This window comes from Novosphingobium album (ex Liu et al. 2023) (genome assembly GCF_029076845.1).
Lineage (GTDB): Bacteria > Pseudomonadota > Alphaproteobacteria > Sphingomonadales > Sphingomonadaceae > Novosphingobium.
Window position 1 is genome coordinate 110,580 of the sequence record NZ_JARESE010000010.1, and the last position, 55,480, is coordinate 166,059.

Sequence of the window (55,480 nt, forward strand, 5' to 3'; positions counted from 1 at the left end):
CACGGATCGCGACTCTGAGCAGGGTGGGCACTTGCTCCGACTGGGCGAAGTAAGCCTCGCAAGCTTCGGCCAGCGAGGCGCCCTCCAGCGGGACAATGCCCTGATAGCGCTCATTGGTGACGGCCAGATCGAACGTGATCGCCAGATAGCCTTCGCCGAACAGTGCGGAAAGGCGCGGGTTCGCGCCGATCCGGCCCAATTGCTCGGGATTGTGCCGGGCATAGCCGCGCAACTCCCCGCAACGATAGTCGCAGACGAGCAAGTCCACCGCGCCGCCCTCCGCCTGCGCCTGCAAGGTGAGCTGGCTGCCCTCTTCCTTCAGCAGCGATCCCATCAGCGCCGTCAGCACCAGAGCCTCGGCCAGCAAGTGCTTGATCGCCGCGGGATAATCGTGCGCGGACAGGATCGTTTCCAGCACCGGACCCAGCCGCACCACCCGGCCGCGCGCATGGCGATCGGGCACGGTGAAGGCCAGCACCCGGTCGAACCCGGTCTCGTCCGACCGGATCAGGTATGCGTCGCTCACAATTGTCCCAGGGCCCAGCGCAAGATCGACTTCTGCGCGTGGATGCGGTTTTCCGCCTCGTCCCAGACGGCCGATTGCGCGCCGTCGATCACTTCGCCGGTCACTTCCTCCTCGCGGTGGGCGGGAAGGCAATGCAGGAACACGGCGCCGGGATCGGCCTGCGCCATCAGCGCCACATCGACCTGGAACGGCCGCAACGCCGCGATATGCGCTTCGCCACCGGCCTGCCCCATTGAAACCCAGGTATCGGTGACGACGACTTGCGCACCCGCCACCGCTTCGCGCGGGTTCTGCGTGAGCAGGACTTCGCCGCCGGCGCCACGCGCCCGCGCGATGAAATCGGCGTCGGGCTCATAACCCGCGGGCCCGGCGAAGCGGACCGTGAACTTCATCAACCCGGCCGCCTCGATCAGCGAATTGGCGACATTGTTGCCATCACCCAGCCAGGCCACTTGCAGGCCGGGCAAGGCGAAGCCGCGCTCCAGCACCGTGAGCAGGTCGGCAACGATCTGGCAGGGGTGCGACAGGTCGGTCAGGCCATTGATCACCGGCACATCGGCGTAGTGCGCCAGTTCCTCGATCTTGGCGTGATCGTCGGTTCGGATCATGATCGCGTCGACCATGCGGCTGAGCACGCGCGCGGTATCGGCGATGGTTTCTCCGCGCCCGATCTGGGTGCTGCCCGATTCCATGATGATCGCACTGCCGCCAAGCTGGCGCATCGCCATGTCGAACGAAACGCGCGTGCGCGTCGAATTCTTCTCGAAGATCATCGCCAGGACGTGGCCGGCCAGCGGCGCATCGGCATCGGACTTGCCCTTGGGCAGCCCCACGCGCGCCGCCTTGCGGTCCAGAGCATCGCCGAGAATCGCCGCGAGCGCGTTGCCGCCCGCGTCAGTCAATCCGAGGAAATGCCGCGGCATCAGGCCGTCTCCATGGGCTGAAAGCTGGCCGATGCGGCCGAAAGCTTTTCCATGAATTCATCGATATGGCTGTCGTCGATAACCAGCGGCGGGACGATCCGCACCACGTTGTCACCGGCCGAAACCGTCAGCAGCTCATGGTTGTCGCGCAGATGCGCGACGAAGCCGCGCGGCTCCACCTTCAGCTTCAGGCCGATGAACAGGCCCCGGCCCCGAACCAGCTCGAACAACTCGGGATAATTGCCGATGAACTGCTCCAGCCGCGTCCGCAAACGCTCCCCCTTGGCGCGCACATCCGCCAGGAATGCCTCGTCGGCGATAACGTCAAGCACTGCCTCGGCCGCCGCCATGGCCAGCGGATTGCCGCCATAGGTCGATCCGTGCGTGCCGATCACCATGCCGCGCGCCGCCTTTTCGGTGGCAAGGCAGGCGCCGAGCGGGAAACCGCCGCCGATGCCTTTCGCGGTCGCCAGAATGTCGGGCTCGATGCCATATTGCTCATAGGCATAGAACGTGCCGGCGCGGCCGACGCCGCTTTGCACTTCATCGAGCACGAGCAGCAGGTCATGCTCGTCGCAGAGCGCCCGCAGCCCTTGCAGGAAGGCTTCGTCGGCGATGCGGATGCCGCCTTCGCCCTGGATCGGCTCGACCAGGAAGCCGGCCGTATGGGGCCCGATCGCCGCCTTGGCCGCTTCGAGATCGTTGAACTCCACATAGCGGAAGCCGGGGAGCAGCGGCAGGAAGCCCTTGTGCATCTTCTCCTGGCTCGACGCGCTGATCGTCGCCAGCGTGCGGCCGTGGAAGGCGTTGTTGAACGTGATCAGCTCGAACTTGTGGTCGTTGCCGTCATGCTGGTGATAGGCGCGCGCGGTCTTGATCGCGCATTCCACCGCCTCGGCGCCCGAATTGGTGAAGAACACCGTATCGGCGAACGTCAGATCGACCAGCCGCTGGGCAAGGTGTTCACCCTGCGGGCTGCCATATAGGTTCGAGACGTGCATCAGCGTTTCCGCCTGGCGCTGGATCGCGCCGATCAGCCCCTTGTGCGAATGCCCGAGCGCGTTGACCGCGATGCCGCTGGCGAAATCGAGGAATCGGCGGCCATCCTCACCGATCAGGTGGCAGTGCTCGCCACGCACGGGCCTCACGCCGCACCGGGGGTAAACGGGCATCAGCGGGGTGATCGACATAACCGGGTATCCTCGAAATCGAAAACAACGAAAGGGAAACGCAAACGACAAATGGCGGCCCCGATGGGCCGCCATTCACGCGCATTTAGGCTTTTGCCCGCCCCGGGTCAAATTACCGGGAACAAGGCAGGCCGGATCAACCCTGGCGCGGCACGAGGTTGACCGCCGAGTACTTTCCTCGTCGATCGACTTCGATGTCGAATTCCACCCGATCGCCTTCGTTGAGGCCCGACAGGCCCGAACGTTCGACCGCGCTGATATGCACGAAAGCATCAGGCTGCCCATCATCACGCGTGATGAAGCCGAAGCCCTTCATGCTGTTGAAGAATTTCACCGTGCCCGTGGCTTTCTCGCCAGTCAGCTGACGCTGCGGCGTTTCGCGCTTCTGCACCGCGATGACATCGCCGACGACTTGCAGGTCGCTCGCCGAAATCTTGCCGCCCCGGTCCACCAGCGTGAACTCAAGCTGCTGACCTTCGGCCAGCCCTTCAAGCCCCGCGCGTTCTACCGCGCTGATGTGCACGAACACGTCTTCGCCGCCTTCATCGCGCTGGATGAAGCCGAAGCCCTTGCTGGCGTTGAAGAACTTGACCGTGCCCTTGGCCTGGCCAACGACCTGGGCCGGCATTCCGCCGCCTGCGCCGCCGCCGCCACGATTACCGCCGCCAAAGCCGCCGCGAGGCGCACCTGCGCCAGCACCGCCGCCGCCGAACCGATCTTCCTGGAACCGATCCCCGCCGCCGCCGAAGCGGTCACCGCCGAATCTGTCTCCGCCTCCAAAGCGATCTTGCCCCGCAAAGAAGGGATCAAATCCTTCCTCTCCGAACCGATCCCGCTTGTCGCGTCCCCTACCGCGACGACCTCTATCAAAACCCATCTCTACGAACGTACCTTCGCTCCGCCCCACAAGCATTCGCCCGGCCGCGTGGACGAATCGCGCCGGGCGTCAGGGCAAGCAACCGACCATTGCGGACGGCCCTCTCCTGCAATTTCTTCTATACACAGCTTCACATGCAATGGCGAACATAATTACGCCTTGCGCAACGATAGCCGCGAAGTTGCTTGCGGCCTGCCAGGAAATCGACTTGCGCGAAGGCGCCGAAGGGGCTTCAAGATCGCGCGCCGAAGTAACGCGGGGCCCTTTTCGCCCCCCATATTCAGGATCGTGCCATGTTTCGCAAGCTTTCCGATTCCGTCTTCGCCAGCCCGCAGATCGGCCTGGCCGAAATCGCCGTCGCCCGGGAACAGGGCATCGGCCTGATCATCAACAACCGACCCGAAGGCGAAAGCGACGATCAGGTGCCCGGCCCCGAGATCGAGGCCGCGGCCCGAGCGGCGGGCATGGACTATGTGGCGATTCCGGTGACTCATGCCGGGTTCAGCCAGGCGCAAGTCGATGCCATGGCCGATGCGCTGATGAGGTCGGACAATCCGGTGCTGGCCTATTGCCGGTCAGGCACGCGCTCCACCCTGCTCTGGGCGCTGGCCCGCGCCAAGGCGGGCGACAATCCGGCGACGATCGCGGCGCGGGCGGCTACGGCGGGCTATGACGTTTCGCCGGTCCGGCCGCTGATCGACATGCTGGCCGCCGGCGGCGACTGACGCGGGCAATCCGCCTCTTCCCGACGACACCACATTCCTGCAGGCCATAAAAAGGGGCCGGAGCGGCTGGCTCCGGCCCTTTCAGTTTGTGTTCGCAGGAGGAACACCGGATGGCGGGGCGGGTGGGAGGAGAGGAGGAAAACCCGACCCCGCCAAACTCGTGAGACTTACATGTTGTAGGCGCGTTCGCCGTGGCTCGTGATGTCGAGGCCCTGGTTCTCGTCTTCGACGGCCGGACGCAGACCCATGGTCTTGCCGATGATGAAGAAGAGGATCGCCGAACCGACACCCGACCAGACCAGCGTGAACAGCACGGCCTTGATCTGCGTGACCAGCTGCGTGCCGATCGAATAGGTGCTCGGGTCGAACGCGGCGGGGAACTGCGTGTAGTCGAACACGCCCTGACCGCCGAGCGAGGGCGCCGCGACGATCGCGGTGCCGATGGCGCCGACGATACCGCCGATGCAGTGCACGCCGAACACGTCAAGGCTGTCGTCGTAGCCCAGCATGTTCTTCACCTTGGCGACGAAGATGTAGCAGATCGGCGAGACGACGAAGCCGAGGACGATGGCCGTCATCGGCGCGGCGAAGCCCGAAGCCGGGGTGATCGCGACGAGGCCGGCGACGGCACCCGTGGCGGCGCCCAACATGCTGGCCTTGCCGTGATGGACTTGCTCGACCAGCGACCAGCTCACCGCGGCGGCGCAAGTCGCGACCATGGTGTTGATGAAGGCGACAGCGGTAACGCCGTTGGCTTCGAGGTTGGAACCGGCGTTGAAGCCGAACCAGCCCACCCACAGCAGGCTGGCGCCGATCATCGTCATGACCAGCGAGTGCGGCGGCATCGGTTCCTTCGGATAGCCGGTACGCTTGCCGATCATGAGGCAGCCGACGAGGCCGGCGATGCCCGCGTTGATGTGAACGACGGTGCCGCCCGCGAAATCGAGCGCGCCCCAGCCCCACAGCAGGCCGTAATCGGTGGGCGCATCGACCAGGAAGTCCGGGCCGGCCCAGTACCAGACCATGTGGGCCATCGGGTAATAGACCACGATCGACCACAGCACGACGAAGACCATGATCGCGCTGAACTTCACGCGTTCGGCGAAAGCGCCGACGATCAGGGCCGGCGTGATCATCGCGAAGGTCATCTGGAACACGACGAACGTCAGTTCAGGCAGATAGACGTTGTTGCTGAACGTGGCGCCGAAGGTGGTTCCATCCACGCCGATCAGGAAAGCCTTGGAAAGGCCGCCGAAGAAGTGGTTTTCGCCACCCGAGGTGAAAGCCATCGAATAGCCCACGCAGCACCACAGCAGGCCCGCGATCGAAACGATCATGAACACCTGCATGCACACGCTCAGCATGTTCTTGGCGCGCACGAGGCCGCCGTAGAACAGGGCGAGGCCAGGGATCGACATCATCAGCACCAGCGCGGAGCTGATCAGCATCCAGGTGGTATCGCCCTTGTCGACCATGCCCGCCATCTGTTCGGCGGTGGGAGCCTTGATCGGGCCGGCGGCTTCCTGGGCCCAGACGGCAGTAGCGGCGAACATCGACGCGCCAAGCACGCCGGTGCCGCAAAGAATCTTGCGGATCATCGTGGATTCCCTCCTATCAGGGGCGCCGATCACAGCGCGGTGTCGCCGGATTCGCCAGTGCGGATGCGCACGGCGGATGCGAGGTCGAGGACAAAGATCTTGCCGTCACCAATCGCCTCGGTGCTGGCGACCTGCTGGATCGTCTCGACGATCTTGTCGGCCAGATCATCCGGCGCGGCGACTTCGATCTTCACCTTCGGCAGCATGTTGGTGGAGTATTCGGCGCCACGATAGATTTCGGTTTGCCCCTTCTGCCTCCCGAAGCCCTTCACCTCGGACACGGTCATGCCGGCGACGCCCACGGCGCCGAGTGCCTCGCGCACCTCGTCGAGCTTGAACGGCTTGATGATGGCTATGATGAACTTCATGCCTATCCCCTGTTAGCCACCGGCCGAGCGCCGGCGAACTGCCTTTAAGCAAGGGACGTGCCAGTTTACGGAATCGCAATATTCTCAATAAGCCTGCCTGGCGCCGCCGTCATGAGCCACAGTGAATCAGCCCGATTCATGGGCACCTGCCTAATTTTTGGGCAGGTCCAGCGCAGCACTGACCGGCAAATGGTCCGAACCCGTGGCCGAAAGCGGGCTGTGGTGCACGCCGGTGCGCAGGACGTGCCACTCATCGGAAACCACGATCCGGTCAAGCTGCGCGAGCGGCCGGCGCGACGGGAAGCTCCGCCCGGGCGACAGAACCCGCCAGTCCGGCTCGAACTCGCTAAAGCAGCCGCCGCGCACGGCCCATTCGTTGAAATCGCCCATGAGCACCGTCGGGCAGCGCGCGGCGCAGCCGGCCAGATGATCGAGCACGCTGCGGATCTGGTGCCGCCGGCGCAGGCCGGACAAATCGAGATGCATCCCGACCACGCGCACGCGCTGGCCGCCGGTTTCCAGATCGGCGCGAATCGCCCCGCGCGGTTCGAGCGTGGGCAGCGGCACCGGCGCGGCTTCGACCAGGGCGATATCGCGGCGCACCAGCAGCGCGTTGCCGTGCCAGCCCAGGCTATCGGGCTTCATTGACAGGGGCACGGGGCGATAGGCGGTGTGCTCGCGAATCGCCTCGAGCGGCAGTGCGCTCATCCGCCGGCCGAACCGGCGATCGGCTTCCTGCAAGGCGACCACGTCGGCGTCGATCTCGCGCAGGATCGCCAGGATCCGGTCGGGATCGCGGCGCCGGTCCAGCCCGACCGCCTTGTGGATGTTATAGCTGGCGAACGTGAGCTGCACCGGGGCCCTCAGCGCTCCTTGGTGGCGCTGAAGGTCAGGTCCGGGTTGCGCTCCTGCTGGTAGCCGACATCCCACGCCGAGCGCGCCATGAACACCGGATCGCCATCGCGGTCCCGCGCCAGGTTCATCTTGTTGAAATCGGCGAAATCCTTCAGCGCCTGATCGCTCCCCTTGAGCCAGCGCGCGGTATCGAACGGCGAGCCTTCGAGCACGGCCTCCACCTTGTATTCCGCTTCCAGCCGCGAAATCAGCACTTCGAGCTGGAGCTGGCCGACGACGCCGACGATCCACTGCGAGCCGATCTCCGGGTAGAACACCTGGATCACCCCTTCTTCCGACAGGTCGTCGAGCGCCTTGCGCAACTGCTTGGTCTTGGTCGGGTCTTTCAGCGCGACGCGGCGCAGGATTTCCGGCGCGAAGTTGGGCAGGCCGGTGAAGCGCACGTCATTCCTTTCCGACAGCGTATCGCCCACCCGCAAGGTGCCGTGGTTGGGAATGCCGATGATGTCGCCCGGCTCGGCGCTGTCGGCGATCTCGCGATCCTGCGCGAAGAACAGGATCGGCGAGTGCACCGCGATCGGCTTGCCCAGGCCCGAGGGCGTCAGCTTCATCCCGCGCTTGAACGTGCCTGAGACCAGCCGCATGAAGGCGATGCGATCGCGGTGCTGCGGGTCCATGTTGGCCTGCACCTTGAAGACAAAGCCGGTCACTTCATCGCGATCGGGACTGATCTCGCCGCCATCGGCGGGCTGCGGACGCGGCGGCGGCGCGAAAGCGGCAATCGCCTCGATCAGCGCGGCGACGCCGAAGTTCTTGAGCGCCGATCCGAAGTAGACCGGCGTCAGGTCACCGCCGCGATAGGCTTCCAGATCGAATTCGGGATAGCCGGCCTGCGCCAGTTCCAGCTCCTCGGCGACTTCGGGCGGCAGCGCGCCCGCATCCTCGACCTTGCCGAGAAATTCGCGGCTGTCGCCTTCGGGCCGGCTGATCTTGCCGGTGGCCAGGTCGAGCGCGCCCTGGAACAGCCCGCCCATCCCCACCGGCCACGACATCGGCGCGACATCGAGCGCGAGGACGTCGGCCACTTCGTCGAGCAGGTCGAAGCAGGCGCGGCCCTCGCGATCGACCTTGTTGATGAACGTGATGATCGGCACCGAACGCAGCCGGCAGACCTCGAACAGCTTCCTCGTCTGCGGCTCGATGCCCTTGGCCGCGTCGATCACCATGATCGCCGAATCGACCGCGGTGAGCGTGCGATAGGTATCCTCGGAAAAGTCCTCGTGGCCCGGCGTGTCGAGCAGGTTGAAGGTTATGGTGCTGCCATCGGGATTGGCGCGCTCGAACGTCATGACCGAACTGGTCACGGAAATGCCGCGCTGCTGCTCGATCTTCATCCAGTCCGACCGGGCGCGCCGTGCCTGCCCCCGCGCCTTGACCTCGCCGGCCAGGTGGATCGCGCCGCCTTGCAGCAGCAGCTTCTCGGTCAGCGTGGTCTTGCCCGCATCCGGGTGCGAAATAATTGCGAAAGTGCGACGACTGGACATAGGCGCGCGCCTATACCGCCACGGCCGCCTCGTCCATCCGCTAGCTGCGTTCGCCCGGCCCGGTTTTCAGCCGCCGCTTAACCCGATCTTAGCGCCACGGGAGCTATCCGGGCGCGGTCCTTCTCCATCGCGAGCGTTCGAAGATGCGCCTGAAGCCTGCCTGCCTTGCCACGCTCGCGGCGATCGTGATGACCGGCCTGCTGGCGGGTTGCGGCGCCTCCGGCACACATTACGACAAGACCCCGCAGCAAGTGGCCGCCGCGTTGCGCTCCGCCTATCTGCCCACGCATATCCTGGGCAGCACGGTCAAGGGCAGCCGCGTCAGCCAGGCGTCCGACGGGGCGATCGTCACCGCGCTGCTGGACGAAAACGGGCGCGAGCTGATGCGCTTCGTCACCACGGTCACGCCGGATGGTGCCGGATCGCGCGTGGCCACCGCGGTGGAGCCGCCCCACGGCGCCAACGCGGAACGCGCCGGCAAGGCCATGGCGCAGAACGGCTATGCCATGGGGCTGATGAAGCTGCTGGCCAAGGAGCACGTCGCGGCCGCGATCGAAGGCCGCCCGTTCGACATGATGTTCGCCAGCCCGCCAATGGCCAAGGAGATGCTGGGCGCGATGCCCGACGTGCAGGCCCGGATCAATCAGGCCAACGCTGGCGCCATGGACGAAGCCCGGGCCGACCAGGACGGCGAATCCGAGGAATTCACCGAGGACGACTGGGGCGGTTCGCGCAACTGACGCCCCCTTCCGATCACCCCTCGCGCGCGACCTGGAAGCCGGCGAAGGACTGGTTCACCGGCATGAGTTCCAGCGCATTGATGTTCATGTGCGGCGGCAGCGAAGCGACCCACAGCACCGTCTCGGCGATGTCCGCCCCGGTCAGCGGGTTGACGCCCGCGTAAAGCTGGTCCGAGGCCGCCTGATCGCCGCCGTTGCGCACCAGCGTGAATTCGGTTTCGACCATGCCCGGCTCGATCGAAGTGACGCGCACGCCGGTGCCAGCCAGGTCCGAGCGCAGGCCCAGCGAGAACTGCCGCACGAAGGCCTTGCTGGCGCCATAGACGTTGCCGCCGGTGTAGGGATATGTCGCCGCGACCGAGGACAGATTGACGATCCCCCCCTTGCGCGCGATTAGCCCGGGCAGCAGCTTGTGCGTCAGCGAGACCAGCGCGGTGACGTTGGTATCGATCATCACTTTCCAGTCCGCCAGGTCCGATGCCTGGGCCGGAGACGTGCCCAGCGCCAGCCCGGCATTGTTCACCAGGCAATCGATCCCGGCGAATTCCGCCGGCAGCGAATCGAGCGCGATGTCGCGGGCGGCCTCGTCGCGCACATCGAACAGGCAGGGATGGATCACATCCGCGCCGAATTCGGCGACGAGCGCGTCGAGCCGTTCGGCCCGGCGCCCCGTGGCGATCACCCGCCAGCCAGCCCGCGCGAACGTGCGCGCGCAAGCCTCGCCAATGCCGGCGGTGGCGCCGGTAACAAGCACTGTCTTCATGCGGCTGCTCCTTATGCGGGCACGACTTATGCAGGCACTACGGTCACGTCCATGCGCAGGCAATGGACCGCGCCGGGCGGCAAGGTGATGACGCCGGGCCTGTCGCGGAAATCGCCCGCAAAGTCAGCGGCGTCGGCCAGACCATGCCACGGCTCGATGCAGATATAGCCGGCGCCCGGCTTCTGCCACACGCCCATGAACGGCGTATCGGGAAAGGCGATCTCCAGCCGGGGCGTGCCAGTGGGGCCGTGATAGGCCAGACGCCGGCTGGCCAGCCTGTCCCAGATCAGCGCGTCACCCACGAACAGATCGGGCGAGAGCCTCAGGCTCTTGCCATCGAGCGGGCTTTCCGCATGTCCCGCGACCAGCCCCTGGTCGTCGAGGCAACGGATATCGGCGGGCTCGGCATGTTCGAACGTCACCGCATGGGCCAGCTTCTCGCCGCCATCGGGCAGCGGCCAGGCGAAGGCGGGGTGGAAGCCGAAGCTGAACGGCAGGGACTCGTTGCCGGGATTGGCGATCCGCGCCTCCATTTCAAGCCGGCCGTCCAGCGTCAGGCGGAAGCCCATTTCGAGCACGAAGGCGAAAGGATAGTGCGCCCGCGTCTCGTCGCTGTCGGTCAGGCGGAAGCGCGCCACGTCAGCGCGCCGCTCGACCAGCGCGAACGGGCTGCGCCGGGCGAAACCGTGGCGCGCCATGGCGAATTCACGATCCCCCAGCCGATACGTTCCGCCGCGCAGCTCGCCGACGATCGGAAACAGGATCGGCGCGTGCCCGGTCCAGAACGCCGGATCGGCATCGGTCATGTACTCGCGGCCTTGCGCGTCGGTCAGCGACCAGAGCTCGGCGCCCAGCGGATGGATGCGGGCGGTGAGCCCGCCCGATGCGATGCTTACGAGGTCTGCGTCCGCCACGAGCGTTCTCCCTGGTTGGCGCGCTGCGCCATCACCCCCTCAGCACCGCTCCCAGCTTCGCGGCGGCCCGGGTGACATTGTCCGCGATCGCCTTGAGGTCTTCCTCGTTATAGCTCTTTTCGCCCGGTTGCAGCGTCACTTCGATCGCCAGCGACTTCTGGCCATCGGGCACGCCCTGCCCCCGGAAATCGTCAAACAGCCGGGCCGCGACGATATTCGCCTTGTCGGCGCCTTGCACCACGCGCACCAGATCGCCCGCCGGCAGGGCGGCCGGCACGAGGAAGGCATAGTCGCGCTTGACCGGCTGCAGGGCCGGCGGCGCGTAATGCGCCCGCGCGAAGCCCGCCGCGCCCTTGCGCGGGGGAATCGCATCGAGATGGATTTCGGCGAGCGCCACCGGCGCGTCGATATCGAATTGCCGCGCCACGCCCGGATGCAACATGCCAAAGCGCGCGAGCACGGTCTTGGGCCCCAGCCGCAGCGTCGCCGACTGGCCGGGGTGGAACTGCGGCCCGGCCTCGTCCATCACTTGCAGCTTGTCGACCGGCGCGCCCGCCTCGGCCAGCAGCGCCATGGCCTCGGCCTTGGCATCGTAGGCGTCGAACGGCACGGCCTTGCCCGTGGCCCAGCCCCGCGCGGCCTTCTCTCCCACAAGCACGAGCCCCAGCGTCAGCCGCTCGTCGCTGGCGCCGGCATCGCCGCGCAGATAGCGCCGGCCGATCTCGAACAGGCGCAAGCCGCTGGCGCCGCGATCGAGATTGCGGCGCGCGGCCGAAAGCAGCCCCGGCAGCAGCGAGGGGCGCATCGCCTTCATGTCCTCGCTGATCGGATTGGCCAGAATCCACAGGCCGCCGTTGCCCCCGGCGAAAGCCTCGGCCTCGGGTGTGGGCAGGAACGACCACGTCACCGCTTCCTGCAAGCCGCGCGCGGCGGCGGCGCGGCGCACGCGCCGTTCCAGCTTCTGCGCCGAAGTCGCGGTCGGCCGCGCCACGCCATCGGCGCGCGGCAAGGCCACGCTGGCAACCTTGTCGATGCCGTGGATGCGCACCACTTCCTCGACGATGTCCGGGGCGCCGTCGATATCCGGGCGCCAGCCGGGCACCGTGACCGCCCAGGCCGCGTCCGCCGCCGGGCCCGCCAGCACGAAGCCCAGGCTTTCGAGGATGCGCTTCTGTTCGTCCGGCGGGACCGAAACCCCGCCCAGCCGATCGACCAGCGCGGGATCGAATGGCACCACTTTCGGCGTGGCGGGCGCCGCGCCGGCCCGCACGACCTCCGAAGCCTCGCCGCCGCACAGCGTCTGGATCAGGCCGGTCAGGTGCGCGAGCCCGGTATCGAGGAAGGCCGGATCGATCCCCCGCTCGAACCGGCTGCGCGCGTCCGAGGTCAGGTTGAGCTTGCGGCCGGTACGGGCGATCCGTTCGGGATCGAAATAGGCGATTTCGAGCAGGACGTCAGTGGTCGCCTCCGAGCAACCCGAATGCTCGCCGCCCATGATGCCGGCGATATCGTGCACGCCGGCATCATCGGCGATCACGGTCATCTCGGCATCGAGCGTATAGGTCTTCTCGTTGAGTGCCGTCACCGTCTCGCCCGCGAGCGCGCGCCGCGCGACGACCGCGCCGTTAAGCCGGGCGAGATCATAGGCGTGGGCCGGCCGGCCATAAGCCAGCATCATGTAGTTGGTCGCATCGACCAGCGCCGAGATCGGCCGCTGCCCGGCCGACTTCAGCCGATCCTGCAGCCATTGCGGCGAAGGGCCGTTGCGCACGCCGCGAATCACCCGCCCGAAGAACGCGGGGCAACCCTCGGGATCGTCGGTGCGAATCTCGACCGGGCAGGGGAAACTCCCCGCGATCTCGACCTTCGCGATCGGTTCGAGCGTGCCCAGGCCAGCGGCGGCAAGGTCGCGGGCGATGCCGTAGACGCCCATGCAGTCCGGCCGATTGGGCGTGATCGCGATGTCGAACACCGGATCGGACCCGTGGTAGTCGGCGAAGGCCGTGCCGACCGGCGCATCCTCGGGCAGCTCGATGATGCCGTCGTGATCCTCGCCCAGCTCCAGCTCGCGGGTCGAGCACATCATGCCGTTCGATTCGACACACCGGATCGCGGACTTCTTCAGCACCAGGCCATTGGCCGGAACGGTCGCGCCCGGCAGGCCGAGCACGCCGACCAGCCCCGCGCGGGCATTGGGCGCGCCGCAGACCACCTGCAACGGCTCACCCTCGCCGGTATCGACCGTGAGCACTTGCAGCTTGTCGGCATCGGGATGGCGCGCGGCGGTGAGCACGCGCGCGACGCGAAAGCCGGCCAGCTTCGCGGCGGGGTCTTCGATGCCTTCGACTTCAAGGCCGATGGCGTTGAGCGTGTCGGCGATCTGGTCGACCGTGGCTTCGGTGGCAAGGTATTGCTTGAGCCAGGAAAGCGAGAATTTCATGCGATCTGTCCTTGCCGCTCAGGCCGGCGTGCCGACGCCGCCCGAAAGGGTCGGCACGTCGAGGGCGGAAAATCCGTAGTGGGAAAGCCAGCGCACATCGCCATCGAAGAAGGCGCGCAGATCGTCCATGCCGTATTTCAGCATGGCCAGCCGATCGACGCCGGTGCCGAAGGCGAAGCCCTGCCACTCGTCGGGGTCGAGCCCGCCAAATTCGATGACCCGGCGATTGACCATGCCCGAGCCCAGCACTTCCATCCACCCATCCGCGCCGCCGACCACGCGCTTGCCGTTGACCAGCGTATAGCCGACATCGACCTCCACCGAAGGCTCGGTGAACGGAAAATAGCTGGGGCGCAGGCGCAGGACGATGTCCTCACGCTCGAAGAAGGCCTTGAGGAAGGTTTCGAGCGTCCACTTGAGGTGACCCAGGTGGATGCCCTTGTCGATGACGAGGCCCTCGATCTGGTGGAACATCGGCGTGTGCGTCGCGTCGCTGTCCGAGCGGTAGACCCGGCCCGGCGCGATCACCCGCAGCGGCGCGCCATGCCGCAGCATCGAGCGGATCTGCACCGGCGACGTGTGCGTGCGCAGCAGCATCTCGCGGTTGTTCGCATCGCGGTCAGGGAAATAGAACGTATCGTGCATCGCCCGGGCCGGGTGGCTTTCGGGCATGTTGAGCGCGGTGAAGTTGTGCCAGTCGTCCTCGATCTCGGGCCCGGTGGCGACGGCGAAACCCATGTCGGCGAAGATCTCGGCCAGTTCGTCCATGACTTGCGAAATCGGATGGACCGAACCGCGCGGCAACTCCGGCGCGGGCAGCGACAGGTCGATCGTCTCGGCCGCGAGCCGGGCATCGAGCGCGGCGCCTTCCAGCGCGGCCTTGCGCGCCGCCAGCGCCTCAGTGACGCTTTCGCGCAAGGCGTGGATCTTCGGACCCTCGGCCTTGCGCTCGTCCGGGCTGATCGCGCCCAGCGTCTTGAGCAGGCCCGAGACCGAACCCTGCTTGCCCAGCGCGGCGACCCGCACCTGTTCCAGCGCCGCCACATCGCCGGCGGCCGCGATCTCATCAAGCAGGCCGGCTTTCAACTGGTCGATGTCACTCATGATTCTTCCCGACGGTTTCGACGCGAAAAGGGCGCGAACGGCACCTGCCGCTCACGCCCCTTCCAATCGCGCCTAGAAACGAAATTCGTGTGTCGGCGTGATTACGCCGGCAACGCCGCCTTCGCCTGCGCGATGACGGCGCTAAACACGGCGCCTTCGTTCATCGCAAGGTCGGCCATGGCCTTGCGGTCCAGCTCGATCCCGGCGAGCTTGGCGCCGTGAATGAACTGCGAATAGGTCAGCCCTTCATTGCGGACGGCCGCGTTGATGCGCTGGATCCACAGGGCGCGGAAATTCCGCTTCTTCACCTTGCGGTCGCGATAGGCGTACTGGCCGGCCTTTTCGACCGCCTGGCGCGCGATGCGGATGGTGTTCTTGCGGCGGCCCCGGTAGCCCTTGGCCTGATCCAGGATCCGCTTGTGCTTGGCGCGCGTGGTGACGCCACGTTTGATGCGGGACATTGGCTAGTACTCCTGTCTCAGTTGAGCCCGTAGGGCGCCCACTTCTTGATCACCCTGGCATCGGGTTCGGAAATGACCTCGGTGCCGCGGTTCTGGCGGATGTACTTGCCGTTGTGGCTAATCAGGCGGTGGCGCTTGCCGGCAACGCCGTGCTTCACCTTGCCGGTAGCGGTGAGCTTGAAGCGCTTCTTCACACCGCTCTTGGTCTTCAGCTTGGGCATTTTCGTCTCCTTGTCAGGGACACGTCCGGTCAGCCCTGGCAGCCCATTTCGCCAGGCCGACCCACGAATCTCGCAAAAGATCCAACCGTGTCGATTGAAGGGCGCGCCTTTAGTGCGATGGGCGCCGAAAGGCAAGAGCCGCGATCAGATGCCGTTGCGCCGCGTCGAGAACGGGCGCCGTCCCGTCGCCGCCAGCCAGGCCAGGAAATCGCCCGAAGCGATCGGCCGGGCGCGCGCCGGCAGCGCGCCGCGCCAGACATAGGCCTGCGCCCGCGCCCGCCCGCCGCCCTGCGCCAGCACCGGCAGCGTGGCGCGGCGATAGTCGCGGCCTTCGTAGCGATCGAGCCGGGCCAGGTCGCGCACGGTCAGCCGCACGTCGCACAGCGTGCCCCAGGCCCGCTGCCCCGGCCGGCCGGGGATGAGCGCGGGAAACCAGCCGTCACCGGCCGGAATCGCCACCAGCCGGCCGGCCAGGCTGGCCCTGGCGCAAGCCCCCAGTCGCGGCTCCAGCCAGCGCGCCATGCGCGTGCGCGCGCCGCCCTGCAGCGTGCCGTAGAAGAAGAAGCGCCGCGTCCGCAACGCGCCGCTCAATGATGGCAGGCCAGCGCTTCGACCACGTCCTCAAGCCGCGCGGGATCGCCGATCGCCAGCACGCTGCCCTCGGACGCGGCATGGAGCGGATCGCCGTTCCAGTCGCACATCGTGCCCCCCGCGCCTTCGACCACCGGCACCAGCGCCGCCCAGTCATGCAGCTTGAGCCCGGCCTCGCAGACCAGATCGATATGGCCCGAGGCGAGCAGGCCATAGTTGTAGCAATCGCCGCCCATCATCATCCGCCGGTGATCGGTGCGGGCGGCCAGCGCCATGAAGTGATCCCCCTGATGATCGTCGAAATACTGCGGCCCGGTGGTCGCGAGCGCGGCATCGGCCAGTTCGCGGCAGGCGCGGGTGTGCGCCGGCTTGCCGCCGAACAGGGTCGGCCGCCCGCTCGCGCCGATCCAGCGCTCGCCCAGAATCGGCTGGTCGATCACGCCCAGCACGGGCCAGCCATCGACCAGCAGCGCGATCAGCGTCCCGAAAATCGGCCGCCCGGCCAGGAACGAGACCGTGCCGTCGATCGGATCGAGCACCCAGCTACGCCCCGACGATCCTTCATCGGTGCCGAACTCTTCCCCGATCACGCCATCGCGCGGCACTTCGGCCTTCAGGATGCGGCGCATCGCTTCCTCGGCGGCGCGATCGGCGATCGTCACGGGCGAGGCGTCCAGCTTGCGCTCGGAAGCGATTCCGGCCCGGAAATGCGGGCGGATGGCGTCTCCGGCGGCATCCGCCAGACGCAGGGCGATAGCGAGTTCGGTGTCCAGTCTCATCTTGCCGGGGTGTGGCCGCGCATCCGCCCGCTGGTCAAGCGACAAGCGGCAATGATCCGATACGGAGGCAAATCTGGCCCGAAATCCGGGCGACAATTCGGCAAATCGATTCAAGAATCCCCACGTCGCAAGCCGCGACAGGCCGCCGGTCCGATATCGGCATGAGGAGGACATGCAACACAAACACCTGCCCGCGCACGATCCGCGCATCACGCCCGAACAAGGCGTTTCACGCGATGGCCAGCCGCTGTCCTACAATCGTGCGCCCGCCGCCGATCTCGCGCCCTGGATCGCGCGGCTCTATGTCGCCAAGACCGACGCGCCGGAAGGCCACTGCCTGTCCTGCGGCCTGCTGAACGACACTGCCTTCATCCGCATCCAGCTTGCCGGCCACTGGGTCGCCGAAACGGCGGCGGGGCGCGTGACGCACGATCGCTCCGCGCTGTTCTTCGGCCCGCAATCGCGGCGTATGCCGATTTCGGTGACGGGCGGCTTCGTCAGCCTTGGCATTTCGCTGCGCCCCGGCGCCTGCACCGTGCTGAAGGGCCCCCGGATCGGCGATTACCTTGACCGGATCGTCTCGGTGGACGAAATCGTGCCCGCCCATGCGGCCGCGCTGACAACCACCCAACTGCTCGAGCGCTTCGATCCGGCCGCCCCGTCCGAAGACTGGCTGGGCGAGTTGGAACGGCTGGTGCGCCTCCGGGTGGAGCGCGCGGGCCGCCCGCTGCCAGACCCCGTCGCCGTCCGGTTCGAGACCATTTCCTTCGCCGATCCGACGATGTCGGTCATCGAGGCCGCGCGCGAGATCGGCATCGACCGGCGCCGGCTCGAACGCATCGTCAGCCGCGATTTCGGCCTGCCGCCCAAGCAGGTGCTGTGCCGGGCGCGCGCGCTCGACATGGCCAGCCACTTGCGCGGCGTGGCCGATGCCGACGAAGCGGCGGCGCTGGCGCTGCGCTATTACGACGACAGCCATCTGATCCGCGAGTTCACCGGGCTGTTCGGCATGTCCCCGCGCCAGTTCGCCGCGACGCCGCAGCCGCTGATGACCAGCGCGCTCGAATCGCGCCAGGCCCGCCGCCTGGAAGCGCTGCACCGGATCGAGCCGGGCCAGAGCCGGCCCTGGGAATAACGGACGCCCCCGGCGGGAGGCCGGTGGGCTGGTGCCGTCATGCGCCGACAGGCGCGTTCCCGGACAGGCGCTTAATCGAAGAGGCTGGAGACCGAGCTTTCGTCGGCGATCCGGCGGATCGCCTCGCCCAGCAGCGGCGCGATGGTGAGGATGCGGATGCGGTTCGAATCCCGGGCGGCATCGGTGGCCAGGATCGAATCGGTGATCACCAGTTCCTTCAGCGCCGAATTCGTCACGCGCGCCACCGCCCCGCCCGAAAGCACGCCATGGGTGATATAGGCGGTGACGCTTTTCGCGCCGTCGTCCAGCAGCGCCTGCGCGGCGTTGCACAGGGTGCCGCCCGAATCGATGATGTCGTCGATCAGGATGCAGGTCCGGCCCCTCACGTCGCCGATGATGTTCATCACTTCGGACTGGCCGGGCCGGTCACGCCGCTTGTCGACGATGGCGAGCGGCGCGTTGTCGAGCCGCTTGGCCAGCGCGCGCGCGCGCACCACGCCGCCCACGTCTGGCGAGACCACGGTAAGATCCTGCCCGCCCAGCCGCGCCTGGATGTCCGCGGCCATGACCGGGGCGGCGAACAGGTTGTCGGTCGGGATATCGAAGAAGCCCTGGATCTGGCCGGCGTGAAGATCGACCGAGAGCACGCGATCGGCCCCCGCCTCGGTGATCAGGTTGGCCACCAGCTTGGCCGAGATCGGCGTGCGCGGCCCCGGCTTGCGGTCCTGCCGGGCATAGCCGAAATAGGGGACGACCGCCGTGATCCGCTTGGCCGAGGCGCGGCGCAGCGCATCGATGCAGATCAGCAGCTCCATCAGGTTGTCGTTCGCCGGGAAGCTGGTGGGCTGGACGACGAAGACATCCTCGCCGCGCACGTTCTCGTGGATCTCGACAAAGACTTCCTCGTCCGCGAAACGGCGCACGCTGGCGTCGGTAAGCGGCAGTTCGAGGTAGCCCGCGATCGCACGAGCGAGCGGCAGGTTGCTGTTACCAGACATGATCTTCATGGCGGTGGTTCCCCGGGAGCGCGACTGAACGGGCACGCGTCTAGCCCAGCGTCACGCGATTGCAATATAGCCGAGGCGCCTTTTCCCCGCCGCCGGGACCGCCGATCACTCGTGGTGTTCGCCGCGAATCCAGCGCACGGTGCCCGAACTGGCGCGCATCACCACGCTGTCGGTCGTCATCTTGCCGCCCTTCAGGTGCTTGACGCCTTGCAGCAGCGAACCGCTGGTGACGCCAGTGGCGGCGAAGATGCAATCGCCCTTGGCGAGCTCTTCAAGCTGGTAGATCTTGTTGAGATCCTCGATGCCCCACTTGCGGGCGCGGGCGCGTTCGTCATCGTTGCGGAACAGCAGCCGGCCCTGGAACTGGCCGCCGACGCAGCGCAGCGCAGCAGCCGCCAGCACGCCTTCGGGCGCGCCACCCGATCCCATGTACATGTCGACCGTGGTGTTCTCGTCCGTCACCGCGATCACGCCCGCGACGTCGCCATCGGGGATGAGCTGGATGCCGCAGCCGATCGCGCGCAGTTCGGCGATCAGCTCGGCATGGCGCGGCCGGTCGAGCACGCAGACGATGATGTCCTCGGGCTTCACGCCCTTGGCGGCGGCGACCGACCTGACGTTCTCGGTCGGGCTCTTGGCCAGATCGATCACGCCGTGCGGATAGCCCGGCCCGACGGCCAGCTTGTCCATGTAGACGTCGGGCGCGTTGAGCAGGCAGCCCTCTTCGCCGGCGGCCAGCACCGCCAGCGCGTTCGGCCCGGCCTTGGCGGTGATCGTCGTGCCTTCCAGCGGATCGAGCGCGATGTCGATCTTCGGCCCCTTGCCGGGCGCGCCGCCGACCTTCTCGCCGATGTAGAGCATCGGCGCCTCGTCGCGCTCACCCTCGCCGATCACCACGGTGCCGTCGATGTAGAGTTCGTCGAAAGCCTTGCGCATCGCTTCGACGGCGGCATGATCGGCGGCCTTCTCGTCGCCCCGGCCGATAAGGTGGGAAGCGGCGATGGCGGCGGCTTCGGTCACGCGCACCATCTCGAGAACGAGGACGCGATCAAGGACCTGACTGTGGGGCGGCAAAGGCTCGTTCATGTTCAGTCCGAAATAAGACGCGCGGGACGGGTTCGGCCAAGCGCTTAGACAGGGGAACCGGAATTGTCGAGAAGCAGTATGCGGCTTATGGCGCTCGCGGCGGCAACGGCAGTCTCCATGCCGGCGCAAGCGCAGGAATCCGCCGGTTCATCCGATGCCCGGGTGGCCGAGATGCTGCTGCGCGCCCGTGACGCCTATGACACCGATTCGGCGCGGCGGCGCTGCGACCGGGCCGCCGCCGGCCAGGAAATCGTCGTCTGCGCGCAGGACGACGCGCGCTTCCGCGTCCCTTCCACCAGCCAGAGCGACCCGCTCTCGCCCGAAGCGCTGGATGATGGCCGGTTGCACGCGCCGGACCTTGAGCCGAAATACCCCGGCCCGGTGGTCGCGCGCGGCTGCTTCATCCCGCCGTGCCCCCGGCCGCCGGCCTACATGATCGACTTGTCCACGATCCCCGAAGCGCCGCCGGGATCGGATGCCGACAAGATCGCCAGGGGCGAAATGCGCGCGCCGTGATTCGGCCGGGCCTGGCGAGAGGCCGCCGCTCCTATTGCCCGATGATCTGCATCGCCAGCGGCGGCGCGGTGAGGCTGTCGGCCCCTTCCAGGATGCGCATGGCCTCGCTCACCGCCGATTCCGGCCCCTCGTGCGTCACCATGGCGACGATCACCTCGCCCGCCTCGTCATCGCGCCCCTTCTGGATCAGGCTTTCGATCGAGACGCCGGCATCGCGCATGGCCGCGGTGATTTCCGCGAGCACGCCCGGCCGATCGAGCACGGTGAAGCGGATATAGGCGCGGCCGATGCGGTGGCCAGTGGTGGCCGGCTCCATCGCGCGCAGTTCGGCCGCCGGCATCGAGAAGCCCACGCCCTTCTCGCCGCGCGCGATGTCGATGATATCGGCGACGACCGCGCTCGCGGTCGGCCCGTCGCCGGCACCGGCGCCCTGGAACAGCAACCGCCCCATGAAGTTGCCTTCGGCGACGACGGCGTTGGTCGCGCCGTCGACATGCGCCAGCGGGTGATCGAACGGGACCAGATGCGGCCGCACCCGCTGGAACAGGCGCGGCGTGCCCTGGCTGAAATCCGCCTCGGCCATGCCGATCAGGCGGATGACATAGCCCAGCGCGCGCGCCTGCGCGATGTCCGCGGCAAGCACGCGCGAGATGCCGGTGGTTTCCACCGCATCGAAGCGCAATTGCCCGCCAAAGGCGATCGCGGCCAGGATCGAGAGCTTGTGCGCGGCATCGACCCCTTCGACATCGAAGGTCGGATCGGCCTCGGCATAGCCCAGCCGCTGCGCTTCGGCGAGGACGTCGGCGAAATCGCGGCCGGTGTCCTCCATGGTCGAGAGGATGTAATTGCAGGTGCCGTTGAGAATGCCGTAGATGCGCTCGATCTCGTTCGCGGCGGCCCCTTCGCTCAGCCCCTTGATCACCGGGATGCCGCCCGCGACCGCCGCCTCGAACTTCAGCGCGACGCCCGCCTGCTCGGCCGCCGCCGCCAGTTCCAGCCCGTGATGCGCGATCATCGCCTTGTTGGCGGTGACGAACGACTTGCCGGCGGCGATCGTGTTGCGCGCCAGGGTCAGCGCCGGGCCGTCCGACCCGCCGACCAGCTCGACCACCACGTCGACATCGGGGCGCGTCGCCATTCCGGCGGGATCATCGTCCCAGGCATAGCCCGAAAGATCGACGCCCCGGTCCTTGCCGCGGTCGCGCGCGCTCACCACGGTGATGCGGATCGGCCGCCGGGCGCGGCGGGCAATCAGCTCCGCATTGGTTTCGATCAGGCGGACGACGCCGGTTCCGACCGTTCCCAGTCCGGCAAGCGCGATTTTGAGCGGTTCAGCCATGGTGCTCCCTTTCGGGAGCGCGCCGTAAGCGAGCGGCGGCCGAAAGGCCAGAGGGATGACGGTTCGGTGTCGGGAGCCGCGCGGCGCCTTCCCAGGCTACAACGTGCGGCGGCATTCCCCCAGATCGCCCAGGACCGTGCGATAGTCCGCCTCGGCCTGCGCGCGGTTGACCGCTCCGTCGGAAAGGTTCGATCCGGGCGGCAGCCGGTTCGGCAGGAAGCAGGCCAGCCGATACCACTGGAGCGTGTCGCGCTGTGGCGGCCGGCTGACATCGGCGACGAGTTCCGAGAACGAGGCGCCCCAGGCCGGCGGCGCGCCCGGCCGGTGATGGACGGTGATCGATGCGGCCGACTGGTCCGCCGTCGTCAGGAAGATCTGCGTCTCGCCCTCGCCGGCCAGATTGCCCGGAACATGGATGATCTCGCGCAGCCCCGTGATCCGCGCGGGCGCACCGGGCGCGAGCAGCTCGGTCAGGATCGCCCGCACGCGCGCGTCGGTCGCCGGGTCCGCCAGCAGCTGCGCGCCGGGCCGCACCAGTTGCAGTTCGCCGGGGCGGCCCGCGACGGCGCGGGCGAACAACAGCACGTCGCGTTTCTTGAGCACCGGCGGCTTGCCCCTGCCGTCGAGCGGCAGGTCGACGAGATAGGCCAGTGATTCGCCGATCGGCGCATTGCCGGCGATCAGCGCGCGGGTCTTGGCCGTGACGTAGAACCGGCCGTGGCCGGGCGCGAGACCAGGCGCGCGCGCATCATCAACACGGACCAGCCTGGCCACTTGCGCGCGCACCACGAGCGGCGCCGAATCGGCCAGTTCCGCGATGTCCGCATATGTTGGCCCGGCCGGTGCGGGCATGGCTTCCTGGGCGGAAGCGGGAATGGCCAGCAGGGCTGGCGGCAGTGCCAGGAAGGCGGCAAGCGCGGTCAACCGCATCTTTGTATACATCCGGGACATGAAATTTCCTGCGATTTGCCGCAAGTTTATAAGCATACGGCGCAACTATCTAAAAACGCTTGATCGACGATCGCAAAATGCTCGCCTACGCTTTCACCTTGCCCTGTCTGAATCGGGGGTTAACCACCGAAGCACCGATAAGGCGTTGCACGGGGGGGGCATCACCGCTAAGGAAAGCCGGAAAACGGGGCGAGAAGACAAACAGCCCCACAGTTGTCCTTGGGATTTCGCACCCAGAATGGATAGCTGACAGCCGTCAGGGTGGTAATTTTGGGTTTCGTCATGGGCTTTGCCGGCGCGCTTCGCCCATGGGCGCCTCGGGACTTGCCTCGGGGCTAACGTTATGGAGTGATGCGTCAGAATGGCTTACGCTGACCAGTCGATGAGCGGTAACAAGATTACCGCGCTTATCATCGTTGCCTTGATACATATCTTCGTCGGATACGCGCTTGTCACGGGGCTCGCCTATGAGGCGGCCAAGAAGGTCATGCAGAAGGTGACCACCGTCGACATCAAGGAAGAGGTGAAGAAGGAAGAACCTCCGCCACCCCCTCCGAAGCAGGAACAGGCTCCGCCGCCGCCTATCGCGCCGCCGGTCAAGATCAACGTGGCCACTACGCCGCCGCCGATCACGACGGTGACGACGGCGCCGCCGCCGCCTCCGACAATCATCCTCGCGCCGCCGGCGCCGGTGCCGGCTCCGCCGCCGCCGCCGCCCAAGGGCCCCAGCGCCGCCGCACAGCCGAGGGGCAATCCCGCGAGCTGGGCCACCGCCAACGACTATCCCGCACGCGCTCTGCGTGAGGAACGGACCGGCACCACCGGATTCCGCGTCACGGTGGGTACCGATGGCCGTGTGATCGATTGTCAGATCACCAGCTCCAGCGGCCATGCCGATCTTGACCAGGCCACGTGCGACAACGTTCGTCGCCGCGCCCGCTTCAAGCCGGCAATGGAAAACGGCGAGCCGGTGCAGGGCTCCTATTCGAACCGAATCCGCTGGGTCATCCCCGAGTGATTTTCTTGACGGCGATCCGCGGCATGAGCGGGTCGCCTTTTTCTGTCGTTTCTTCTTGAGAGGACCATTCGCATGCTTATCCTTGATCTCCTCGCCGCCGGCACGCAGGCTGCGCCGCAGAACAAATTCGGCTTCCTGGAAGCCCTTGAGCAGGGCGGCTTCATTGCCTACGCCACGGTCATCATCCTTGGCATCATGTCTTTCGGCTCGTTCTACATCCTCTTCACCAAGTGGTTCGAACAGTCGAAGCTGCTGCGCCAGTATCGCGAGATCCGCGCCTCGTTCTGGAAGGCCCCGACGCTGCGCGAAGGCGCCGCCAAGCTCGACAAGAACAGCGCCTGGCGCCAGCTCGTCGACGACGGCATCGCCGCCGAAGACCAGCACGCCAAGATGACCGACGCTCTCGAAGCGCATGACTGGCTGCACGGCTCGCTGGCCCGTTCGGAAGCGACGATCAACGCCCGCCTCTCCTCGGGCCTGCCGTTCCTCGCCACCGTCGGCGCGACCGCGCCGTTCATCGGTCTGTTCGGTACCGTCGTCGGCATCTACCGCGCGCTCATCGCCATCGGCCTTGCCGGTTCGGCCTCGATCGACAAGGTCGCCGGCCCGGTCGGTGAAGCTCTGATCATGACCGCGCTCGGTCTGCTCGTCGCCGTTCCGGCGGTGCTGGCCTACAACTACCTGCAGGCGCGCAACAAGACGATCTCGGGTCTGCTCACCGGCTTCTCGAACGACGTGCTGGCCAACATCACCTCGAAGGGTGCCGTCAAGCCTGCGGTCGTGACCGCGCCGGCCAAGCCCGCCGCTGCCCCGGCCAAGCCCGCGGCGGCTCCGGCCAAGCCGTAAACAGGAGGACAGGACGGGCGGTGGCGCAACATCCACCGCCGTCCCGTGGAGTTTAAAGCGACGGACCGATGCATGCGGGCCCGTCGCCCTCTCCTCCGAGGCAACGCAAGGATTAGGACAACACTATGGCGATTTCTACAGGCGGCGACGGAGGTGGGGAGACCCCGATGTCCGACATCAACACCACGCCGCTCGTCGACGTGATGCTGGTTCTGCTCATCATCTTCCTGATCGCGGTCCCCGTCGCGATCCAGACCATCGAGAAGTTGCGCATCCCGATCATCGTTTCGCAGGAATCGAAGGACAAGGTCGAGAACCTGCTGCTTACGGTCTCCACCACCGACAGCGCGGGTCGCAGCGCCGGCGAACCCGGCTTCGAGGGGGCATCGCGCAACGGTGAATGCCGCGTCTATTTCAACAACGTGACGCCGGTGAGTTCGGAAGAACTGCGCGACCAGGCGTTCAAGCGGCTTGATGCCATCGTCAAGCGCGCGGGCGGCCCGGAAGCGCTGAAGGCCAACCCGGACCAGGTTCCCCAGGTGCATATCCGCGGTGACGTGGAAGCGCCGTGGCGCTGCGTGGCGGGTGCCATCTACAACGTACAGATCTCGGGCTATCCGACCGTGGGCTTCATCTCGAACCCCGTCGACCCGAACGGCTGACGCAACGGCCGCAGGAAAACAGGAGTACATCCCATGGCAATGTCAGGCGGCAAGGACGACGGCTCGCCGATGATGGACATGAACACGACGCCGCTGATCGACGTCATGCTCGTGCTCCTCATCATGTTCATTATCACGATCCCCGTCGCAACCCACTCGATCGACATCGATCTGCCGGTGGCCACGCCACCGACGGACACGCCTCCCCCCGTCGATCCGGTGAAGAACAAGGTCGTGATCACCCCGGACAACAAGATCCTGTGGAACGGCAATCCGGTTGACGGCTCGACGCTGCTCGGCCTGCTCAAGGAATCGCTGAACTACCCGGTCGAGCCGGAACTGCAGTTCCAGCCCGACGCGCAGGCCAGCTATGACCTTTCGGCCCAGGTCCTCAACATCATCAAGGGCTCGCAGGTCACCAAGTTCGGCTTCGTCGGCAACGAGCAATTTTCGGAATTCGGCAAGTAAGCCAAAGACCGATCGGGCCTCTTGCGAAGGCCATCAAGGGGCGGAGCGATCCGCCCCTTTTCTTTTGGCGATGACCAGGCTTGCCGCTTCGGCGGTCAGCGGTGGCGGGAAGAAGCGGGGGGCAAGCGGGGGGCAAGCGCCTCCCATAACCCTCACCCCAACTGGCGCGAGGGATGCTGAAACAAGTTCAGCGTGTCGTGTTGGAATCTTGATGTCTCGGGATAGGGCCGAGCGAGCAGGATAGGGCCAAGCCGGCCTGCCCGGATGTCTGGCCCGCCATGATCGCGAGCTTGCGTACGCAAAAGGCCTCCCCCCTCAATCCTCCGCCACCGGATCGGGACGCATCGCCAGCGAGGCGAGCGTCTCCGCCTCCGCCAGCAGTTCGTCGTCGGCCGCGCCCGAAGGCAGGCTTTCGCGGCCGATCATCGAGAGTACCGGTACCGAGAGCGGGCTGATCCGGTCGAGATGGACGTGGTCGATCTCGCGCGCGGCACGGTCGAGCAGGTCGGCCACGCGGGCGACATCGGTCATGCGCGCGCGCGCATCGGCCCAGGCCGCCTGGATCAGCAAGTGGTCCGGCTCGTACTTGCGCAGCACATCGAAGATCAGGTCGGTCGAGAAGGTGACTTGCCGGCCGGACTTGCGCTTGCCGGGGTGCTGCCGCTCGACCAGCCCGGAGATCACCGCGACTTCGCGAAAGGCCCGCCGCAGCAAGTAGGATTGCTGCACCCAGTCCACGAATTCATGCGTGAGGATATCCGGCGAGAGCATCGCCGCCGGATCATCCACCGGCTTCATCCCCCAGACCGCGAGCGTATAGTCGGTGGCGACGAAGCCCAGCGGCCCCAGCCCGCGATCCTCCATGCGCCGGGTGATGAGCATTCCGAGCGACTGGTTCGCGTTCCACCCCTCGAACGTGTAATAGGTCGTATAGGCCAGCCCGAGGTGCGGAAAGCTTTCGACCAGCAGCCGGCCGGGCGCGGGCAGGTGCGAGCGCCAGTCCTGCACTTCCAGCCATTCGCGCACGTCGTCGGGAAACCGCGCCCAGCCCGCGCGATCGGCCAGCAAGGCGCGCACCCGGTCGGCCAGGTGGGTGGAGATCGGCATCCGCTGGCCCATATAGCTGGGGATCGTCGCCGAGCGGCGGGCCGCGCGCACGATCAGTTCCAGATCGCGCAGCGCCTCCACTTCCAGGTCGAGCCCGGCGAAGCGGAAGGTGTCGCCGGGCTTGAGGCTGGCACCGAACTGCTCCTCCACCCGGCCGAGCGAGCGTCCGTTGCGAAAGCGCACGTCGAGCATCTCGGCATCGACGATGATCCCGGCATTGAGCCGATGGCGCGCGGCCTGTTCGGGATGCGCCAGTCGCCAGCGGCCGTCCCGCTCGCGCACGATCCGCCTGAACTTCTCGTAGGAGCGCAGCGCGTAGCCCCCGGTCGCGACGAAATCGAGCACGCGGGCGAACGCCGCCCCGTCCACCCAGGCATAGGCCAGCGACGAGCGCACTTCGGCCAGCAGGTCCGCCTCGTGGAACGGCCCGGCGCAAGCGCAGGCCATGACGTGCTGCGCCAGCACGTCGAGCCCGCCGGGGCGGAAATCCTCGCCATCGCGCTGCCCTTCCTCCACCGCCTGCACCGCCGCCATGGCCTCCAGGAATTCGAAGCGGTTGCCGGGCACCAGCAACGCCTCGCTCGGCTGGTCGAGCCGATGGTTGGCGCGGCCGATCCGCTGGAGCAGGCGCGAGGAACCCTTGGGCGCGCCCATCTGCACGACCAGGTCGATATCGCCCCAGTCGACACCCAGGTCGAGGCTGGCGGTGCACACCAGCGCGCGCAGTTCGCCGCGCGCCATCGCCCCTTCCACCTTGCGCCGCGCCTCCTTCGACAGTGAGCCGTGGTGAATGCCGATCGGCAAGTGGTCATCATTGGCCGACCACAATTGCTGGAAGATATATTCGGCCAGAAAGCGCGTGTTGGTGAACACCAGCGTGGTGCGGTGCGCGCGGATGCGATCGTAAAGCTGCGGGATCGCCCAGGTGGCGGCATGGCCGCTCCACGGGATGCGCTCCTCGGTGGGGAGCAGCAGCGCGACATGTGGATCGGCGCCCTTCTCGCCCATGACGAGCGCGACCGTGTCGATCTCTCCCCAAGGCGCCAGCCAGCCGCGAAAGGCATCCGGGTCGGCCAGCGTGGCCGATAGCCCGACCCGCCGCAGCCCCGGCGCGATCGCTTGCAGCCGCGCCAGCGACAAGGCGAGCAAGTCGCCGCGCTTGCCGGTAGCAAAAGCGTGGATCTCGTCGATGACGATGCGTTGCAGGCCCGCGAACATCGCCGCCGCTTCGGGATAGCTGAGCAGCAGCGAAAGCGATTCGGGCGTCGTCAGCAGCACATGCGGCGGGCGCGCGCGCTGGCGGGCCTTGCGGTCCGACGGGGTATCGCCGCTGCGCGTCTCGATGCGGATCGGCAGGCCCATCTCGGCCACCGGCGTCAGCAGGTTGCGCTGGACATCGTGCGCCAGCGCCTTGAGCGGCGAGACATAAAGCGTGTGCAGGCCATCGGGCGGCGCGGCGCCGGCCAGCCGCGAGGGGCAGAAAGCCGCCAGCGTGGGCAGGAACCCCGCCAGCGTCTTGCCCGCGCCGGTATCGGCCACCAGCAGCGCGTGGCGGCCGGCATCGGCGGCCGTGAGCATATCCGCCTGATGCCGGCGCACACGCCAGCCCCGGCAGGCGAACCAGCGGTCGATCTCGGGCGGGATGGCGGCGGCGGTCATGGCCTGGGCTCGTGGCTGGGCCGTCAACACATAAGCGGCATGGCGCGCGAAGCAACCGGCGCGGCCCTTCCCGCGCGCATCCCCCCGTTCCTCCCTGCCCTCTTCCCCGCTTGCGTCGGAACGCCGTGTTTACGCGCCGGGCCGGGGATCACTTGCCCGCTCCGCTTCGTTTCAAGCCTACCGGAAGGGCGAAGACGGATTTGCCTCTGCATTGGGCAGGAACACCCCGCCCGTCCGCTTCCGGCAATCGAATGGAGAATACCGATGAACGATCGTGATCGTCACAGCCAGCAGGGCCGCCAGCCGAACCAGGGCGGCGGATATGGCAACGACTTCTACGACGGCCCGCGCCAGCAGAACCAGTTTGCCGAAGGGGCAAGGCAAGCCGGTTCCGACTGGCGGGACCATGGGCAACGCGGCCAGCGATCGCCGGGCCAGATGGGCAGCGCCTATGACGGCAATTTCCAGGCCTCGCAGCCCTATGCGGACGAGCAGCGGCGCATCGCCAGCGCGTCCGAGGCGGATTACCGCGAGGACCGCGGCGGTTATGCGCGCGAGCAGCGCGGTTATCGCGGCGCCTATCCCGCACGCGACCAGGATGAAGGCTATCGCGGCGATTTCTCCAGCTTCACCGGCGCGGACTATGGCGGCAGGGACTTCTACGCCAGTCGCGGCCGGGGCTATGCGGCCAGCGCTTACCAGCCCGGGCTTGGCGGCTATGGCCAGCGCACGGCGTCGGACTATGGCGAATGGCGCGCCTATGGCGAGCAGCGCGGCTTCCTGGAGCGCGCCGGCGACGAGATCGCGAGCTGGTTCGGCGACGAAGATGCCGCGCGGCGCCGCGAGCAGGACCATTCGGGCCGGGGCCCGGCGGACTACACCCGCTCCGACGAGCGTATCCGCGAGGATGCCAACGACCGGCTGACGCATGACCGCAATGTCGATGCCCGCAATGTCACCGTCGCGGTCAGCAACGGCGAAGTGACGCTGAGCGGCACGGTCGACACGCGCCAGGCCAAGCGCCGGGCGGAAGACGTGGTCGACCAGATTCCCGGCGTTCGCCACGTGCAGAACAACCTGCGCGTGGACGACGGCGCGCGGACCGGCACGGGCGCGAACCTTGCCGCCACCGGCACTGGCCGCGCGGCGACGGGCACGTCACGCGTGACCGAAAAGACCGGCTGACGCGGGTTTCGGCCATTCGGCCTCACGGAAAGGGGGAGCCTGCGGGCTCCCCCTTTTTTTGGTGTGGAGTGCCAACCCAGCCGACTGGGGCCTTTATCCTCCCCCAGCAGGGGGGGGGGAGGATCTTGGTCCGGCCCTGTGCCGCCCATGCGAATCACGCTTGTCCCCTGCCCCGGCATGGCGGATGAGCGGCCTGTCACTGCCAACAGGATGCCATGGCCGCGCATTTCGATCCCACCCACCTGACCGGCGTTGCCATGGGGCTTGGCCTGGGGCTGCTCATCGGCCTGCAACGCGGCTGGGCCTTGCGCGAAAGCGCCGACGGATCGCGCTTTGCCGGCATCCGCACTTTCGCGCTGATGGGCCTTGCCGGCGGGATCGGCGGGATGCTCTATGACCGCTATCGCGGGCCGGCGACCGTGCTGATCGCGGCGGCCAGCCTGCTGGTCGTGCTCGGCTATGAGCGGGCCAGCCGCAAGGGCGGCGACATCAGCGGCACATCGGGCATGGTCGCGCTGCTGACGCTGGCCTGCGGCTTCCTGGTGGGCAGTGGCGAGCGGCTGCTGGGCACCAGCGTGGCGGCGGTCATGGTGCTGCTGCTGGCCATGCGCAGCCAGCTCCATCGCTGGGTCAGCCATCTGACGCAGGCCGAAGTGCTTTCGATCGCGCGCTTCGCGGTGATCGCGCTGGTGATCCTGCCGCTGCTGCCCGACGCCTATTTCGGCCCCTACGATGCGTGGAACCCGCACCAGCTATGGATGGTGGTGGTGATGGTTTCGGGCTTTTCCTTCGCCGGATACTTCGCCGCCAAGCTGCTGGGCCCATCGCGCGGGATCATCGCGACGGCGGCGGCCGGCTCGGTGGTGTCTTCCACCGCCGTCACCGGCTCGCTGGCGACGCGGATGAAGGCCGGGGACACGGATCTGGCGATCACCGCCGCCGCGATCAGCGCGGCATCGGTGGTCATGTTCCTGCGCGTGCTGACGCTGAGCGCGGCGCTGGCGCCGATCGCCCTGGCCGAGCTGGCCCGGCTGGTGGCGCCGGGGATCGTCGTGAGCCTTGCCACGACCGCGTGGTACTTGCGCATGGCGCGCAACGAGCCGCCAGCGGTCCAGCACGAGCCGATGAAAGTGCGCAATCCCTTCGATCTCGGCCCGGCGTTGCTGCTGACGCTGCTGGTCATGGGGCTGACCGTGCTGGCGCACTGGGTGCTGGATCGCTTCGGCGACCGCGAGCTGGCGCTGGTGCTGGCGATATCGGGAACGGTCGACGTCGATTCGGCGATCATCACGCTGGGCGGCCTGCCGCGCGGCACGATCCCGGCGGCCACTGCCGGGCTGGTGCTGGCCGTGCCGGTGGTGCTCAACACGCTGTTCAAGGCCGCGATATGCGTGACCATCGGCGGCTGGAAACGCGGCCGCCACGGCGCGCTGCCCCTGGTGGCCAGCGCCGCCGTGATCGGCGTGAGCTACCTGTTCGCCGCCTGAGCGGCAGACCCAGAGCGTGATCGCGCTGGGAAGCGGCGGGACGCTTTTGGGCGCTTGCCGCGTCGCTCACTATGCTCGGCATGGCTCGCCAAAATCGACTCCGTCCCCGCGCATCAGCCTGAGACGATCACGCTCTAGTGGGCGGCTTGCACGCCCCGCTCCAGCCCGGAAAGTTCGAGCTGCTCGTCGATCTGCCCGATCAGGCGGTCGAGCCCTTCGGGGCTATCGCTTTCGGCCCGCGCCACCAGCACGTCCTGCGTGTTCGAGGCGCGCAGCAGCCACCAGCCGTCAGCGGTGGTGACGCGCACACCGTCGATGTCGTTGACTTGCGCGTCGGTCAGCGAAAGGCGCTGCCTGACCTCGTCGATCGCCGCGAACTTGCGGCTTTCGTCAACCTGGAAGCGCAATTCGGGCGTGTTGAGCATCGCCGGCATCGCCCCGCGCAACTGCGTGACCGACTGGCCCAGCCGCACCGAGGCGGCGATCAGCCGGATCGCCGCATAGAGCGCATCGTCATAGCCGTAGTACTCGTGCGCGAAGAACACGTGCCCGCTCATCTCGCCGGCCAGCGGCGAACCCGTTTCCTTCATTTTGGATTTAATCAGCGAGTGGCCGGTCTTCCACATCAGCGGCACGCCGCCATGCCGGGAAACCGTGTCGAACAGCGCGCGCGACGCTTTCACATCGGCGATAATCAATGCGCCGGGCACCATTTTCAGCAAGTCCTCGGCATAGATCATCAGGAGCTGATCGCCCCAGATAACGCGGCCCTGGCCGTCGATCGCACCGATGCGATCGGCATCGCCATCGAAAGCTATTCCGAAATCGAGGTTCTTGGCCGCGACCAGCGCCTTCAGGTCTGCGAGGTTCTTTTCCTCGGTTGGATCAGGATGATGGTTGGGAAACGTTCCGTCGACTTCGGTGAAAAGCAGGAAGTGTTCGCCCGGCAGCCTGGCGGTGAGCTTTTCCAGCGCGGGGCCCGCGGCGCCGTTGCCGGCATCCCAGCCGACGCGCAGGCCGGAGAGCGCCTCGGGCGCGATTCCGGCGAGCCCTTCGAGGAGCCGGTCGACATAGGCGTCGAGGACTTCGCGCGTTTCGCTGGTCCCCTCGCCTTCGAGCCAGTCTCCCGCGGCGGCCATTTCCCCCAGCTTCCGGATATCCGCGCCGAAGAACGGCCGGCCCATAAATACCATCTTGAAGCCATTGTAATTGGCGGGATTGTGGCTGCCTGTTATCTGAATGCCGCCTTCCACGTCTTCGGCTGAGGCTTCGGCGTAATAGAGCATGGGCGTGGCCCCCATGCCGATGCGCACCACGTCCACCCCGCTCGCCGTCAGCCCTTCCACCAGCGCCTGTTCCAGCATCGGCGAACTGGTCCGCCCGTCATAGCCGACCGCAACCTTGCCGCCACCCGCCCGCCGCAGCAGCGTGGCAAAGCCCCGGCCGATCGCCCGCGCGTCGTCAGGGCCCAGTGTCTCGCCGATGATGCCGCGAATATCGTATTCCCGCAGGACGGTCGGGTGAAACTGGTGCGTCATCTAGGCTCCTCACGAATCGGGAAAAAGATCGGCCAGCAAGATATCGCGGGCGGTGTTGGCTTCGTGTACCTTTTCGCTGCTGCCGCCGCGATCGGGATGAACCGTGGCGATTACGCGGCGATGCGCCTCGAGAATCTCCTTGCGGCTGGCCCCTTCGCCCACTCCCAGCAGCGCGCGGGCGCCCGCGCGCTCGAACGCGCCGTGACGCGCAGGCTTGCGCTGCCACGGCCAGCGGCCGACGATCAGCCGCCACGCCGCGACGGCCAGAAGCAGCAGCCAGACCAGCTTCATGCGTCGGCCGCGAAGGCGAACTCGGGCTGGGGCCGTGCGGGCATCGGCAGGTTGAGCCCGGCGACGAGCCCGCGCAGTTCCTGCCGCGCGACGAGATGGCTGGTGCCCAGCTCGCCCAGATGCCCCTTGTCGAGCAGCGTCAGGCCCGAGGGGAACAGCTCGCGGAAGATCACGCGCTCGGACAGGCCGTTGGCGATGCGAAAGCCCACGCGCCGCGACAGTTCCTGCAAGGCACCGTCAAGGCGGCGCATGTTGCGCGCCTCGACATGCTGGACGCGGTTCCTGACCACCACCCAGTCCATCTCGCGCCGCTGATCGCGGATCGTGGACATCGCGCGCTTCTTGCGCGTTTCCCAGATCAGCTCGGCATAGAACGACAGCCGCTTGACCCGGAACGTCTCGCCCTCGACCTGGCCGATCAGGTCGAAATCGACGAAGCTGTCGTTGAGCGGCGTGACCAGCGTATCGGCCTGGGTGGCGACATGGCGGGCGAATTCATCATCGCGGCCCGGCGTGTCGTAGATCAGGAAATCGTGATCCTCGGCGATTTCCTCGGACAACGCGTCCAGATCCTCGGTGCTGCCGCCGTCATAGACCGCGAAGCGCGCGCCGGGCAGCGCGATCTCGCGCCGCCGCTCGGTCTCGACGCGGTTCTCCAGATAGCGGAACAAGGTGCGCTGGCGCGGATCGAGATCGATCGCGGCGACTCGCGCGCCCTGATAGGCCAGCGCGATGGCCACGTGCACCGCGGTCGTCGACTTGCCGGTGCCGCCCTTTTCGTTGGCGAAGACGATGCGATACGCTGTCACGGTCGGTTGGTCGCTTTCTCAATTCCATTGGCGATGCGGGCCGGCGGCGGCTAAAGGCGCGTTCGCTGCCCGGTTCCTGACTCCATATCGGAGGCCTTGTCCTCAATGCAAATGATCCACTCGCTTGATCCACTGCGGCGTGCCGTCGCCAGCCTGCGCGCGGGCGGCGAAACGCTCGCGCTCGTGCCGACGATGGGCGCGCTGCACGAAGGCCATATGACGCTGGTGCGCGAGGCGCGGCGGCGGGCGGACCGGGTCGCGGCCTCGATCTTCGTCAACCCCCGCCAGTTCGGCGCGAACGAGGATCTGGCCGCCTATCCGCGCCAGCTCGAACGCGATGGCGCCATGCTGGCGGCCGAAGGGGTCGATCTGGTCTGGGCACCGACGGTGGAGGTGATGTACCCGGCCGGCTATGCCACCAACATCTCGGTCTCGGGCGTGAGCGAGGGGCTGTGCGGCGCGGCGCGACCCGGCCATTTCGATGGCGTCGCCACGGTGGTGTGCAAGCTGTTCCAGCAAGTCCTGCCCGACATGGCCTTCTTCGGCGAGAAGGATTGGCAGCAGCTTGCGGTGATCCGGCGCATGGCCCGCGACCTCGACCTGAGCCGGCCTTTCGCCGATGCGATCCACGGGGTGGCCACCGTGCGCGAGGAAGACGGCCTCGCGATGAGCTCGCGCAACGCCTATCTCACGCCCGCCGAGCGCGCGCAGGCCGCCACGCTGCCGCGCGCCATGCGCCAGGCGATCGCCGCGATCGAGGCCGGGCAGGACACCGCCGCCGCGATCGCCGGCTTGCGCCTGGCGCTGCTCGCCGGCGGATTTTCGGCGGTCGAATATGCCGAGCTGCGCGATGCCGCCAGCCTGGCGCCGCTGGCCGCGCCCGGCCCCGCGCCGGCCCGCCTGCTGGTGGCGGCCCGCATCGGCAAGGCCCGCCTGATCGACAACATGCCGGTGGCAAATATCACATAATTGCCGGGTATGCCGCCGCGCCATTCGCAGGTATCTAGAATGCCATTGGGGAATGACTGGCCGCGCAAGCGATTGCGGCGAATAGGAGGGAGTTTCGAACGATGAAAAAGATGATGTGCGCGCTCGCCGCGCTGGCCGTCACGCTGGGTGGCGCCGATGCCATGGCCGCCGACAAGTCCTCGGCCCGCAAGCTGCAGGAAAAGGGCACGCAGAACATTCCGGTCTGCGCCCGCAACCTGGGCACTGTCGCCATCGTCGAGCCCGACAACCAGTGGTGGCGCGAATACAACCTGGGCAGCCCCGAAGCGATCCTGCGCGTGTTCGTGCAGCGTTCGCGCTGCTTCACGCTGGTCAATCGCGGCCGCTCGCTGGAAAACCGCGCGATGGAGCGCGCCATGGCCGATAATGGCGAACTGCAGCGCGGATCGAACATCGGGCGCGGCCAGGTCAAGGCGGCGGACTACTTCCTGCAGCCCGACATCGTCAGCACCAACAACAATTCGGGCGGCGGCGGAGTCGGCGCGGTGCTGGGCGGCGTGGGCGGCTTCTTCGGCCGCGGTGTCGGCGCGATCGCCGGCGGCCTCAACGTCAAGAAGGGCGAGGCGAACGTGACGCTTTCGATCGTCAATGCCCGCACGACCGTGGAAGAAGCGCTGACCGAAGGCTATGCCCGCAAGTCCGACGTCAGCTTCGGCGCGGGCGGCGGCGGCTTCTTCGGCGGCACATTCGGCGGTGTCGGCGGCGGCGGCTACCAGAACACGCAGATCGGCCAGATCATCGTGCTGGCCTATCTTGACGCCTATACCCAGCTTGTCACGCAGCTTGGCGGTCTGCCGTCGGATGCCTCGGCGGCGGCGCCCGTCGCCAACTGAGCGGATTCGCGGCGGCTTGAAAGGGGGCGGAAGGCCGAACGGCTTTTTTCCGCCCCTTTTGCTGTCGCGCCGGCCTTCAGGGCGTGGGCAGCGTCTGGTCGGCAAAGCCCCAGCCGCGCAGCCCGGCGCTCGCCGGCCGTTCGATCAGCAAGGCGCCATCACGGATCGAGAAACGCGCCGGGCTGGCGATATCGTCCAGCTCCGCCCATGCGACCGGCGCCGCCACCGGCGCGCCGGGCCGCGCGCGTGCCGAGAAGGGCACCACCGATGTCGCGCCGCGCTGGTTGCGCAGCCAGTCGATGAAGATCCGGCCCTTGCGCCGGGCCTTGCTCATCGTCGCGACATAGCGCTCGGGCTCGTCCTCGCTCAGCGCCTGGGCAAAGCGGTGGGCGAAGTCCTTGTGCGCGTCCCAGCCGTGGCCCGGCGTCAGCGGCACCACCACGTGCACGCCCTTGCCGCCCGACAGCATCGCGAAGCTGGCAAGGCCCAGATCGGCCAGCCGCCGCCGGATGAGCAGGGCCGCCTCTTTCACGGCGGCAAAGCCCAGCCCCGCGTCGGGATCGAGATCGAAGATCATCCGGTCGGGCCGTTCGACCTGCGCGGCATGGGCGGCCCAGGCGTGGAACTCGATCGTGCCCATCTGCACGCAGGCGAGCACGCCGGCCACGTCCTCCACATAAAGGTAGGGCTCCGTCCCGCCGTCCTTCTCGCGGATCGGCACTTGCCGCACAGGCGGGCCAAAGCCGCCGCCGGCGTGCTTCTGGAAGAAGCACGCCTCCCCGCTGCCTTGCGGACAGCGCACCAGGCTGGTCGGCCGCCCGGCGAAATGCGGCAGCATGATCGGCGCGACGGCGCGGTAATAGTCCGCCAGATCGCCCTTGGTCAGCCCGGCATCGGGAAAGATCACCCGATCGGGATGGGTGATGACGCTTTCGGCCCGGCCCGAAGCGGGCCGCGCGGTATCGGGCTTTTCCGGCACCGGACCCTCCGCTGGCTGCCCGTCGCGCCGGCCCGCGACGCGGGACCGGCCAACCGGCTGACGGAAAGGATATTCGGCCAAAGCGACGCCCGCGGCAAGCCACGGCAACCGCGACTGGCCGGCGGCGCGGCTCCGGCCGGCCTGCGACCGGCCGGAGCCATATGGATCAGGCGGCGGGCGCCGCGTCCGTCAGTTCGATCCGGCCCGCCGCGTCGAGCGCCGCGCTCAGCGCCGCTTCACGCTGTTCGGGGCCAATGGCGACGCCTTCGACGACGATGGCGCGAAGATCGGTGATGCCCATGAAGCCCAGCATTCCCGTGACATGGCTGGCGGCGTGCTCGTTGGCCGCCATCGGGCCTTCCGAATAGATCCCGCCGCGCGACAGCGCGAGGAAGACGCGCTTGCCGCCGGCCAGCCCCTCGGGCCCCTGCGCGGTATAGCGGAAGGTGCGGCCAGCGATCAGGACATGATCGAACCACGCCTTGAGCTGGGTGGGCAGGCCGAAATTGTACATCGGCGTGCCGATCACCACGACATCGGCGCCCAGCAGCTCGTCCACCAGCGTCGCGGATTCGGCGCTGCCCAGCCCGGCCAGCGTGATATGCGGCAAGGACGCGGCGGCCAGATCGCGATAGGCGACTTCGGCCGAGGGTTCGAGCGCCCTGAGGCGTGCGACGATGGCGGCGGAAACGGCGCGCGTGGCCGAAGCATCGCCCTGGATGCTGGAATCGAGATGGAGGATCTTCACGGGAATGCGGTGTCCGGTTCAGTTGATGACGCGGCACAGCTATGAACCATGGGCAAATCCGCCAAGAACGCATAATTTCGAGACCTAGTCACATGGACATGACCGTTCCCTCCCGCCCCGCCCCCGCGCACGAACCCGGCGAATGCCGCCAGCTTGCCGGGATGCTCAGCCGCATCGGCGATCGCTGGACTTTGCCGGTGGTCGTCTCGCTGCGCGAGGAAGCCTTGCGCTTCAACCAGTTGCGCCGGGTGGTCGGCGGCATCTCGCAACAGATGCTGACGCGCACGCTGCGCGCGCTGGAACGCGACGGCATGGTCCGCCGCACCGTGCACCCCACGGTGCCGCCGCAAGTGGAGTATGCGCTGACCACGCTTGGCATCTCGCTCGCCGCCGAGGCGCTGCGGATCGGCTCGTGGATCCAGGCCCATCGCGACGAGATCGACGCCCATCGCCAGCGCTATGACGATGCCGCCGCCGGCTAGCCGGGGCTCGCTTCGTCGCGGCATTGCCGCGTGGCGAAGCTTTCCCATATCGGCGGAATGAAACGGGTTCCGGCACAGTGGAGCAGCGTCACCCTGGTGTGCCGCAAGTGTTCGAAGCGCTGCGGCGGCGGCTTCGGCAAGAACGGGCGCACCTCGCTCGCCAAGGCCCTGCTGAAGCGTGGCAACGGCAAGAAGGGGCGCAAGGCCTCGATCGGCGTGGTCGAAGTCGATTGCCTGAAGGTCTGCCCGAAGAACGCCGTCGTCGCGATCGATGGCGCGCATCCTCAGGAATGGGTCGTCGTGCCCAAGGGCACTGACATCAGCCTGGTCGCCCGGCGGCTGGGGATCGACGGCAAGCGATAGGCCCATGGCGGCTTGGCCCGATCGGCGGGCATGGCGAAGGAGCATTCCCAATGGATCATCACCACCACGCCGGTGATCACCATGGCCAGGACCACCACTCCGCGCAGGACGGACCGGCGGGCGTGACCGATCCGGTCTGCGGCATGGCCGTCGATCCTGAAAAGACCGCCTTCCATGCCGCGCACGGCGGCCACACCCACCACTTCTGCAGCGCCGGCTGCCGCGACAAGTTCCTTGCCGATCCCGACAAGTACCTCGCCCCCGCGCCTGCCGCGCCATCGGCGCCCCGGGGCACGGTCTGGACTTGCCCGATGCATCCGCAGATCCGCCGCGACGGTCCGGGCACTTGCCCGATCTGCGGCATGGCGCTGGAGCCGGCCGAGCCGCGCGCCGATGAGGGGCCGAACCCCGAACTGGTCGATTTCACGCGCCGCTTCTGGGTCAGCGCCGTCCTGGCGGTGCAGCTGCTGCTGGTCTCCATGGGCGCGGAAATGCTCGATCTCCATCTGGTCCCGCCGGCCTGGTCCCCCTGGGTGCAGCTGGCGCTGACCGCGCCGATCGTGCTGTGGGCCGGGCTGCCGTTCTTCCAGCGCGGCTGGGCGTCGCTCGGGACCCGGCATTACAACATGTTCACGCTGATCGCGATCGGCGTGGGCGCGGCCTTCCTCTACAGCCTGGCCGCGACGCTGGCGCCCGGCCTGTTCCCCGCCGCCTTGCGGATGCACGGCGGCATGGTGCCGGTCTATTACGAGGCGGCGGGCGTGGTCGTCGCGCTGGTCCTGCTGGGCCAGGTGCTGGAACTGCGCGCCCGCGCCGCCACCGGGCGCGCCATCCGCGCGCTGCTCAATCTCGCGCCAAAGACCGCACGCCGCGTGGACCCGCAGGGCGAGGAACGCGAAGTGCCGATCGCCCAAGTGCTGGTGGGCGATCGGCTGCGCATCCGCCCTGGCGAAGCGGTGCCGGTGGACGGCACGGTGCTGGAAGGCCGCTCCTCACTCGACGAATCGATGCTGACGGGAGAACCCGCGCCGGTGCTCAAGACCCCCGGCGCCAAAGTGACGGGCGGCACGGTCAACGGCACCGGCAGCCTGCTGATGGAAGCGCGCGCGGTCGGCGCCGATACCATGCTGGCCCGCATCGTCGCGATGGTGGCCGCAGCGCAGCGCAGCCGCGCCCCGATCCAGGCGGTGGCCGATCGCATCTCGGGCTGGTTCGTGCCGCTGGTGGTGCTGGTCGCGATCGTCACCTTCGTGGTCTGGAGCATGGCCGGGCCGGAGCCGCGCTTCGGCCATGCGCTGCTCAATGCCATCGCCGTGCTGATCATCGCCTGCCCCTGCGCGCTGGGGCTCGCGACGCCGATGTCGATCATGGTCGGCACCGGGCGCGGGGCCAGGGCGGGCGTGCTGGTCAAGAACGCGGAAGCGCTCCAGGCGCTCGACCGGGTCGATACGCTGGTGATCGACAAGACCGGCACCCTGACCGAAGGCAAGCCCCGGCTGGTCGCGGTCGAGCCGGCCGAAGGCATCGCCGCCGACGCGCTGCTGGCGCTGGCCGCCGCGATCGAGGCGCGCTCGGAACATCCGCTCGCCCTGGCGATCGTCGGCGCGGCGCGGGAGCGCGGCCTCGTGGCCGGGCAAGTGGAGGACTTCGCCTCGCAGACCGGGCTGGGCATCAGCGGCCGGATCGACGGCAGGGCCGTCGCCGTCGGCAACGCCGCGCAGATGCGGCGGGTCGGCGCCGATCCCGCGGCGCTGGAAAGCGCGGCCGAACGCCATCGCGGTGAAGGCGCGGGTGTGATGATGGTCGCGATCGATGGCCGCGCGGCCGGGCTGCTGGTGGTCGCCGATCCGATCAGGGAATCGGCGCGCGGCGCGATCGCCGCGCTGCGCGCGCAAGGGTTGCGCATCGTCATGCTCACGGGCGACAGCCAGGGCACGGCCGAAGCGGTGGCGCGCAAGATCGGCGGCATCGACGATGTGCGCGCCAATCTGCGGCCCGATGACAAGGTGCGGATCGTCGGCGAGTTGAAGGCGCAGGGCGCGCGCGTGGCGATGGCGGGGGATGGCATCAACGATGCGCCTGCGCTGGCCGCCGCCGACGTGGGCGTGGCCATGGGCACCGGCACCGACGTGGCGATCGAAAGCGCCGGGCTGACGCTCACCAATGGAGACCTCGCGGCCATGGTACGCGCCCGCCGGCTGGCCCGCGCGACGATGGCCAATATCCGCCAGAACCTGTTCTTTTCGTTCCTGTTCAACGGGATCGGCGTGCCCGTGGCCGCCGGCGTGCTCTATCCGGTGGCCGGCATCCTGCTGTCGCCGATGTTCGCCGGCGCGGCCATGGCGCTGTCCTCGTTCACCGTAGTGGTCAACGCCTTGCGGCTCAACACCGTGAAATTGTAACCGCCGAAAAGCCGCCCCGGCGCGGCCGGGCGAGGGCGAATCTTGCGTCTGCGCATCCCAAATGTCAAAAAAGTGCAACACGAGCGGCTTGCGCCAGTGGGTGGTCTGCCGCGATAAGGCGCCATGAACGCAACGCGAAACAAGACCCCCACCACCATCACGCGGGTCCAGCAGAATCTCCTGGCTTCCACCGAACGCAAGGTGCTTGATTGGTTATGCGCCCGGATGCCGAATTGGGTGATGCCCGATCTCCTGACGGCGCTGGGCCTGGCCGGGGCGGCCCTCGTCCTGGCCGGCTATGCCTCCAGCCTGTCCGACGAACAGTGGCTGTGGCTGTGCATCGTCGGCTATGTGATCCACTGGTTCGGCGATTCCATGGACGGCAGCCTCGCCCGCTTCCGCCATATCGAACGGCCGCGATACGGCTATTTCCTCGATCATAGCTGCGACGGGATCGCCACGCTGCTGATCCTGCTGGGCATTGGCCTCAGCCCGTATGTCCGGCTCGATGTCGCGCTGATCGCGCTGGTGGGCTACCTGCTGCTGTCGGTGCACGCCTTCCTGGCGGTGCGCGTGTTCGGAGAGATGCGGCTGTCCTATCTCGCCGCCGGCCCCACCGAATTGCGCGTGATCCTGATCGGCCTGACGCTGGCCATGCTGGTCTTCGGGGATTCGGACCGCAACCTCGGGGTGATGACGGGGTTCGACTATTTCGTCGGCGGCGTCGGCATCGTCCTGATCGCGCTCTTCGTCATCCAGACCATCAAGACCAGCCGCGCGCTGGCATCGGTGGACCCGCGATAGCGACACGACACGCTGCGGGTCGCAGGGAAATGGCGGGCCCGTTCGGACACAGTTCGAACCCCATGCCGGACTCAGGGCATGCCGGTTCCATCGAAGATGAAATGGTGCCGGCTAGAGGCTTCGAACCCCTGACCCCCTGATTACAAATCAGGTGCTCTACCAGCTGAGCTAAGCCGGCCCCTTGGACGCAATTGACCGGCGCCCTTACCAAGCGGGGAGGGCGCCGGTCCAGTCACTTGTCGCGCATGATGGTCAGAAAACCGCGTGGGGGGCGGCTTCGTGCATCATCGCCTGGCGCACCAGCGGGATCGGCGGGCCGCCGTAGCTCAGGAACTCGTCGTGGAACGCCTTCCACGCCGCGCGGCCGCCGCGCGGGGCGGTCCAGTCGGCGCGCAGCTTGCGGATCATCAGCTTGCCCAGCGTGTAGTTGAGGTAGGCCGGATCATACGTGCCGCGCGCGGCCTGCTGTTCGGCGGTGCCTTCGGTCTGGTAGCATTCCTTTTCGAACATCGCCTGCGATTGCGCCTGGGTCATTCCGCGCGCGTGCAGGCCGATGGCCGAGAGGTAGCGGCAATTGCGCAGCAGCGCGTTCGAGATCTGGCCGACGTGGACGCCGGCATCGCCATCGCCCAGGCCCGCTTCCCACATCATCTCCTCGGTATAGTGCGCCCAGCCCTCGGCGAAAGCATAGCCGACGAAGAGCCGGCCGATCCATGAGGGCGAGCGGTTCGAATGGAGGAATTGCAGGAAATGGCCGGGCATCACCTCGTGCACGCTGGTGAACAGCAGATCATCCTTGCCGGGAATGTAATCGCGCTGCTTTTCCGGCGACCACGCGGGATCGGGCGGCGAGATGTAGTAGATCGATGGGATGCCCTTCTCGAACGGCCCCGGCGGATCGATATAGGCGCTGTTCTGCCGGTTGTAGGGCGGGCTCTCGCGCACCAGCGCCTGTTCGGTGCCCGGGATCGTGGCGAGATCCTTTGCCCGCACGAAGGCGGTGAGTTCCGGGATCTGCTTGGCTGCGGCGGCGACGGGCCCTTCGGCCGGCTTGTCGGCATTGAGCTTGTCGAAGCATTGCGGGATGGTCTGGCCCGGCGCGAACCGGGCGCAGGCGGCCTTGAGCGCCTCCTGGTTGCGCTTGAGGTCGGCGCGGCCGACGCGTTCCAGCTCGTCGATCGAGGCGTCGACGCCTTCGGTCTCGCGCACCATGCGGGCGAAGCGATCGGGGCCCAGCGCGAAGTCCTGCGTGGCGCTGGCCTGCTGGGTCCTGAGCCATTCGGCAATGCCGTCCATCGCGGCGGCGGCGGCTTCGGACGCGGCCTTGAACTCGGCCTGCAGCGCCGCGTCGGGCACGTCGGCGAAGGCGGCGCGGGCATCGCCGCGATAGTATTCGCCAAAGCCGCCGAAACCGGCCACGCCATACTTGACGAAGCTGGCCGGCATCGGCGCCTTCAGATTGGCGCGGATGTTCCGCGCGGCGTCCGGCACGGCCTTGAAGAAGGCGATCATCGCCTTCATCCGCGTGGCCTTGTCGGCATAATCGCGGCTGACATAGACGTTGGGATCGAGCCCGCCGCCGACGTAGAAGGCCGGGTTGGTGTGCGGCTGGTCCGCGTCCACCAGCCAGAAGAGCTGGCCCCTGGCCACTTGCACCAGATAATCGCGCTCAAAGGCGTCCTCGGGCGAAAGGCCGGTGAATGCGCCGGCATCGCGGATGACCGAGCGCAGGAAATCGGCGCGCGCCTTCAGGCCCGCCTCGCTCCAGTCGGGCAGCTTGCCGTCATACTGATGGGCGCCCTGATAGACCGCGAAGGCCGGATCGATCGCGAGCCATCTGTCGATGGTCGCCTGCGCGAACGGCTTCCAGGCGGATGCGGGGGCGGGAGCCGTGGCCGCCGGGGCGGGAGCCGGCGCGGCCATCGCGGTGCCGGCGCTGAGCGCCAGGCAGGCGATGCCCGCGAAAAGGGCGTGTTTCATGGGTGTTTCCTTCGGTTTCGTGCGATGGGGCGGACCGTGCGGAGCGGCCGCCAGCGATGGCGCGGTTTTGGGCTAAGCCGCGCCGAAGGTCCAGCCCTCGGTCCGGGCGATATCCGTGGTCAATCCGGCGGGTTGCCACAGCGTTGCATCATCGGCGTGGCGGCGCAGCCAGGCCGCGGTCAGGATCGCATCGGTGGTGTGATCGTCCAGCGCGCCCATAAGCCCGCTGGGGGGCGAGCCGAGCGCGCCCAGCGCCGTGTCCAGTTCGCGTGCATCGTGCATCTTGGCCCGGCCGGCCAGCCGCCCGGCTGCCACCGCCGCGATCGTGGTGTAGATTTCCACGATCAGCGATCCCCCGGCAGGCGGGGCCAGGCCGTCGATCGGCCAGACCGGCACGTGCCCACCCAGCCGGTGCAGCAGCCTCATGCCGGTCAGGCTCGACTTGCCGACTTGCGCCGCGCCGACGAGGTTGAAATTGCTGTAGGGCTTGCAGCCGCGCGCCGCCTGTGCCGCTTCGGTCAGGCGGAAGCGGCCGCGCTTGTGTTCGGCCGGGGCAAGGTGGAAGCGCGGGCCTTCGCGCCCGCCGTGGCGCCGGAAATAGGCGCTGGCGATGGGGTGATCGACGAAGCTGGTCGCGGCGAGGTGCGGATCGTCCCGGCACACAGCGTCGATCATCGCCCAGAGCGCGCGGGCATCGGCCGGGCTTTCGTCCCAGCCGGGGAAGAAGGCGCCGGCATCGGCGAACGGCAGCGATATGCCCAGGTCCAGCCCCACCAGCGTATCGGCGGGCAGCCCGCCGCGCAGCAGCGCCAGCACGCCTTCGCGCGACCAGTGGCAGTGGTCCGGCGCCGGCAGCAGCACGGGCGCCGCGCCGTTCCTGCCGCACAGCGCGATGGCGATGCCCTTGTGCCGCGCGCGCGCCGCGCCGGACCAGTCGATCGCCATGAAATGGCGGAAGCGGCTCACCGCGTGGCGCAGCCCTTGTCGTGCCGGGTGAATTGCCAGTGGCTGCGCGCCCAGACCGCGACATAGCGATCGCGCGGCACGCCGGTCAGGTCCGTGCCGCTTTCGGGCATTCGCTCGTTGGGCACGGCGGAAAGGTCTATGCAGGTCTCGCCCGACCAGCCGTCGATGCGCCAGTCGGCCATCTCGGGTATGTCGCTGAACAGCGTGACCTGTTCGGTGCGATCGGGCAGCACGCGCCAGATCGCCATGCCTTCCAGCCCGCCCCAGCCCGCGCCCGATTGCTGCACCGCCGCCAGCAGCTTACCCGAAGGCGAGAACACCGGCGGCGCGCCCGTCTCGATCGTCGTGCCCTTGCCCGCGCGGTCGACGACGATGTGGCCATCTTCCTCATAGCCATACCAGGTGAAGGAGAAGAATCGCGCCTGCCGGTCCAGCCGCAGCTTTTCCGCGCTGCTTTTCGCGCGCGTGGTCACGCAGGTGGTCGCCCCGGTCAGCGTCAGCACCGCGAACCAGTCACGGCTGGCGCGCACGATGTTGCGCATCGCCGCCGGCACCGGCAGCGGGCGTGTGCGGGCGATGCCTTCCTCCGGCCCTTTCGGCGTGGCGGGGCACGCGGCGAGATCGGGGCCGCCGCGCGGCGGCGCGGCGCGGGCGGCACCGGAGACGGCAAGGCTGGCCGCCAGCAGGGCGAGGAACGACCAGGTCAGGGGGCGAATCAGGGCCGGTCTCCAAAGGCTTTGCGCTGCGTCTTGCTGGCCTTGTCCCACCAGGCGCGCGTGATGGCGCGGGCGACCCGCTCCGGGTCGGCACTGCCATAGCGCACCAGCAGGCCCGGCCAGCCGCGATAGTGATCGGTCTGCCAGAACGTCCCGGGATCGGTTTCCAGCAGGATCTCCTTCTCGTCGTGCGGCGCGGGCACGTGGAAGCTGCCGGCCTCGCGCCCCGGCGAGACGAAGGCCTTGCCGTTCACCTTGGGGCTGGGCGTGCCGTAATAGGGCGCCATCGCGGTATCGGGCAGCGACATCGCGAAGGCGACCACCGCGTCCCAATCAGCAAAGCGCGTCATTCCGCGAGCCCCCGGCGTTCGCGCCGTTTCTTTTCCCACCATTCGATCCGCTCGATCACTTGCCGTTCGAAGCCGCGCGGGACGGGACGATAGTAGGTCTGCGCCGCCATCCCCTCGGGCCAGTAGTTGGCGCCGGAAAATCCGTCCGGCGCGTCATGGTCATAAGCATAGTCCGCGCCGTAGCCGATATCCTTCATCAGCTTGGTCGGCGCGTTGAGGATATTGTGCGGCGGTGCGAGCGAGCCGGTTTCCTTCGCGCTTTTCCATGCCGCCTTCTGCGCGGCATAGGCGGCATTGGATTTGGGCGCGGTGGCACAATAGAGGCAGGCTTGGACGATCGCCAGTTCGCCCTCGGGCGAGCCGAGGAATTCGTAGGCGTCCTTGGCGGCAAGGCACTGGGTCAGCGCTTGCGGATCGGCCAGGCCGATATCTTCCGAGGCGAACCGGGTGAGCCGGCGCAGCACGTAGAGCGGCTCCTCGCCCGCCGTCAGCATCCGCGCGAGGTAATAGAGCGAAGCCTGCGGGTCCGATCCGCGCAGCGCCTTGTGCAGCGCGGAGATCAGGTTGTAGTGCCCGTCGCGATCCTTGTCGTAGACCGCGACGCGGCGCTGGAGGAAGGCGCCCAGTTCGGCCGGGCCGAGCGCGTGGTCCAGCCTGGCGGCATAGAGCGTTTCGGCCTGGTTGAGCAGGAACCGCCCGTCGCCATCGGCCGAGGCGACCAGCGCCTCGCGCGCCTCGGGCGTCAATGGCAGCGGGCCTGCCAGCTCCTCCGCGCGATCGAGCAGCGCGCCAAGCGCGGCGGCATCCAGCCGGTGCAGGATCAGCACTTGCGCACGGCTGAGCAGCGCGGCGTTGAGCGCGAAGCTGGGGTTCTCGGTGGTGGCGCCGACCAGCGTCACCGTGCCGCGCTCGACAAAGGGCAGGAAGCCGTCCTGCTGCGCGCGGTTGAAGCGGTGGATCTCGTCCACGAACAGCAGCGTGCGCTGGCCGGCCCGGGCCGCCACCTCGGCCTCGGCAAAGGCTTTCTTGAGATCGGCGACGCCGGAGAACACCGCGCTGACGGCGGCAAAGCGCATCCCCACCGCGTCGGCCAGCAGGCGGGCGATGCTGGTCTTGCCGGTGCCCGGCGGCCCCCACAGGATCATCGAGGACAGCCGGCCCGCCGCGACCATCCGGCCGATCGCGCCTTCGGGCCCGGTCAGGTGCTCCTGCCCGACGACCTCGGCCAGCGAGCGGGGCCGCAGCCGGTCGGCCAGCGGCGCATCCTCACGCGGTGCGCCCGGCGCGGTATCGGGAAGCTGTTCGGCGAAAAGATCGGCCATGACGGTAATCTAGCGAGCCGCGCGCGCAATTGCATCGCCCCAAATCGACGCGTAGCCTGCGCGTCAGATAAAACAGGTGGGGAAATGCGATGGAGGAAACCGTGCAATCGGGCCGGGTCGGGACGCCCTGGCATCTCTGGGCGGTGGGCGTGGTCAGCCTGCTGTGGAACGCCTTCGGCTGTTTCGACTATATCATGACCAATATCCGCGATCCGGCCTATCTGGCGGCCTTCCCGCCCGAAATGATGCAGATGATCGACGAATTCCCGATCTGGACCATGGCCGCCTGGGCCTGCGGCGTCTGGGGCGCGCTGGCCGGATCGCTGCTCCTGCTGCTGCGCTCGCGCTTTGCCGTCCACGCCTTCGCGCTGTCGCTGCTCGGCCTGGCGGCGAGCACGGTCTACCAGTTCGGCACCGCCCTGCCGGCCAGCCTGCGCACGCCCGGCCTCTATGCGATGAACGCGGTGATCTGGATCGGCGCGATCGCGTTCCTGGTCTACGCCATGCGGATGCGCGCGAAAGGCGTGCTGCGCTGAGGGGTGGTTTTCGGCGCATGGCGGCACCAGCCCACGCCCCGCGCATCCGCTGACCGCGCGGTCAGCGCGGGCGAGGATCAGCGCCGGTTGGGCCGCTTCTGGCGGATCAGGCGCACGTAAGTGTCGGCGACGGCCTGGTTGATCCGGTCCCAGCCGAAATCGCGCGCCCGGGTCTCGCCAGCGGCGCCGTGGCGGGCGCGCAAATCCGGGTTGGCGATATAGGCGCGCAGCGCTTCGGCGAACTGGTGCACCGCGCCGGGGCGGATCAGCCGGCCCGAGCCGTGGTTGTCCACCAGGCTTTCGCTGCCGGTCGCCGCCGCCGCCACGACCGGCAGCGCGCAGGCCATGGCTTCCAGCGTGACGTTGCCGAACGTCTCTGTGACCGAGGGATTGAACAGCACGTCCATGCTGGCGACGGCGCGGCCCAGATCCTCGCCGTTCTGGAATCCGGCGAAGACCGCGCCGGGCAGCCGCGCCTCGAACCATTCGCGCGCCGGGCCCTCGCCGATCACCAGCACCTTGTGCGCCACCCCGCCGCGCCGCAGCTCGTCGATCGTGTCGGAAAAGACGTCGAGCCCCTTTTCCATCACCAGCCGGCCCAGGAAGCCGATCGCCACTTCATCGTCGCCGATGCCCAGCGAGCGGCGCCATTCGAGCGAGCGCCGCGCCGGATGGAAGACCTCGCGATCGACCCCGCGCGACCACAGCGAGATGTCATAGTTCATCCGCTGTTCGCGCAGCACTTGCGCCATGCTTTCGGACGGGGCGACCAGCGCGTCGCAGCGGCGGTAGAAGCGGCGCAGGATCGCTTCCATCACCGGCTCGGCCCAGGCCATGTTGTAGTATCGCAGATATGTCTCGAACCGGGTGTGGACCGATGCCAGCACCGGCAGGTCGCGCTCGCGCGCCCAGGTCAGCGCCTGGTGCGCGACCGGATCGGGTGAGGAGACATGCACCACGTTGGGCGCGAAGCGCGCCAGATCGCGCCGCGCCCTGGCCGGCAGGTACAGTGGCAGGCGGTATTCGCCGCGCGTGGGGATCGGCATCGCGCGCACGCCGACCAGGTCGCCCGTCGCCTCGAACGCGGGCTCGGCCACTGTGGGCGAATAGACCCGCACGGCCGCGCCCTGGCGCAGCAGATAGCCAACCAGGCGATTCAGCGCCTGGTTGGCGCCGTCGCGCACATAATTGTAATTGCCCGAAAACAGGGCAATGCGAAGGTCAGCGGTCTCCATCCTGGCGAGCGCCATAGCGACGCTCCGCCCGGTTGGCGAGGGTGGATGGGCGGCGGGCGATGCCCTGTGGACATCGTCCCGCGCGAACCCGTTTGGATCGGTGTACAATCAGCGGTGCCGGTAGCCGCGACGGTGATCGCGGTCATAGCGATCGTGGCCCCGATACATGCGATCGACCCGGCGATAGCCGCGATCCCAGCGGTTGTCGTACCGGCGGCTGTAATGGTCGCGGTAATAGGGCTGGTAATAGCGGGTGTAGTACCGATCGCGGTAGTAGCGGTTCGGATAGCCGTCATAGTAATAGTAGTAATCGGGATATCCGGCCACGCGCACGTAGCGGCGGCTGGGGTAATAGCTCCGGTCGTAATAGCGGCCGTCATCCCGATCGGCGATGGCCGCGCCGATGGCCAGGCCGACGATCCCGGCGCCGATGGCGATGGCGGCATCGTTCCCGCGCCCGTCATGCCAGCGCTCGCGCGCCTGGGCGGTGGTCGCCGAGCCGAGCGCCAGCGCGGCAAGGCCGGCGGCAAGCCCGAGTTTCTTCAGATTTTTCAACATGTGTCTATCTCCCTTCCGGCCCGACCGAACGGCGATCACGGTGGGGGTGAGCTGTCCTCAATGGAGCACCGGGGCCCTGAACCGGCAGTTAACCTTCGCGCGGGCGAGGTGAGCCGTGCCTGCCGCGCGCCGAGGGCAAGCCGACAGCAAGCCGCCCGGCCCTTGCGGGGCCGGGCGGTTCACAGAGGGCCGGCGAGGGGGAGAACCGGCCCTGGAGGGATCGGCGATCAGTAGCCGCGGCGCTGGTAGTAGTCACGATCGCGGCCGTAATCGGCGCGGCGATCGTCGTTGCGCTGCCAGTTGCGATCATGATCGCGATTGCCGGCATTGCCATAGCGGCGCTGCCAGTCGTTGCGGTCATAGCGGTGGCCCGAACGGTCATAGTACTGGCCGTTGTTGTAGTACCAGCCGTCGCGGACGTAATAGCGGTTGTCGTAGCGGTCGCGATCGTTGTCGTCCGAGGAGGCGATGATCGCGCCGAGCGCGAGGCCGATCACGCCCGCGCCGATGGCGACGGCGGCGGTGTTGTCATTGTCGCGATAGTCGCGGGCCATCGCCGGCGCGGTGGTGGCAAGCGCCGTCGCGGCGAGCGTGGTGGCAAGGATGCCCTTCTGGAACAGGTTCATGGTCGAAACTCCGTTTGGGGCGGCCTTGGCGGCGGCGGCGCGATTGCCGGGCCGTGTGTCGTCCTCTTGAGCTTCGTTCTACGCGGGCCGGGCTGAACGGGCGCAGCATGGGTCTGGCAGAATCGGTTCAGGATTGTACGCAATTGTATGAATGTTGTCGCGGCGCGCTTGCCTGCCTTGTGATTTAGTGTATTAGCTAAATCATGAATTCGGTTTTCGACGCCTTGTCGCACCCGATTCGCCGCGAGGTTCTCGAACTGCTCAAGCGCGGCGGAATGACGGCTGGCGAGCTTGCCGGGTATTTCCCGGTCTCCAAGCCGACCATGTCGGGCCATTTCGCCAAGCTGAAAGCCGCCGGGCTGATCCTGGGCGAAAATCGCGCGGGCTCGATCGTCTATACGCTGAACATGTCGGTGCTGGAGGAAACGCTGATGGCATTCATGAACCGCATGGGCCTTGCGCCCGACACCGCGGAGGATGGCGCATCATGAAGGTGCGCGGATGGCTGATCGCCTCGGCCGGCGTGGTGCTGGCCATGACGCTGCTGGGCCTGCTGGCGCTCACGCGCTTGCCGGACGGCGCGCTGCTGCCGACTCACTGGAACGCGGCCGGAGAAGTGGATTCGCACATGCCGGCGAGGATGGCGGTGGCGATCATGCCGGCGATGACCGCGCTGATCGGCCTGCTGTTCGCGATCCTGCCCGGCATCGAACCGCTGCAGCGCCAGCTCGCGCAATCGGCGCCCGTGCTGAAGGTCGCCTGGGCGATGGTGCTCGTCGTGCTCGGCATGGCTCACCTGATGATCCTGGCACCGGCCTTCGGCTGGCACCTGGCCCCGACGCTGCTGCTGGTGGGCGTGGGGATCGGCCTCGTCGCGCTCGGCAATGTCCTGCCCAAATCGCGCCCGGGCTATTTCGTGGGTATCCGCACGCCCTGGACGCTGGTGAGCACCGATGTCTGGATCGCCACCCATCGGCTGGGCGGCCGGTGCTTCATCACGGCCGGCGTGGTCATGGTGCTGGCGGCGCTGAGCCCCATCCCGCCCCATTGGCGAGCGGGGCTGACGATCGGCGCGATCGCTTTCGCGGCGATCGTGCCGATCGTCTGGTCCTGGTGGCTCTGGCGCGGGTTGGGCAAGCCGCCCGCGCGTCCGCCGGAATAAGGCTCAGGCCGCTTCCTTCTTCCGGCTCGCCTTCTTGCGCTCGTTCGGATCGAGGATCGCCTTGCGCAGCCGGATCGACTGGGGCGTGACTTCGACCATCTCGTCATCGTCGATATAGGCGATGGCCTGTTCCAGCGTCATGATCCGGGGCGGGGTCAGGCGGATGGCATCGTCCTTGCCGGTCGAACGGAAGTTGGTGAGCTGCTTGGACTTCATCGGGTTGACTTCCAGATCATCGGGCTTGGCGTTCTCGCCGATGATCATGCCTTCATAGATCTTGTCCTGCGGCTTGACGAACAGGATGCCGCGATCCTCCAGCGAATTGAGCGCATAGCCCACCGCCTCGCCAGTGCCGTTGGAGATCAGCACGCCGTTCTGGCGGCCCTCGATCGTGCCCTTGTGCGCGTCGTACTTTTCGAACAGGCGGTTCATGATGCCGGTGCCGCGCGTGTCCGAAAGGAACTCGCCGTGATAGCCGATCAGCCCGCGCGAGGGGGCCGAGAAGGTGATGCGCGTCTTGCCGGCGCCCGAGGGGCGCATGTCGGTCAGCTCCGCCTTGCGGCGCTGCATCTTTTCCACGACGGTGCCCGAATATTCGTCATCGACGTCGATCACCACGGTTTCGTAAGGCTCGGTGCGCTGGCCGGCCTCGTCGGTGCGGAACAGCACGCGCGGGCGGCTGATGCCCAGCTCGAAGCCTTCGCGGCGCATCGTCTCGATCAGCACGCCAAGCTGAAGCTCGCCGCGCCCGGCCACTTCGAAGCTGTCCTTGTCGGCGCTTTCGGTGACGCGGATGGCGACATTGGTTTCCGCCTCGCGCATCAGGCGATCGCGGATCATGCGGCTCGTCACCTTGTCGCCCTCGCGCCCGGCAAGCGGGCTGTCGTTGACCGAGAAGCGCATCGCCAGCGTCGGCGGGTCGATCGGCTGGGCATAGAGCGCCTCGGTCACCGAAGGATCGGCGATGGTGTTGGCGACAGTGGCCTTTTCGAGGCCCGCCAGCGCGACGATGTCGCCAGCGCGGGCTTCCTCGACCGGAACGCGCTCCAGCCCCCGGAAGGCCAGCAGCTTGGAGGCGCGGCCAGTTTCGATCACCTTGCCGTCCGCGTCGATCGCGCGGATCGGGTCGTTGACCCGGATCGTGCCCGAATTGACCCGGCCGGTCAGCACGCGGCCCATGAAGTTGTCCCGGTCCAGCAGCGTGGCCAGGAACGTGAACGGGCCATCGACATCGACCTTGGGCGCGGGAACGTGATCGACGATCTTGTGGAACAGGGGTTCCAGCGTGCCTTCGCGCGCTTCGGGGTCTTCGCTGGCATAGCCGTTGCGGCCCGAGGCGTAGAGCACGGGGAAATCGAGCTGCTCGTCCTCGGCCTCAAGCCCGACGAACAGGTCGAACACTTCGTCAAGCACTTCGGAGTGGCGGCCGTCGGGCCGGTCGATCTTGTTGACCACCACGATCGGGCGCAGGCCCAGGCTCAGCGCCTTGCCGGTGACGAACTTGGTCTGCGGCATCGCGCCTTCCGAGCTGTCGACCAGCAGGATCACGCCATCGACCATCGAGAGGATGCGCTCCACCTCGCCGCCGAAATCGGCGTGGCCGGGCGTGTCGACGATGTTGATGCGGGTGCCGTTCCATTCCACCGAGGTGCACTTGGCGAGAATGGTGATGCCGCGCTCTTTTTCGAGGTCGTTCGAATCCATCGCCCGCTCCTCGATCCGCTGGTTGTCGCGGAACGTGCCGGACTGGCGGAAGAGCTGGTCGACAAGCGTGGTCTTGCCATGGTCGACGTGCGCGATGATGGCGATGTTGCGCAGGGGAAGGGGGGCGGACATGCGGGGGCCTATGCGTTCGAGGGGTTGGGGCGGTACCTCGCTGCACCGCACAATCGGCGCGCCCTTATCCGAAGCCGGCGATTCCGGCAAGGGGCTTGGGCATGTGCACCAGTGTCACCTTGCGGCAACAATCACGAGAAGTCGCTCCGAAACAAAGTAAATAGATTGTTTCCCGCCCGCGATATTTCTAGGATTCATTTCATGAAAACAGGGGCGATGCGGCCCAGACCATAATTGCGTGTCGACCCCGGGAGCAGGAAGGGATGCCCAGATGGGTATGACGACACGTTTCGCCGTGCGCGCGCGCGCGGCTGTACTTGCCGGTGTCGCCTGTGTCGGCGCGGGATTCGTCCCGCAGGCACGCGCACAAGCGGCCGAAGAGGCCAATTACGACAGCAATATCATCATCGTTACGGCCACCAAGCGCGAGCAGTCGCTGCAGGACGTGCCGGTCTCGGTCAGCGTCACCAGCGGCGAGACGCTGGAACGGGCGCAGATCCGCGACCTGAAGGACCTGCAATCGGTGGTGCCCTCGCTGCGTGTGAACCAGCTGCAAAGCTCGGCCAACACCAATTTCTACATCCGCGGCTTCGGCAACGGCGCCAACAATGCCGGAATCGAACCTTCGGTCGGGCTGTTCGTCGATGGCGTCTACCGCTCGCGCTCGGCCTCGATGATCGCCGATTTCCCCGATGTGGAGCGGATCGAGGTGCTGCGCGGGCCGCAATCGACGCTGTTCGGCAAGAACGCCTCGGCTGGCGTCATCTCGATCGTCACGAAGCGCCCGCAGTTCGAATTCGGCGGCAATGTCGAGGCGTCGTACGGCAATCATGACGCGATCGTGGTCAAGGGCATGGTCACGGGCCCGCTGTCGGATGCGATCGCCGCCAGCCTGGCCGGCGGCTACAACACGCGCGAAGGGCTGGTGAAGGATCTCGCCACGGACGAGCGCACCAACGAGCGGGGCCGCTGGTTCGCGCGCGGCCAGTTGCTGTTCGCCCCCGAAAGCGGGATCGAGGTGCGGCTGATCGGCGACTATGGCAAGATCGACGAGAACTGCTGCGCCGTGGTCAACTTGCGGCCATCGTCCTCCACCCTGGCGATCCAGGCGCTGGGCGGGCACGTCAACGCGCCGGGCGACGCTTTTGACGACAAGGTCTTCTACAACTTCGAATCGACCAACAAGATCGAGAACTGGGGCCTTTCCGGGCAAGTCGATTACGATGCCGGCCCGGTCAGGCTGACCTCGATCACCGCCTATCGCCGCACCGATGCCGTGACCAACCAGGATTCGGACTTCACCAGCGCCGACCTGCTGCGCCGCAATTACCAGGACTTGCGGATCAAGACCTTCACCCAGGAATTGCGGGCGAGCTTCGCTGTCGGCGATCGCCTCAACGCCCTGCTGGGCGCCTATTACTTCAACGAGAAGATCGACCAGGCCAACCAGGTGCAGTTCGGCACCCAGTTCCGCCCTTATGCCGACCTGCTGGTGCGCGGGCAGACCGGCGGCGCGCAATCGATTCCCGGGCTGGAAGGGCTGTTCGGCACGCTTTCGGGCAACCCCGCGCTTTATGCCGGCAAGTTCTTCGGCGCGGGCCAGGGGCTGGACGAGGCCTATCGGCTGCGGAACGAGAGCTGGTCGGTCTTCGGCCAGGTCGATGTCAAGCTGGCCGACCGGCTGACGCTGACCGCCGGGATCAATTACACGCACGACAAGAAGCGCTTCGCGTCCGACGTCACGTCCAGCGACGTCTTCGCCGGCGTGCCGATCCCAGCCATGGTCACGGCGGCGACCAATGCCGGCATCTCGCAGACGGTCGGCGGCCTGCTCGGCGTGCCGGGCGGCTTCGCCTCGGCGGCGCAGATCGCCGCTTTCGCACAGGCCAATCCGGCCGGCTACCAGCAAGTCGTCGCCGGCGTGAACGCGCAGACCCAGCCGCTGCTGGCATTGCGCGCGCTACAGATCTTCCCGCCCTACCTCAACGTGCCCAACGCGGTCGAACCCGGCCGGGTGAGCGACGGCGATTTCTCCTACACCGCGCGGCTGAGCTTCGATGCGACCGACAGCCTGAACCTCTACCTGAGCTATGCGACCGGCTACAAGGCAGCCTCGATCAACCTCTCGCGCGATGCCCGGCCCACGCCGGCCGACCTTGCCCGGATCACCGCGCAAGGCATCGGCGTGACCAACCTGACATCGGGCTCACGCTATGCCGAGCCTGAGGATTCGACGCTCTACGAGGCCGGGCTGAAGGCCGACTGGGGGCCTGTCACGGCCAATTTCGCGGTGTTCAAGCAGACCATCAAGGGCTTCCAGTCGAACATCTTCACCGGCACCGGCTTCTTCCTTGCCAACGCGGGCAAGCAGTCGGTCAAGGGCTTCGAGTTCGAAGGCACGGCGCGGCCGGTCGATCCGCTGCAACTGAGCGTGGCGCTGACCTACCTCGATCTCAACTACGATTCGTTCCGGCAATCCGCCTTCGGCGATCTCAGCGGCACGACGGTGCCGGGCGCCTCGCCGCTCTCGGTGACGTTCGCGGCGACCTATGACCATGAATTCGGCACCGGCGATCACCTGATCCTGCGCGGCGATTACCATTACGAAGCACCGTTCGCGCTGGTCGAGGGGTTGCCGGGACTGGTGGTGAAGAACCCGCTTACCGGCGCGATCATCAGCGTCGATGCCGCGCTGGCGGCCGCGCGCGAGTTCCGGCAGGACATCAACGACGCCAACGCCTCGATCACGTATGCCATGGCGAGCGGGCTGGAATTCTCGATCTGGGGCCGCAACCTGCTCGATGACCGGACGATCCTGCAGATCTTCGATTCCCCCGCGCAATCGGGCTCG

At 67.5% G+C, this 55,480-nt stretch carries 54 protein-coding genes, 1 tRNA gene and 1 pseudogene (2 of these 56 only partly in view); 20 read left to right on the top strand and 36 right to left on the bottom strand.

Features of this window, described 5'->3' with window-relative positions:
* From PYV00_RS03680 to PYV00_RS03695, 4 genes are all read right to left on the bottom strand, one after another.
* Positions 1–526 carry the 5' portion of an Hsp33 family molecular chaperone HslO gene (locus tag PYV00_RS03680; protein ID WP_275226899.1) on the bottom strand. 383 nt of this gene lie to the left of the window's left edge, so 526 of the gene's 909 nt are visible here — the first part of the coding sequence; it begins with the start codon at positions 524–526; its stop codon lies off the left edge, out of view.
* A complete protein-coding gene (argF, locus tag PYV00_RS03685; protein WP_275226900.1) occupies positions 523–1,449 on the bottom strand; it encodes an ornithine carbamoyltransferase in 927 nt (308 codons plus the stop codon). Before argF ends, PYV00_RS03680 begins: the two co-directional genes overlap by 4 nt.
* Complete coding sequence (locus tag PYV00_RS03690; RefSeq protein WP_275226901.1) at positions 1,449–2,639, bottom strand: aspartate aminotransferase family protein; 1,191 nt, start codon at positions 2,637–2,639, stop codon at positions 1,449–1,451. Before PYV00_RS03690 ends, argF begins: the two co-directional genes overlap by 1 nt.
* Positions 2,640–2,775: 136 nt before the next feature.
* On the bottom strand, positions 2,776–3,516 hold the full coding sequence (locus tag PYV00_RS03695) for a cold-shock protein (RefSeq protein WP_275227022.1): 741 nt from the start codon (positions 3,514–3,516) through the stop codon (positions 2,776–2,778).
* 293 nt (positions 3,517–3,809) lie between these two features.
* On the opposite strand from PYV00_RS03695, the gene PYV00_RS03700 reads away from it, so the two are divergent.
* Positions 3,810–4,241 (top strand): TIGR01244 family sulfur transferase, encoded by a 432-nt coding sequence (locus tag PYV00_RS03700; RefSeq protein WP_275226902.1) that lies wholly within the window; start codon positions 3,810–3,812, stop codon positions 4,239–4,241.
* Positions 4,242–4,408: 167 nt separating this feature from the next.
* Here the strand turns inward: PYV00_RS03700 and PYV00_RS03705 are convergent, their stop codons facing one another.
* The 4 genes from PYV00_RS03705 to PYV00_RS03720 form a co-directional block, all read right to left on the bottom strand.
* Positions 4,409–5,839: an ammonium transporter gene (locus PYV00_RS03705; protein ID WP_275226903.1), complete on the bottom strand. Its 1,431-nt coding sequence runs from the start codon at positions 5,837–5,839 to the stop codon at positions 4,409–4,411.
* 29 nt (positions 5,840–5,868) lie between these two features.
* The gene (locus PYV00_RS03710) at positions 5,869–6,207 is read right to left on the bottom strand and encodes a P-II family nitrogen regulator (RefSeq protein WP_275226904.1); all 339 of its coding nucleotides are present in this window, start codon (positions 6,205–6,207) and stop codon (positions 5,869–5,871) included.
* Positions 6,208–6,357: 150 nt separating this feature from the next.
* The gene (locus PYV00_RS03715; RefSeq protein ID WP_275226905.1) at positions 6,358–7,062 is read right to left on the bottom strand and encodes an endonuclease/exonuclease/phosphatase family protein; all 705 of its coding nucleotides are present in this window, start codon (positions 7,060–7,062) and stop codon (positions 6,358–6,360) included.
* Between the two features lie 8 nt (positions 7,063–7,070).
* Complete coding sequence (locus PYV00_RS03720) at positions 7,071–8,606, bottom strand: peptide chain release factor 3 (RefSeq protein WP_275226906.1); 1,536 nt, start codon at positions 8,604–8,606, stop codon at positions 7,071–7,073.
* 143 nt (positions 8,607–8,749) lie between these two features.
* On the opposite strand from PYV00_RS03720, the gene PYV00_RS03725 reads away from it, so the two are divergent.
* The gene (locus PYV00_RS03725; RefSeq protein WP_275226907.1) at positions 8,750–9,346 is read left to right on the top strand and encodes a hypothetical protein; all 597 of its coding nucleotides are present in this window, start codon (positions 8,750–8,752) and stop codon (positions 9,344–9,346) included.
* A gap of 13 nt (positions 9,347–9,359) precedes the next feature.
* Here the strand turns inward: PYV00_RS03725 and PYV00_RS03730 are convergent, their stop codons facing one another.
* From PYV00_RS03730 to PYV00_RS03765, 8 genes are all read right to left on the bottom strand, one after another.
* Entirely contained in the window at positions 9,360–10,109 is a 750-nt protein-coding gene (locus PYV00_RS03730; RefSeq protein ID WP_275226908.1) for an SDR family NAD(P)-dependent oxidoreductase, read from the bottom strand.
* Positions 10,110–10,135: 26 nt separating this feature from the next.
* Positions 10,136–11,023: an aldose 1-epimerase family protein gene (locus PYV00_RS03735; RefSeq protein ID WP_275226909.1), complete on the bottom strand. Its 888-nt coding sequence runs from the start codon at positions 11,021–11,023 to the stop codon at positions 10,136–10,138.
* A 31-nt stretch (positions 11,024–11,054) separates the two neighbouring features.
* Positions 11,055–13,463: a phenylalanine--tRNA ligase subunit beta gene (gene pheT, locus PYV00_RS03740; protein WP_275226910.1), complete on the bottom strand. Its 2,409-nt coding sequence runs from the start codon at positions 13,461–13,463 to the stop codon at positions 11,055–11,057.
* A gap of 18 nt (positions 13,464–13,481) precedes the next feature.
* Entirely contained in the window at positions 13,482–14,567 is a 1,086-nt protein-coding gene (gene pheS / locus PYV00_RS03745; protein ID WP_275226911.1) for a phenylalanine--tRNA ligase subunit alpha, read from the bottom strand.
* 101 nt (positions 14,568–14,668) lie between these two features.
* Positions 14,669–15,028 (bottom strand): 50S ribosomal protein L20, encoded by a 360-nt coding sequence (gene rplT, locus PYV00_RS03750; RefSeq protein ID WP_275226912.1) that lies wholly within the window; start codon positions 15,026–15,028, stop codon positions 14,669–14,671.
* Positions 15,029–15,045: 17 nt separating this feature from the next.
* Positions 15,046–15,249, bottom strand: coding sequence for a 50S ribosomal protein L35 (rpmI, locus tag PYV00_RS03755; protein ID WP_275226913.1), 204 nt, complete (start codon positions 15,247–15,249; stop codon positions 15,046–15,048).
* A gap of 144 nt (positions 15,250–15,393) precedes the next feature.
* Positions 15,394–15,840: a gamma-glutamylcyclotransferase family protein gene (locus tag PYV00_RS03760; protein ID WP_275226914.1), complete on the bottom strand. Its 447-nt coding sequence runs from the start codon at positions 15,838–15,840 to the stop codon at positions 15,394–15,396.
* The gene (locus PYV00_RS03765) at positions 15,837–16,619 is read right to left on the bottom strand and encodes an inositol monophosphatase family protein (protein ID WP_275226915.1); all 783 of its coding nucleotides are present in this window, start codon (positions 16,617–16,619) and stop codon (positions 15,837–15,839) included. The genes PYV00_RS03760 and PYV00_RS03765 overlap by 4 nt, the downstream gene beginning before the upstream one ends.
* A 172-nt stretch (positions 16,620–16,791) precedes the next feature.
* Between PYV00_RS03765 and PYV00_RS03770 the strand changes: the two genes are divergently transcribed.
* Positions 16,792–17,754: a helix-turn-helix domain-containing protein gene (locus PYV00_RS03770; protein WP_275226916.1), complete on the top strand. Its 963-nt coding sequence runs from the start codon at positions 16,792–16,794 to the stop codon at positions 17,752–17,754.
* 71 nt (positions 17,755–17,825) lie between these two features.
* On the opposite strand, the gene PYV00_RS03775 is transcribed toward PYV00_RS03770, so the two are convergent.
* Complete coding sequence (locus PYV00_RS03775; RefSeq protein WP_275226917.1) at positions 17,826–18,761, bottom strand: ribose-phosphate pyrophosphokinase; 936 nt, start codon at positions 18,759–18,761, stop codon at positions 17,826–17,828.
* Between the two features lie 105 nt (positions 18,762–18,866).
* Positions 18,867–19,847 carry a class II fructose-bisphosphatase gene (gene glpX, locus PYV00_RS03780; RefSeq protein WP_275226918.1) on the bottom strand — a complete coding sequence of 327 codons (981 nt, stop codon included), beginning with the start codon at positions 19,845–19,847 and terminating at the stop codon, positions 18,867–18,869.
* A 117-nt stretch (positions 19,848–19,964) separates the two neighbouring features.
* Between glpX and PYV00_RS03785 the strand changes: the two genes are divergently transcribed.
* Positions 19,965–20,363: a hypothetical protein gene (locus PYV00_RS03785; protein WP_275226919.1), complete on the top strand. Its 399-nt coding sequence runs from the start codon at positions 19,965–19,967 to the stop codon at positions 20,361–20,363.
* Positions 20,364–20,394: 31 nt separating this feature from the next.
* On the opposite strand, the gene PYV00_RS03790 is transcribed toward PYV00_RS03785, so the two are convergent.
* Positions 20,395–21,702, bottom strand: coding sequence for a homoserine dehydrogenase (locus tag PYV00_RS03790; protein WP_275226920.1), 1,308 nt, complete (start codon positions 21,700–21,702; stop codon positions 20,395–20,397).
* 96 nt (positions 21,703–21,798) lie between these two features.
* A complete protein-coding gene (locus PYV00_RS03795) occupies positions 21,799–22,653 on the bottom strand; it encodes a hypothetical protein (protein ID WP_342803794.1) in 855 nt (284 codons plus the stop codon).
* A gap of 361 nt (positions 22,654–23,014) precedes the next feature.
* On the opposite strand from PYV00_RS03795, the gene PYV00_RS03800 reads away from it, so the two are divergent.
* The 4 genes from PYV00_RS03800 to PYV00_RS03815 all read left to right on the top strand — a co-directional run bounded on the left by PYV00_RS03800 (position 23,015) and on the right by PYV00_RS03815 (position 25,647).
* Complete coding sequence (locus tag PYV00_RS03800; RefSeq protein ID WP_275226921.1) at positions 23,015–23,671, top strand: energy transducer TonB; 657 nt, start codon at positions 23,015–23,017, stop codon at positions 23,669–23,671.
* A gap of 72 nt (positions 23,672–23,743) precedes the next feature.
* A complete protein-coding gene (locus PYV00_RS03805) occupies positions 23,744–24,517 on the top strand; it encodes a MotA/TolQ/ExbB proton channel family protein (RefSeq protein ID WP_275226922.1) in 774 nt (257 codons plus the stop codon).
* Positions 24,518–24,642: 125 nt separating this feature from the next.
* On the top strand, positions 24,643–25,179 hold the full coding sequence (locus PYV00_RS03810) for an ExbD/TolR family protein (RefSeq protein WP_275226924.1): 537 nt from the start codon (positions 24,643–24,645) through the stop codon (positions 25,177–25,179).
* Between the two features lie 33 nt (positions 25,180–25,212).
* Complete coding sequence (locus PYV00_RS03815) at positions 25,213–25,647, top strand: ExbD/TolR family protein (protein WP_275226925.1); 435 nt, start codon at positions 25,213–25,215, stop codon at positions 25,645–25,647.
* A gap of 315 nt (positions 25,648–25,962) precedes the next feature.
* Here PYV00_RS03815 and PYV00_RS03820 read toward each other — a convergent pair whose 3' ends face one another.
* Entirely contained in the window at positions 25,963–28,413 is a 2,451-nt protein-coding gene (locus PYV00_RS03820; RefSeq protein ID WP_275226926.1) for a ligase-associated DNA damage response DEXH box helicase, read from the bottom strand.
* A gap of 264 nt (positions 28,414–28,677) precedes the next feature.
* Between PYV00_RS03820 and PYV00_RS03825 the strand changes: the two genes are divergently transcribed.
* Positions 28,678–29,598, top strand: coding sequence for a BON domain-containing protein (locus tag PYV00_RS03825; RefSeq protein ID WP_275226927.1), 921 nt, complete (start codon positions 28,678–28,680; stop codon positions 29,596–29,598).
* 215 nt (positions 29,599–29,813) lie between these two features.
* Entirely contained in the window at positions 29,814–31,085 is a 1,272-nt protein-coding gene (locus PYV00_RS03830; RefSeq protein WP_275226929.1) for an MgtC/SapB family protein, read from the top strand.
* Positions 31,086–31,219: 134 nt separating this feature from the next.
* Here PYV00_RS03830 and pgmG read toward each other — a convergent pair whose 3' ends face one another.
* From pgmG to PYV00_RS03845, 3 genes are read right to left on the bottom strand one after another with little or no spacing between them, the layout of a single operon-like run.
* Positions 31,220–32,623 (bottom strand): phosphoglucomutase/phosphomannomutase PgmG, encoded by a 1,404-nt coding sequence (gene pgmG / locus PYV00_RS03835; protein WP_275226930.1) that lies wholly within the window; start codon positions 32,621–32,623, stop codon positions 31,220–31,222.
* Between the two features lie 9 nt (positions 32,624–32,632).
* Entirely contained in the window at positions 32,633–32,914 is a 282-nt protein-coding gene (locus PYV00_RS03840; protein ID WP_275226931.1) for a J domain-containing protein, read from the bottom strand.
* On the bottom strand, positions 32,911–33,723 hold the full coding sequence (locus PYV00_RS03845; RefSeq protein WP_275226932.1) for a division plane positioning ATPase MipZ: 813 nt from the start codon (positions 33,721–33,723) through the stop codon (positions 32,911–32,913). Before PYV00_RS03845 ends, PYV00_RS03840 begins: the two co-directional genes overlap by 4 nt.
* A gap of 105 nt (positions 33,724–33,828) precedes the next feature.
* Here PYV00_RS03845 and panC point away from each other — a divergent pair, with 105 nt between their 5' ends.
* Together panC and PYV00_RS03855 are read left to right on the top strand one after the other, a co-directional pair.
* The gene (gene panC / locus PYV00_RS03850; protein ID WP_275226933.1) at positions 33,829–34,692 is read left to right on the top strand and encodes a pantoate--beta-alanine ligase; all 864 of its coding nucleotides are present in this window, start codon (positions 33,829–33,831) and stop codon (positions 34,690–34,692) included.
* 101 nt (positions 34,693–34,793) lie between these two features.
* Complete coding sequence (locus tag PYV00_RS03855) at positions 34,794–35,564, top strand: CsgG/HfaB family protein (RefSeq protein WP_275226934.1); 771 nt, start codon at positions 34,794–34,796, stop codon at positions 35,562–35,564.
* Between the two features lie 76 nt (positions 35,565–35,640).
* Here PYV00_RS03855 and ligD read toward each other — a convergent pair.
* A pseudogene (gene ligD, locus PYV00_RS03860) lies at positions 35,641–36,648 on the bottom strand (non-homologous end-joining DNA ligase); the annotation flags it as partial.
* Between the two features lie 61 nt (positions 36,649–36,709).
* Positions 36,710–37,291 (bottom strand): FMN-dependent NADH-azoreductase, encoded by a 582-nt coding sequence (locus PYV00_RS03865; protein ID WP_275226935.1) that lies wholly within the window; start codon positions 37,289–37,291, stop codon positions 36,710–36,712.
* Between the two features lie 98 nt (positions 37,292–37,389).
* Here PYV00_RS03865 and PYV00_RS03870 point away from each other — a divergent pair, with 98 nt between their 5' ends.
* The 4 genes from PYV00_RS03870 (at position 37,390) to PYV00_RS03885 (ending at position 41,342) form a co-directional block, all read left to right on the top strand.
* Positions 37,390–37,773: a winged helix-turn-helix transcriptional regulator gene (locus PYV00_RS03870; protein WP_275226936.1), complete on the top strand. Its 384-nt coding sequence runs from the start codon at positions 37,390–37,392 to the stop codon at positions 37,771–37,773.
* A gap of 57 nt (positions 37,774–37,830) precedes the next feature.
* The gene (locus PYV00_RS03875) at positions 37,831–38,136 is read left to right on the top strand and encodes a (2Fe-2S) ferredoxin domain-containing protein (protein WP_275226937.1); all 306 of its coding nucleotides are present in this window, start codon (positions 37,831–37,833) and stop codon (positions 38,134–38,136) included.
* A gap of 50 nt (positions 38,137–38,186) precedes the next feature.
* Entirely contained in the window at positions 38,187–40,538 is a 2,352-nt protein-coding gene (locus PYV00_RS03880; RefSeq protein ID WP_275226938.1) for a heavy metal translocating P-type ATPase, read from the top strand.
* A gap of 123 nt (positions 40,539–40,661) precedes the next feature.
* Positions 40,662–41,342, top strand: a complete 681-nt coding sequence (locus PYV00_RS03885; protein WP_275226940.1) for a CDP-alcohol phosphatidyltransferase family protein — start codon at positions 40,662–40,664, stop codon at positions 41,340–41,342.
* A gap of 102 nt (positions 41,343–41,444) precedes the next feature.
* Here the strand turns inward: PYV00_RS03885 and PYV00_RS03890 are convergent.
* The 6 genes from PYV00_RS03890 to PYV00_RS03915 form a co-directional block, all read right to left on the bottom strand.
* Positions 41,445–41,520 (bottom strand) — tRNA-Thr (locus tag PYV00_RS03890).
* A gap of 74 nt (positions 41,521–41,594) precedes the next feature.
* The gene (locus PYV00_RS03895; protein WP_275226941.1) at positions 41,595–43,322 is read right to left on the bottom strand and encodes a DUF885 domain-containing protein; all 1,728 of its coding nucleotides are present in this window, start codon (positions 43,320–43,322) and stop codon (positions 41,595–41,597) included.
* Positions 43,323–43,394: 72 nt separating this feature from the next.
* Positions 43,395–44,288 (bottom strand): hypothetical protein, encoded by an 894-nt coding sequence (locus tag PYV00_RS03900; protein ID WP_275226942.1) that lies wholly within the window; start codon positions 44,286–44,288, stop codon positions 43,395–43,397.
* Positions 44,285–45,055, bottom strand: coding sequence for a hypothetical protein (locus PYV00_RS03905; protein WP_275226943.1), 771 nt, complete (start codon positions 45,053–45,055; stop codon positions 44,285–44,287). Before PYV00_RS03905 ends, PYV00_RS03900 begins: the two co-directional genes overlap by 4 nt.
* Positions 45,004–45,354, bottom strand: a complete 351-nt coding sequence (locus tag PYV00_RS03910) for an MmcQ/YjbR family DNA-binding protein (RefSeq protein WP_275226944.1) — start codon at positions 45,352–45,354, stop codon at positions 45,004–45,006. The genes PYV00_RS03905 and PYV00_RS03910 overlap by 52 nt, the downstream gene beginning before the upstream one ends.
* Complete coding sequence (locus PYV00_RS03915; protein WP_275226945.1) at positions 45,351–46,676, bottom strand: replication-associated recombination protein A; 1,326 nt, start codon at positions 46,674–46,676, stop codon at positions 45,351–45,353. The genes PYV00_RS03910 and PYV00_RS03915 overlap by 4 nt, the downstream gene beginning before the upstream one ends.
* An 89-nt stretch (positions 46,677–46,765) precedes the next feature.
* Between PYV00_RS03915 and PYV00_RS03920 the strand changes: the two genes are divergently transcribed.
* Positions 46,766–47,212 carry a hypothetical protein gene (locus PYV00_RS03920; RefSeq protein ID WP_275226946.1) on the top strand — a complete coding sequence of 149 codons (447 nt, stop codon included), beginning with the start codon at positions 46,766–46,768 and terminating at the stop codon, positions 47,210–47,212.
* Positions 47,213–47,289: 77 nt separating this feature from the next.
* Here the strand turns inward: PYV00_RS03920 and PYV00_RS03925 are convergent, their stop codons facing one another.
* The 3 genes from PYV00_RS03925 to PYV00_RS03935 form a co-directional block, all read right to left on the bottom strand.
* Complete coding sequence (locus PYV00_RS03925) at positions 47,290–48,447, bottom strand: glycosyltransferase family 4 protein (RefSeq protein ID WP_275226947.1); 1,158 nt, start codon at positions 48,445–48,447, stop codon at positions 47,290–47,292.
* Between the two features lie 108 nt (positions 48,448–48,555).
* The gene (locus PYV00_RS03930; protein WP_275226948.1) at positions 48,556–49,005 is read right to left on the bottom strand and encodes a hypothetical protein; all 450 of its coding nucleotides are present in this window, start codon (positions 49,003–49,005) and stop codon (positions 48,556–48,558) included.
* A gap of 227 nt (positions 49,006–49,232) precedes the next feature.
* Positions 49,233–49,631, bottom strand: coding sequence for a hypothetical protein (locus PYV00_RS03935; RefSeq protein ID WP_275226949.1), 399 nt, complete (start codon positions 49,629–49,631; stop codon positions 49,233–49,235).
* Positions 49,632–49,834: 203 nt separating this feature from the next.
* Between PYV00_RS03935 and PYV00_RS03940 the strand changes: the two genes are divergently transcribed.
* On the top strand, positions 49,835–50,122 hold the full coding sequence (locus tag PYV00_RS03940) for a metalloregulator ArsR/SmtB family transcription factor (protein WP_275226950.1): 288 nt from the start codon (positions 49,835–49,837) through the stop codon (positions 50,120–50,122).
* A complete protein-coding gene (locus PYV00_RS03945) occupies positions 50,119–50,793 on the top strand; it encodes an SdpI family protein (protein WP_275226951.1) in 675 nt (224 codons plus the stop codon). Before PYV00_RS03940 ends, PYV00_RS03945 begins: the two co-directional genes overlap by 4 nt.
* A gap of 3 nt (positions 50,794–50,796) precedes the next feature.
* On the opposite strand, the gene typA is transcribed toward PYV00_RS03945, so the two are convergent.
* Positions 50,797–52,629, bottom strand: coding sequence for a translational GTPase TypA (typA, locus tag PYV00_RS03950; RefSeq protein WP_275226952.1), 1,833 nt, complete (start codon positions 52,627–52,629; stop codon positions 50,797–50,799).
* A 271-nt stretch (positions 52,630–52,900) separates the two neighbouring features.
* On the opposite strand from typA, the gene PYV00_RS03955 reads away from it, so the two are divergent.
* Positions 52,901–55,480, top strand: partial view of a TonB-dependent receptor gene (locus tag PYV00_RS03955; protein WP_275226953.1) — the 5' portion only. It continues 60 nt past the right edge of the window; the window shows 2,580 of its 2,640 coding nt (coding positions 1–2,580); its start codon is at positions 52,901–52,903; its stop codon lies beyond the right edge, outside the window.

Coding starts and splice junctions, on each gene's coding strand:
- PYV00_RS03800 (WP_275226921.1), top strand. CDS start 23,015: ATGGCTTACGCTGACCAGTCGATGAGCGGTAACAAGATTACCGCGCTT.
- PYV00_RS03705 (WP_275226903.1), bottom strand. CDS start 5,839: ATGATCCGCAAGATTCTTTGCGGCACCGGCGTGCTTGGCGCGTCGATG.
- PYV00_RS03895 (WP_275226941.1), bottom strand. CDS start 43,322: ATGAAACACGCCCTTTTCGCGGGCATCGCCTGCCTGGCGCTCAGCGCC.
- panC (WP_275226933.1), top strand. CDS start 33,829: ATGCAAATGATCCACTCGCTTGATCCACTGCGGCGTGCCGTCGCCAGC.
- PYV00_RS03830 (WP_275226929.1), top strand. CDS start 29,814: ATGGCCGCGCATTTCGATCCCACCCACCTGACCGGCGTTGCCATGGGG.
- PYV00_RS03810 (WP_275226924.1), top strand. CDS start 24,643: ATGGCGATTTCTACAGGCGGCGACGGAGGTGGGGAGACCCCGATGTCC.
- pgmG (WP_275226930.1), bottom strand. CDS start 32,623: ATGACGCACCAGTTTCACCCGACCGTCCTGCGGGAATACGATATTCGC.
- PYV00_RS03790 (WP_275226920.1), bottom strand. CDS start 21,702: ATGGCTGAACCGCTCAAAATCGCGCTTGCCGGACTGGGAACGGTCGGA.
- PYV00_RS03875 (WP_275226937.1), top strand. CDS start 37,831: ATGAAACGGGTTCCGGCACAGTGGAGCAGCGTCACCCTGGTGTGCCGC.
- PYV00_RS03710 (WP_275226904.1), bottom strand. CDS start 6,207: ATGAAGTTCATCATAGCCATCATCAAGCCGTTCAAGCTCGACGAGGTG.
- PYV00_RS03925 (WP_275226947.1), bottom strand. CDS start 48,447: ATGGAGACCGCTGACCTTCGCATTGCCCTGTTTTCGGGCAATTACAAT.
- PYV00_RS03910 (WP_275226944.1), bottom strand. CDS start 45,354: ATGACGCGCTTTGCTGATTGGGACGCGGTGGTCGCCTTCGCGATGTCG.
- PYV00_RS03880 (WP_275226938.1), top strand. CDS start 38,187: ATGGATCATCACCACCACGCCGGTGATCACCATGGCCAGGACCACCAC.
- PYV00_RS03725 (WP_275226907.1), top strand. CDS start 8,750: ATGCGCCTGAAGCCTGCCTGCCTTGCCACGCTCGCGGCGATCGTGATG.
- pheT (WP_275226910.1), bottom strand. CDS start 13,463: ATGAAATTCTCGCTTTCCTGGCTCAAGCAATACCTTGCCACCGAAGCC.
- pheS (WP_275226911.1), bottom strand. CDS start 14,567: ATGAGTGACATCGACCAGTTGAAAGCCGGCCTGCTTGATGAGATCGCG.
- PYV00_RS03770 (WP_275226916.1), top strand. CDS start 16,792: ATGCAACACAAACACCTGCCCGCGCACGATCCGCGCATCACGCCCGAA.
- PYV00_RS03730 (WP_275226908.1), bottom strand. CDS start 10,109: ATGAAGACAGTGCTTGTTACCGGCGCCACCGCCGGCATTGGCGAGGCT.
- glpX (WP_275226918.1), bottom strand. CDS start 19,847: ATGAACGAGCCTTTGCCGCCCCACAGTCAGGTCCTTGATCGCGTCCTC.
- PYV00_RS03720 (WP_275226906.1), bottom strand. CDS start 8,606: ATGTCCAGTCGTCGCACTTTCGCAATTATTTCGCACCCGGATGCGGGC.
- PYV00_RS03885 (WP_275226940.1), top strand. CDS start 40,662: ATGAACGCAACGCGAAACAAGACCCCCACCACCATCACGCGGGTCCAG.
- rpmI (WP_275226913.1), bottom strand. CDS start 15,249: ATGCCCAAGCTGAAGACCAAGAGCGGTGTGAAGAAGCGCTTCAAGCTC.
- PYV00_RS03825 (WP_275226927.1), top strand. CDS start 28,678: ATGAACGATCGTGATCGTCACAGCCAGCAGGGCCGCCAGCCGAACCAG.
- rplT (WP_275226912.1), bottom strand. CDS start 15,028: ATGTCCCGCATCAAACGTGGCGTCACCACGCGCGCCAAGCACAAGCGG.
- PYV00_RS03695 (WP_275227022.1), bottom strand. CDS start 3,516: ATGGGTTTTGATAGAGGTCGTCGCGGTAGGGGACGCGACAAGCGGGAT.
- PYV00_RS03815 (WP_275226925.1), top strand. CDS start 25,213: ATGGCAATGTCAGGCGGCAAGGACGACGGCTCGCCGATGATGGACATG.
- PYV00_RS03870 (WP_275226936.1), top strand. CDS start 37,390: ATGACCGTTCCCTCCCGCCCCGCCCCCGCGCACGAACCCGGCGAATGC.
- PYV00_RS03930 (WP_275226948.1), bottom strand. CDS start 49,005: ATGTTGAAAAATCTGAAGAAACTCGGGCTTGCCGCCGGCCTTGCCGCG.
- PYV00_RS03765 (WP_275226915.1), bottom strand. CDS start 16,619: ATGAGACTGGACACCGAACTCGCTATCGCCCTGCGTCTGGCGGATGCC.
- PYV00_RS03915 (WP_275226945.1), bottom strand. CDS start 46,676: ATGGCCGATCTTTTCGCCGAACAGCTTCCCGATACCGCGCCGGGCGCA.
- PYV00_RS03775 (WP_275226917.1), bottom strand. CDS start 18,761: ATGAAGATCATGTCTGGTAACAGCAACCTGCCGCTCGCTCGTGCGATC.
- PYV00_RS03945 (WP_275226951.1), top strand. CDS start 50,119: ATGAAGGTGCGCGGATGGCTGATCGCCTCGGCCGGCGTGGTGCTGGCC.
- PYV00_RS03700 (WP_275226902.1), top strand. CDS start 3,810: ATGTTTCGCAAGCTTTCCGATTCCGTCTTCGCCAGCCCGCAGATCGGC.
- PYV00_RS03935 (WP_275226949.1), bottom strand. CDS start 49,631: ATGAACCTGTTCCAGAAGGGCATCCTTGCCACCACGCTCGCCGCGACG.
- PYV00_RS03855 (WP_275226934.1), top strand. CDS start 34,794: ATGAAAAAGATGATGTGCGCGCTCGCCGCGCTGGCCGTCACGCTGGGT.
- PYV00_RS03690 (WP_275226901.1), bottom strand. CDS start 2,639: ATGTCGATCACCCCGCTGATGCCCGTTTACCCCCGGTGCGGCGTGAGG.
- PYV00_RS03920 (WP_275226946.1), top strand. CDS start 46,766: ATGGAGGAAACCGTGCAATCGGGCCGGGTCGGGACGCCCTGGCATCTC.
- PYV00_RS03785 (WP_275226919.1), top strand. CDS start 19,965: ATGCCGGCGCAAGCGCAGGAATCCGCCGGTTCATCCGATGCCCGGGTG.
- PYV00_RS03940 (WP_275226950.1), top strand. CDS start 49,835: ATGAATTCGGTTTTCGACGCCTTGTCGCACCCGATTCGCCGCGAGGTT.
- PYV00_RS03840 (WP_275226931.1), bottom strand. CDS start 32,914: ATGAAGCTGGTCTGGCTGCTGCTTCTGGCCGTCGCGGCGTGGCGGCTG.
- typA (WP_275226952.1), bottom strand. CDS start 52,629: ATGTCCGCCCCCCTTCCCCTGCGCAACATCGCCATCATCGCGCACGTC.
- PYV00_RS03795 (WP_342803794.1), bottom strand. CDS start 22,653: ATGTCCCGGATGTATACAAAGATGCGGTTGACCGCGCTTGCCGCCTTC.
- argF (WP_275226900.1), bottom strand. CDS start 1,449: ATGCCGCGGCATTTCCTCGGATTGACTGACGCGGGCGGCAACGCGCTC.
- PYV00_RS03805 (WP_275226922.1), top strand. CDS start 23,744: ATGCTTATCCTTGATCTCCTCGCCGCCGGCACGCAGGCTGCGCCGCAG.
- PYV00_RS03820 (WP_275226926.1), bottom strand. CDS start 28,413: ATGACCGCCGCCGCCATCCCGCCCGAGATCGACCGCTGGTTCGCCTGC.